This is a genomic window from Lysinibacillus sp. IITD104, from assembly GCF_036698265.2.
In the GTDB taxonomy this organism is placed as follows: Bacteria; Bacillota; Bacilli; order Bacillales_A; family Planococcaceae; genus Lysinibacillus; species Lysinibacillus boronitolerans.
In genome coordinates, this window is the sequence record NZ_JBAHYH020000001.1 from 847,005 (window position 1) to 904,675 (window position 57,671).

A 57,671-nucleotide genomic window follows, 5' to 3' on the forward strand; every position below is an offset into this window, starting at 1 on the left:
TAGTATGCCAACAATGCTTGGCATACTATTTTTATTTGTAGTTACTCAGCCATTGCTAGAGCGTAATGGTTCTTTGAGGAAATAAAGGCTGGATACTTTTTCGCAAATTGTTGGAGACATTGTTTAAAGGATATTGTACTCATGAAGTTTTTAGCTAATACCATTTCATCTGAATACAATAAAAATTGCTGAAAATGCTGTTGAATAAATACCCTTGTCTTTTCATAATGCTTGTTAATTGAAATAGCGCCATAGATTTCTTGTTGATCAATAATATAAATAAAATCACAAAGTACTTTATGTGTGCCGTAATTAAGTTTTACCGTGACATATAATGTTTTTTCGTCACAGCGCTCTAAATCAAAATGGTGGAATGCTACTTCTACTTGATGAATAAAGCTCGAAACAGATGTATAATTGTCATTTTTTAAAATAAACATTCTCGACACCACCTTTTCTGAAAATTATAATGACAAAAAAATAGTTTGTCTATATTTAAACTGAATATTCTGTTATTTTATAGATTCTAATTGTTATTTTGCTTATAGTCATAGAAATTTGTTAAACTTAAATCTGCAATTATATAAAAGAAGAGAGCGAAACGAAATGAAAATTATTCACATAGATCAAAAATATCCCGAAGATTGGATTCGCGTATTAAATCATATTGCGAATTTATTTTTTGAGGATTCCAAGCTGAAGGTTGAACCAATGGGAGCAGACATGTCTGCTTCATTTGACTATCAGACTGGAGACGATTTTTCCATTTCTACAAAAGCAAACTTGATTGTAGATGGTAAGCAATACACGAATGAGTACAGTATTCAATATGAGTCCCCGGCAACAGATCGTGAGCTAAATATTCGCATAAAACGTGCATTGTCACATGTATTTTTAGATGTTCTTGAACAGCATACTGGAGTGCATCAGCAATGGGGGATTTTAACGGGTGTACGCCCAACAAAGCTGTATCATAAATTTAGAAAAGAAGGTAAAAGTGAGCAAGAAATTGCTGATCTATTAATTCGAGATTTCCGCTTATCAAAGGAAAAAGTTGGACTATTAAAGGAAATTGTGGACCGACAACTAGTGACCATTCCTGATCTTGATTCCATTGGACAAGAAATCAGTGTTTATATCGGTATTCCATTCTGCCCTACCAAATGTGCATATTGCACTTTCCCAGCCTATGCGATTGGTAGTAATCGTAAGCAAGGCCGTGTTACGACTTTTTTAGATGGCTTGCATATTGAATTGCGTGAAATGGGCAAATGGCTGAAGGACAATGATATGAAAATCACCTCCATTTATTGGGGTGGTGGTACACCGACTTCCATCGAGGCCGATGAAATGGACGCCTTGTATCAAACGATGTATGAATCATTCCCTAACCCTGAAACAATTCGAGAGGTGACAGTTGAAGCAGGAAGACCTGATACCATCACACCAGAAAAATTAGAAGTACTAAAAAAATGGGGTATTGATCGTATTAGTGTAAATCCACAATCTTATACTGATGAAACATTAAAAGCAATTGGTCGTCATCACACAGTCCAGGAAACCATTGAGAAGTTTTGGCTTGCAAGAGAATCAGGTATGAACAATATCAATATGGATCTTATAATTGGGCTACCGAATGAAGGGATTGAAGAATTCCAACATTCATTAGAGGAATCGGCAAAAATGCAGCCAGAGTCTTTAACTGTTCATACGCTATCATTTAAACGTGCTTCAGAGATGACGCGTAATAAGGATAAATACAAAGTAGCCGACCGTGATACGGTAGCTGAAATGATGGCAATGGCACAAATTTGGACAAAAGAAAATGATTATGTTCCATACTATTTATATCGTCAGAAAAATATTTTAGGTAATTTAGAAAATGTCGGCTATAGTAAAGCGGGAGAAGAAAGTATTTATAATATCGTTATTATGGAAGAAGTGCAGACAATCTTAGGAATTGGCTGTGGGGCATCCTCAAAATTTGTTCATCCCGAAACAGGGAGAATTACACAATTCCATAATCCGAAAGATCCTGCTGCCTATATCATGACCTTTGAAGAGGCTATTGGGAAGAAAATAGAATTTTTAAATGAATTATATAAGGCTTAATGATGAAGGCAATCTGATCTGTTCAGATTGCCTTCATTGTTTGTAGTGTTCGTAATGTACAGGCCATTTTTAGCAGAACAGCATCCTCAAAGTATTGCGGATCATAGCCTGTTAATTCCCTTATTTTATTCAAACGATAAGTAAGTGTATGTCGATGAATATTCAATTGCTGAGCACAATGCTTTAGCTGTAAATTACAATCAAAAAACGATTGTAATGTTTCCAATTGTTTAGCGTCTAAATTTTTGAGTACACGACGGTAAAATGCTTGTACCTCCTCCGATTCACGAGGTTTAAAAAGGGAATATAACTCGACATCTTCAAAAAAAGTCAATTCATTATTGATTGCAGCAAATTTTAGAGCTGTTCTGGCACCTTGGTAGCTATAGGGAAGCTGAGATAAATGCTGAACCACAGGCCCTACCCCAATTTGAAGGGAGGGAAGTTTCTGCTTCTGCTTACGCAGTGCTTTTATAATAGGACGGCAATTTTGCTCCATACAACTTGTTAGTAGGATATAGTATTCCTGTAATTGGCTATGACCAGCAAGAATAGGCTGTTTGTAAAATAGATCCTCAAAAAAGAAGGGTATTGTATTTTCTGCGTAGGATGCTTCATTTAAGCTCACTAAAATCACCTGAAAAGGGCCAGAAAGAGCAAATGGTAATTTCTGAATCCGTTCAGTTAAGGTTCCGTCTAGCTTACTTCCATGAACGAGTGCTTCAAATATGTAATCGTTATTCTTTCGTTGCCATTCGCTTTTAGATTCAACAATCGCTTGATGGGCCATAATCTCTGTTGTGAGCTGAACGAGATTAGCAATTTCAAGCATATCCTCTGAATCTCCTGTAATACCTATAACACCTACAACCTCATCTTGATACATAATTGGCATATTGATGCCTGGTTTTGTGTTTGGATAAAGTGCTATATTTTCCTCATTTATAATTAGAGTCTCTTTTGACTGTGCTACGTATAGTGCACCTTCATGAATATTTTCCACCCTCATTTTATCCCCAGAAGCTAAAATGACTCCACTTGGGCTGATAACATTAATATTGTGACGCAAGCGCAACATCGTTTGATGGACGATGTCTTCTGCTAACTTTTTTGTCAACATGTTTATACACCTCGCATAAAAAACAGCCTGTTATATGACAGATAAATTGTACACCTATTATAATGTTTTCTGAATTTATTGTCATTATAATAAATTGTAAGCGCTTAACTTAGGGATATGAAAATTTACGTAAATGTCAATGGACGACATAAGTGGAGGTTTAACATGAAAGTTATCATTAGTCCAGATTCCTACAAGGGTACTCTGTCAGCAGTTGAAGTAGCAAAGGCAATGCAAAAAGGAATCTTAGATGTGGATCATTCAATTGAAACAATTATACTACCAGTGGCAGATGGTGGTGAAGGTACACTGCACTCACTTATTGCCTCTACAGATGGTCGATATTGCTCAGCAACTGTGCTTGATCCATTGGGAAGAGCTATCCAGGCTCAATATGGTGTACTGGGCGATCAAGTAACCTGTGTAATAGAGATGGCTCAAGCATCTGGTATTATGCTGTTACAAGAAAATGAGAAAAATCCTGAACTTGCTACATCTTATGGCACAGGACAATTAATTAAAGCCGCACTTGATCAAGGTTTTAGAAAATTTATTATTGGCATTGGTGGGAGTGCTACAAATGATGCGGGTACTGGTATGTTACAAGCATTAGGTGTGCGGTTATTATCAGCGGAAGGGGTGGAACTTGAGGCTGGTGTTTCTAACCTTATGCAATTAGATGTCATAGATATGAGTCTACTAGATACTAGATTAGCAGAATCAACATTTACGATTGCCTGTGATGTGGATAATCCGCTTATTGGTGAACGAGGAGCTACTGCCATCTTTGGTCCACAAAAGGGTGTTCAAAAACACCAGGTCGCTGAATTTGATCGTTGTTTAAAGCATTTTGCAGATATTGTTGAAGCTCAATTTGCTATACGATTACATGACTATAAAGGTGCTGGAGCCGCTGGGGGAATGGGGGGCGCATTAATCGCTTTTTTAAAAGGAACCTTCCATGCAGGAATTGACCTTGTGCTGGACGCTGTACAACTTCAGGCTCATTTAGCAGAAGCACAGTTAGTGATAACGGGTGAAGGAAAATCTGATCTTCAAACATTACATGGTAAGGCACCATTAGGTGTAGCCAAAGCTGCAAAGCAAGCGAATGTAGAGGCGATGCTGCTGTCTGGAGGAATTGATACCAAGGCGAATACAGCATTACAAGCGTATTTTACAGTTGTTGAGTCATTGGTAGATGAGGAGATTGATGTGCAGCAGGCAATGCAAGAACCTGCACACTTTATTCGGTTAAAAACTAAAAGAATGATAGAGCGTTACTTACAAAAGGGGGATGTCTAGATGTTGTTCATTATTATATTAATAGGGGTATTGTTTGTTGTCTTAGGAACAGCTAAGTTAAAGCTTCATCCGTTTTTAGCTTTATTAATCAGTGCTTTCTTCGTTGGAATTGCTTCAGGTATGCCATTGTTGACAGTAGTGGAAAGCATTAATACTGGATTTGGAGGCTTAATGACAAGTATCGGTTTAGTCATTATTGCTGGTACTATTATAGGCTTAATATTAGAAAAATCAGGTGCTGCTTATCGAATGGCAGAAGTAGTGTTAAGAATTGTAGGACCTAAACGTCCACAATTAGCGATGTCTTTAATTGGCTATATCGTATCCATACCAGTATTTTGTGATTCTGGCTTTATTATTTTATCCAGCTTGCAAAAATCATTAGCAAAGCGAGCAAATGTTACGATTGCATCTATGGCAGTAGCTTTAGCAACTGGCTTATTTGCGACGCATGTATTAGTACCACCAACTCCAGGGCCTATTGCAGCAGCAGGAAATATTGGCGCAGCAGATTATTTAGGAACAGTCATTGTCATTGGTTTATTAGTCGCGATACCAGCGACATTCGTAGGTTATCTATGGTCAGTAAAAGTTGCGACAAAAATTCGCGTTCCTGAAGATGAGGTAGAGGCATTAGATTATGAGGAAGTCATTAAATCCTTTGGTAAAATGCCCTCAACATTTAAAGCATTTTTACCAATCGTTCTGCCGATTGTGTTAATTGGTTTGGGTTCTATAGCAGCATTAGTTGGTGATACGGAATCGACTTTCAATACCATCTTTAAATTCTTAGGTTCTCCAACAGTGGCCTTATTTTTAGGTGTAGCAGCAGCCTTTTTATTATTACCTGAAATCAATGAAACGACATTAACAGGTTGGATTGGCGAAAGTCTAAAAGAAGCCGCACCAATTTTACTTATAACAGGGGCTGGTGGTTCGTTTGGAACTGTTATAAAAAATGCTGGTGTTGGAGAAATGCTTCAAGAAATGGATTTAGGTATGTTCGCCTCAGGTACATTATTCCTTCTAGTGCCATTTATAGTAGCAGCAGCATTGAAAACAGCCCAAGGTTCTTCCACAACAGCTCTTGTGATTACATCTACTTTAGTAGCCCCGATGCTTGTGACACTGGGAATTGAGGGAGCGGTACCATTAGCATTAGTGGTGATGGCAATAGGAGCAGGGGCAATGACCGTTAGCCATGTGAATGATAGCTTCTTCTGGGTAATTACACAGTATAGTGGCATGGAAGTGACACAAGCCTATAAAGCGCAAACGGTGGCCACGTTGTTACAGGGTCTTGTGACGATTATTATTACGATGATTTTATGGTGGATTTTTGTTTAAAGTAAAGGGAGAGCGGGCCATGGCTAGCTCTCTTTTTGTATAATAGGAAAATAGAAAGGAAGTTAGTAGATGAAAAAAATAATAGTATTACTCCTTTGTATTTTTTTATTAGCTGGCTGTACTGAGGCAGTCAAGACAGAGAAAATTCATGTAACAGCTGGTCATGAAATGCAGGTTCATTTTATTGATGTGGGGCAGGGGGATTCTATACTGATTGAATCACCAAGTGGTAAAACGATGCTTATAGATGGGGGAGTGAAGGGCGCAGGACAACAGATTGTTTCTTATTTAAAAGAACTTGGAATAAATAAGCTTGATATTGTGGTAGCGACACACCCAGATGCTGATCATATTGGGGGGCTTATTCCTGTATTAGATAACATGATGATTGAACAATTTTATGATTCGGGAAAAGTACATACATCGCAAACCTTTGAAGAGATGCTGACACGTATCGATGAAAAAAATATTCCTTACCATGTGCCAAAAATAGGTGATGATATTGTATTTGATAAGGATGTAAATGTGAAAGTTTTAAATGCCAATGAACAGGCTACAGATAATAACGATGCCTCTATTGTCTTAAAAATGACTTATGGGGATGTCTCTTTTTTATTGACGGGAGATGCGGGAGTGGCATTAGAAAAGGAAATGTTGCAGTATGATGTGAAAGCAACCGTTTTAAAAGCAGGACATCATGGCTCTAACACAAGTAGCTCGGAGGAATTCATTCAGGCTGTAAAACCAGAGGTCACGATATTAAGTTATGGAGAAGATAATAAATATGGACATCCACATGCAGAAGTAGTGGATCGTTTGCAGGCTATTGGTAGCAAAATCTATGCCACAGCAGATTTAGGAACGATTACGGTGTCCACAGATGGGGTAAACTATGCGGTGAATGGCAAGGAAACTTCAAGAGTAGAAACGGGCAATAAACCATCTAAAGAAGTAGCACCGACAACAGCTATTGAAATCGTTAGCAAGGATCTAGTTACTGAAATAGTAGGAATCAAAAATAGTGGACAACAAGCAGTATCTTTAAAAGGTTGGCAGCTTATTTCAATTGAAGGGCATCAAGTTTATAATTTCCCTAATCTCTCTTTACAGCCAGGGAAAATAATTTATATTACTAGTGGAACCAATGCGCGGGAAGGGCAAAATTATTTGAAATGGACGACTAAACAAATTTGGTTAAACGATGGAGATGCTGCGCAATTACGGAATGAGAAAGGGGAACTTGTAAGTGAGCTTGAGTAAATACACATTGGACCGTATTGAAGATGGCTATGCGGTTTTTTTAAAGTTTCCGGCAGAAGAGGAACAACTCATTATTTCGCAGTCAGCCATAAACAAGGCTGTGCAAGTAGGTGATCGTGTTCAGATAGAAGAAAAAAATGGTATTTACCATATTGAAATTTTACAAGAAGAAACACAACAAAAAAAAGCAGACATTCAGAGTTTAATGAATCGTTTACGAAATAAAAATAATTAATAGATGACAAGCTGTGAGAAATTGATGCACAGCTTGTTTTTAGCTAGAGGAAATGTGTATAATTTGTTATCCTAAATATTTTGAAAATATGCTAAAATAATAGTATTAATCGGGGAGCTAGGAGCGGACAAAAATGTCGATAAATACAATTATTTTTGATTTAGATGATACACTACTATGGGATAAAAAATCAGTCAAAACTGCATTTGAAAAAACATGTGACTATGCAGCAACAGTACATAATGTGAACCCTACTGAGCTAGAGGAAGCTGTTCGCCGAGAGGCACGTGCTTTATATGAGGGTTATGAAACATATGATTATACGGTATTAATTGGTATCAATCCATTTGAAGGACTTTGGGGAACGTTTGACGACTCGACGGACTCCTTCCAAAAAATGAAGGAAATTGTTCCTAGCTATCGTGCAGCGGCTTGGACAAAAGGGTTAGCTGCTCTTGGTATTGAAGATACAGCGTTTGGAGAGGAGTTAGGAGAGCGCTTTGTAGCCGAGCGTAAAGTAGCGCCATTTTTATACGAAGATACTTTTGCAGTGTTAGATGAATTAAAAGGAAAATATCAGCTTGTATTGCTTACAAATGGCGCACCAAGTTTGCAAAATTTAAAGCTAGAAATCACACCAGAAATTGCCCCATATTTTGATCATATTATTATTTCAGGTGACTTTGGTAAAGGTAAGCCGGACGCATCTATTTTTGAGTATGTGATGGAGAAAGCAGGTATTACAGCGGACGAGGCAATTATGGTTGGCGACAATCTTAATACTGATATTTTAGGATCATCTCGTGTGGGAATGCGTAATGTATGGATTAATCGTGAAAGCAATATCGCCAGCGGGGCTGTGACACCTACCTATGAGGTGGATTCTTTGACAGCGTTGTTGGAGCTTGTAAATAAGCTATAGTATAAAAATGTACTGACCCTTCATGGAGTCAGTACATTTTTTTATTAAAAATAGACATTCAGTCCAAGGTATAAACATGTAAAAGCTATCGCTATACAAAGCTGAACAAGAGCGCTAGCAATTAAGTAACCCTTAGGTTCACCAGCCTTTTTACGATAATAGATTTGCATAAAGGAGTAGAGTGAGAAAAGGCCATAAATAATTGTTGCATGAATTGTATGGTGGACAAGATAGATACCAAATGAAATACCTCCAAACAACACGAGCATGATGGCATTGGCAATAGCATGCTCAACTGTCGCAGCGAAAAAGCGACGTTCTGTATAAGGCATTCTTTTTTTAGCAATCCATAGGATGAAATGCATAAGTAGGATGAAAATGTTCCCTAAAATAAGTTTCGTCGATCGCTTCTCATCATAAAAATAGCGTAGAGAGTCAATTGATTCTTCAATCAGAAAGGCTTGCTGGGTTTCAACATTGAAGAAAATCTTGTTATTGAGTACCTTCCATTTCTCTTGTGTACGGTCATTATAGAGAATCAAAATATCATAGATAGTACCACTTTTCCATTGACTAGCGGATATTGTTATAGGAGAAGCGTTGTCCCAATTCTGTTGTAGCTGTGTGATAGCCTTTGAATGAGCATAGCATTGCTGAGGAACATAAAGGCAAGAATCCTTTGCTATAAAGGTATCCTTGTTCAGATTCTCCTTTAAGTAGACACGTTGGATGGCTTTGGAGGAATCCATTGTCATAGGAGAATCAGTCGGACGTTGAACAAAAGTTAAAATTAATAAAGAAAGAACTACTATAAATAGCACTGACACAGAAGGAATTTTCCATCCATTTCCAGTAGTTTGTTTACTAATTACTGAGGGCTCTGTCATATTGCGTAATAATTTTTTTTGCTGCTGATCAGATAACATTAAATCATCTAAGTGTTGCCATGTCTTCTTATCATTCTTCATCCATCTCACCTCCTAACTGTTTTTTTAATGCGATGAGTGCTCGTTTTAATGTGTTTTTTACTTTCCCCTCATTCCAGCCAAGAATATTGGAGGTTTCCTCGATGGATAGTCCCTCTATTTTGCGCAGGATAATCACATCGCGATAGGTAATTTTTAGTTTGCGAATTGCAAGATATAGTATCCTGGCATCTTCCCGTTGCATCAGCCATTGATGAGGAGAAGGTGACGTTTGTTCTTCATGCTGTTGTAAAAAAGGGACAAATTGAATAATCCTTTTTCGACGATAATGATCATAGGCAAGGTTACGCGCGGTGCAGCGTAACCAAGCGAGATCAGCCCCTTCTTTAATTGTTTGGTGATGTTTCAAATAACGGACAAAGGTTTCCTGTGTATAATCCTCCGCTAATTTTTCGTCATTTAGTAAGTAATATAAGTATTTAAAAATGGTGTGATTATGTAAGTAAAATATTTCTTCTATGTTCAAGCTGTGCACCTCCTTTTCTTTAAAGACGAAGAACCTTTAGAAAAGTATCATTTTACCAAAAAGAAAAAGCAGAGAGTAGAGACTCCCTGCTTCTTGTTGTTGATAATTATAGGGTAATGGCTTTCACTTCATCAATGTTTTCAAGCTGTGCCACAAATACTAAATCTTCTTCTGTTACAACATTGTCAACCGTTAGCATCATAACCGCTGTACCACCAACCTGTGCACGACCAACCTGCATTGTCGCGATATTGATTTCTTTTTCTGCAAGCTTTGTTGCTACACGGCCAATTGCACCTGGTTTGTCAGTATTTTTAATGTAAAGAAGGTGGCCTTGTGGAATGACGTCAACAACATAGTCCTCTACTTTTACAATACGTGCACCTAAACCGTTTAATAGTGTACCCGCTACAGTATGTGTTTCGTTAGCAGTAATAATTTCAATAGTAATTAAGCTTGTAAAGCCTTTTGCTGTTGTTGTTTTGTGCTCATTAATTTTCATACCGATACGTTCAGATAAGTAACGAGCATTCACATCATTGACATGATTACCGTGATTTTTAGACAGTAAACCTTTTAACGCATTTGAAGTTAATGGACGAACATCATAGTTTGCTACTTCTCCTGCATAAGATAGATTGATTTCTTTGACTGGCTCTGTTGTCACTTGTGATAGGAATGAACCAAGTTTTTCAGCTAATTCAAAGAAAGGCTCAACTTGTGCAAGAAGCTCTTTAGGTATAGATGGCATGTTTACTGGATTTGTTACAGTACCTGTTTTGTAAAATTTAATGATGTCATTTGATACGTCAACCGCTACAGATTCTTGTGCCTCGATTGTAGATGCTCCTAAGTGAGGCGTTGCGATAACTTGTGGTAAAGTCAGTAGCTTATGATCTGTTGCTGGTTCAGAAACAAATACATCAAGAGCTGCTCCAGCCACTTTACCTGCTACGATTGCATCATATAAATCGTCTTCATTGATGATACCGCCACGTGCACAGTTAATAATACGTACGCCATCTTTCATCATCGCAAATTTATCTTTATTAATAAGGTTGCGAGTTTCAGGTAGAAGTGGTGTATGAACTGTAATGAAATCTGCAGCTACACAGATTTCTTCAACCGTTGCTTTTGTTACACCTAATTCTTTGGCACGTTCATCTGTTAGGAAAGGATCGTATGCCATAACATTCATACGTTGACCCTTAGCACGATAAGCTACTTCAACACCAATTCGACCAAAACCTACAACGCCTAAAGTTTTATTTTTTAGCTCCACGCCAACAAAAGATTTGCGATCCCATTTGCCATTTTTTAATGTATTAAAAGCTTGTGGAATATGACGGGCAAGTGAAGTCATCATCGCAATTGTATGTTCGGCAGCTGAGTTAGTGTTGCCGTCTGGTGCGTTTACCACAATAATACCGTGTTCTGTAGCAGCAGCAAGGTCAATATTATCGACACCAACACCAGCACGACCAATTAATTTTAAGCTTTTAGCTGCTTCAATTACTTCACGTGTTACCGTTGTTTGAGAACGAACAAGTAATACATCTACATCAGCAATTTTAGCGATTAATTCTTCTGGTGCTAAACCTGTGTCTACAATAATGTTTAAATCTAAATCTTGTTCCTGGCGTAATGGGAAAATACCATCCTCACTTAGTGGATCAGCGATAAATACGTTAATAGTTCTTGTTTTTGTTGCAGTAGTCATTATAATTAGCTCCTTTTTTTATCATTATTGGCTATGGCTTTATCTACGATAGTCTGAAATTTGTAAAATTCGAACATCTTACAGCATACAAACAATCTCCTTTCTAAATCGAAGACAATATAAAAAGCCTTCCACGCCTTACAAACACAGTTAGTGTGTTGTAAGGGGCGAAAGGCTGTATAAACTTTGGTTCGCGGTACCACCCTTAATCACTGCTGGAAAATTTATTCTGGCAGTCTTAGCTATATGCGTAACGTGCATGAGACGGATAAGCATACTTTTAAGTTGTTCAGCCTATCTATTCAGGAGTGGAACTATTATCGTAGAAATCACTGATTTGCACCAACCATCAGCTCTCTTTGGATTTTCTTGCGACTAGTGTGTCTCCGTCGTTATATTTTTTATGATTAAATTTGTTAACATCATAATCCCTATTGTTCACCTTTGTCAACGATATTTCTTAAAAACTTTAAAAATACTGACTTCAAAAGTCTGAAAAATAACTAAAAACGAATATTATTTATATAATCCTGTTGTATTGTTCGTCTTTTTGGGGAGTACAATGAAAGCGCTAACGCTATTTGAAAAGTCCGATAGTATCAGGTTTCTGTGCAGTTTTAGAATAAAAAATTATATGGGAATTAAATGGAATAAAATAGAGGTTTTATGCTAATTGTCGATGGTGTGGATCCGAGAAAGCGAACGATTTTGTTTGTCACATTTTAGACAAAAATATGAATAGTAGAAGGTAAATAGACTGTGAGAGAAGAATGTTAGTTAAGGATATGGATTTGGGGGTGTAAGAATGAAGTATGATGTTGCAATAGTCGGTGCTGGACTTGCAGGATTAGTCGCAGCTTGTGAATTAATCGATGCAAAGAAAAAAGTTCTTTTAGTAGATCAAGAGCCTGAAAATTCAATCGGGGGACAGGCATATTGGTCGTTCGGTGGAATATTTTTAGTAAATTCTCCAGAGCAACGAAGGCTTGGGATTAAAGATAGTAAGGAGCTTGCATGGCAGGATTGGCAAGGAACTGCAGGCTTTGATCGTTTAGATGATGAGGATTCTTGGACATATAAATGGGCAAGAGCCTATGTCGATTTTGCTGCAGGTGAAAAATACGACTGGTTAAAGTCAAAAGGAATAAAGTTTTTCCCCGTTGTTGGATGGGCAGAGCGGGGAGGTTCGTTAGCAGGAGGACACGGCAATTCAGTACCAAGGTTTCACATTGTCTGGGGAACAGGCCCTGGCATTGTAAAGCCATTTGTAGATAAAGTGAAACAGGCTATAAAAGATGGATTTATTGACTTCAAGCCAAGACATCGTGTGGATGAATTTATCCAGCAAGAAGGGGAGATTACAGGAATTAGCGGAACGGTGCTTGCTGAAACCTTTATTAATCGAGGTGAAAAAAGTTCCAGATTAGGGATCGGTGAATTTTCCTACGAAGCTAAAGCTGTGATTGTGGCAAGTGGAGGTATTGGGGCAAATTTTGATTTAGTAAGAAAAAATTGGCCTGCTCGATTAGGGACACCTCCTAAAAATATGGTATGTGGTGTGCCAGCTTACGTTGATGGAAGAATGCTAGAGATTACGGAACACGCTGGGGGACGCATTGTTAATCGTGATCGTATGTGGCATTACACAGAGGGGTTAAAAAATTGGGATCCGATATGGCCTAACCATGGGATTCGGATATTGCCTGGTCCCTCCTCCCTGTGGTTTGATGCAGAGGGGAATCGTTTTCATGCACCCAACTTTCCAGGGTTTGATACGCTCAGTACGTTGGAGGCGATTCAAAAAACTGGTTATGACTATTCCTGGTTTATTTTAACGGAAAAAATTATTGAGAAAGAATTTGCTTTATCTGGCTCAGAGCAAAACCCAGATTTAACAAACAAAAGCATTAGCGATGTTCTAAAACGCATTTTACCAGGCCCACCGGCTCCGATCCAAGCTTTTAAAAATCACGGAGAGGATTTTGTGATTGCACATGATCTAAAGGAACTTGTAGATGGAATGAATAAACTTGCTGGGAATGAGCTACTTGATTTCATGAAGATTAAAGAACAAATCTTGGCAAGAGATCGTGAAATGGACAATAAGTTTACGAAGGATTTGCAAGTAAACGCTATTCATGGAGCAAGAAATTATATTGGCGATAAATGGGTGCGTGTTGCCAAGCCACATAAAATTTTAGATACCAAAAATTGGCCTTTAATTGCTGTTCGCTTAAACATTCTAACAAGGAAAACTTTAGGTGGCTTACAAACAAATTTAAATGGTGCTGTTTTAGGTATGGACGGTCAGCCAATTCCTGGGTTATATGCTGCTGGTGAAGTAAGTGGTTTCGGTGGTGGTGGTGTCCATGGCTACCGCGCTTTAGAAGGGACATTTGTTGGTGGGTGTTTATTTAGTGGACGCCAGGTAGGACGTTATTTAGGACAAGAATAAAGTGTATAAATAAGAGCATCGTCTTGATGAACGATGCTCTTTTGAATTGATGATTACTATGCTAATTTTTTGAGCGGCAATGACTATGAAATAATCCCCTGAATTAAATTGAATGGATTTGGAATCTTACTTGCCCAAACTACAGGGAAACTATCTTTAATGCATTATCTCTCTAAGTATTAACAATTTGATTGTTGGACCTCTGCAATCTTAGCAATTTGTTCTTCAACCTGTTCCTTTGTCCAACCGTTTTCCTCCACGAAAAAGTTACGTTCGGCACGGCGACAATCATCTGAACAGCTTCGCATGTAAAATGCCTCATGTTTTTCGTCACAAAGCATTAACTTATGACACGCTGGGTTTGCACAGTTTGTATATCGTTCAGAAGGTTCCCCTGTGAAATAATCCTTCCCAACAATGACATGCTCCACCTGATTAATCGGTACACTTCGACGACGGTCAAAAACAAACATTTGACCATCCCATAATTGACCTTTTACTTCAGGATCCTTCGCATATGTAGCAATACCGCCGTGCAATTGACCTACGCTCTTACCATAGCCCTCACGTTTTAGCCAACCTGAGAATTTTTCGCAGCGAATACCACCTGTACAATAAGTTAAGATCTTTTTATCTGCAAAATCTTCTTTATGTGCTTCCATCCAAGCAGGTAGGTCACGGAAGTTTTCGATATCTGGTCGTACAGCACCTCGGAAATGACCGAGATCATATTCATAGTCATTACGGGCATCGATGATTACTGTGTTGTCATCTTGCATCTGTTCCATAAATTCTTTAGGTGTTAAATAATCACCTGTAATTTCTAACGGATTGATATCCTGTTCTAAGCCTAGGTGAACAATTTCCTTACGAGGACGTACATGCATTTTTCTAAAGGTATGCCCTTCAACCTCATCAATTTTCCACATAATATCATTAAAACGAGCATCAGCCTTCATATGGCTCATGTAAGCATCTGTTTGCTCAATGGTGCCTGATACAGTGCCGTTAATACCTTCGTAGCCTACTAAAATGCGACCAAGAAGCCCTATCTCTTTACACAGTGCTAGATGCTCTTCTGCAAAAGCTTCAGGGTCTTCAATCGTAATATATTTATAATAAAGTAATACACGATAGTCTTTTTGTGTCAAAATACGTTACCACCTTTATCTCAATATTCGTCCTTTAATATAGCATAACAAGGAGCATTTTTGCTTAGAGAGAAGGAGTTTTCTAAAAAAACACGAATTATATATAGTGAATGACTATTCATATTTGGGGGTTATAGAGATGGAATTTTCAACAATTACTTTAGAAAAATTAGAACGTCGTGCAACATTAACGTTGAATCGTCCGCAGGCGATGAATGCTATGGATGATATTATGATGCGTGAACTAGCAGAATGCTTTGAAGCTCTACAACAGGAAAAAGATATTCAGGTGCTTGTTATTCGTGGAGAAGGAAAGGTCTTTTCTGCGGGTGGTGATATAAAAGCAATGCTAGATGAAAGCAAACCGCTGAATATTGATGAGGCAATGGTTTATCTGACACGTATCGTAAAGGCATATTATCAGCTACCGATGATAGTGATTGCAGCAGTTCATGGAGCTTCAGCAGGTTTAGGATTTAGTCTAACACTAGGGGCAGATATTATTGTAGCCTGTGAAAATAGTAAGCTTGCTATGAATTTCATTGGAATAGGACTGATTCCAGATGGTGGCGGTCATTTCTTCATGAAGGAGCGTGTAGGTACTGTTAAGGCAAAACAAATGATATGGGAGGGGAAGGTATTAACAGCAAAAGAAGCATTAGATGCAGGATTAATTGATTATATTGCACCTGAGGGCACTGTATTTGCAATGGCAGATCAGCTGGTAGGTAAAATGCTTGCATCCCCAATATCTTCCATGATTACGACGAAAAAAATTCTGCATGCACAAAATATGCCACAGCTAGAAAATATCTTAGCATTAGAGGCTGAGGGACAGTCTACAATGCGTAAAACATCAGATCATATTGAGGGCATTCATGCTTTTGTAGAGAAAAGAACGCCTGTCTTTGTAGGTAAATAAAAATAATAAAAGGCGCGTAGCAAACACCACTTGACTACGTGCCTTTTATTAGCCACTAAACATGGAATAAAATTAATTTACCTGAAGCGTTTACAAGACGATGAGTTTTATCGGCAACACCTTTTTCTTCAATTTGTTGTTGTCCATTTAGTTTAGCAGCCTCATCATTTTCAAAAGTCCAAGTTTCATCAAATAATGTTTCTCCTGTTTTTTCAAAAGCTGTAAAACGATAATTCTCCATACAGACCCCACCCTTTTACTTGAATATATTTCTATTATACATAGAAGATTTATAAACTTCACGGTAAAACTAGTGGATTTTTTGATAAATTACGAAAATTGTGGAAAAAGTGAGGCGATGTTGTTTTTTCCGTAATAGCATTTTTCATCAAACATGAATTATGATAAAATAGAACAAATATTCGGTATTGGTTAATCAGCATATTATTACTTTGGTTTGCACTAAAGAGAGAATTATCTACTATTTGAGGTGATTGGATGTCAGCAATTCGTTTTTTCCATATGGCAGATTTACATTTAGATAGTCCATTTAAGGGCTTATTTGGTCTACCCGAACACATTTTAAAGAAAATACGGTTAAGCACTTTTGAAGCGTTCGATAAAATTATCGTTAAAGCGATTCAGGAAAAACCTGATTTTTTACTAATTGTTGGGGATATTTATGATGGTGAAAATCGTAGCTTGCAAGCACAACGAAGATTTCAAGATGCAATGGAAAAACTTTTTCAACACAATATCCCTGTGATTGTGAGCTACGGAAATCATGATCATTTAAATGGCACATGGACACGCTTTGCTTTACCAAGTAATGTCTATGAATTACCGGCTGAAACGAGTGTAGTTCAATTAAAAATACGTGGTCAGCAAGTGAATATATATGGTTTTAGTTATCCCGAACGTCATTTAAGGGAATCCGTTATCGAAAGCTATCCAACTGCGCATGATCAGCATGCCCTTCATATTGGTATGCTACATGGCAGTGAGGCAGGCAATACGACACATGATGTGTATGCCCCTTTTACAAAACAGCAGTTACTTGAAAAGAACTATCATTATTGGGCGCTTGGCCATATTCATAAACGACAGCTTTTACATCAAAACCCGCCCATTGTTTATCCAGGCAATATTCAAAGTCGACATCGTAAAGAACAAGGAATGAAAGGTTTTTATGATGTGACGTTATCCAAAACATCGACTGAGCTTGATTTTATCTCTACTTCTGCTGTCGTTTATAACACGATAGAGGTGGATTGTACGGATGTGGTACACGCCAATGAATTGCTGAAGAGATGTGCAGAAGCGATTACAGCCAATAGAAAGAAGTTTGGCGCATCGGTAGTAGAGCTTCATTTGCAACAAATTGACGAACAAACGGAAGCTTTATTTGAGCATGCAACAGTAGATGCATGGTTAGAGACTATTCGAGAGGCTGAGGAAGGTATTGAGCCAATGTGTTGGGTACAAAAAATGGTGTTGCAAAAGGCCGCGAGATTTTATGAGCATACCGCAACTACCCAATCCGTTGTGAGCTTAATGGAACAGTGGGACAGTAATGAATGGAAGGATATTTTAAAAGATTTGTACCAATATGCCGGTGGGGCAAGGCTAATAGAGCCACTTAGTGAAAAGGATATTGAGAACTTAACGCATCGTGCACAGACATTATTAGCAGAAGAAATTCAAAGGGCGTGATTACATGCTGACAATTCAAAAAATCCAAATTTATGGCTTTGGTAAGCATGAAAATATCTCCATTTCGTTAAATGATGGTGTCACTATTTTTTATGGTTTAAATGAAGCAGGAAAAACGACGATTCAACAGTTTATACTACAAATGCTTTTTGGCTTCCCTACAAGGCAGCAGACACAGCGCAAATATGAGCCGAAAATTTCGACAAAATATGGGGGTCAGCTGACACTTTTGCATCCAATTTATGGTCAATGCACAATTGAACGTGTGAAAGGAAAAGCTGTTGGTGATGTTACTGTCTATCTTGAGGATGGTACAACGGGGCATGAGGAGCTGTTAGGAAAGCTTTTATATGGTTATTCTAGGGCATCCTTTGAAGCCATTTTTTCTTTTTCACTGCATGAGCTACAAGGTATTGAAAAAATGTCTGAAGAGGAGCTAACTCATTTGCTACTTGCCTCAGGTACAACAGGTATTCAGCATTTATCCACCCTTGAAAAGAAAATGGATAAAGAGGCTAGTGAGTTGTTTAAAAAGACAGGTAAAGTGCCATTGATTAATCAAAAGATCGAGCAATTAAAGCAGCTGGAGCGGACGATTAAACAGGAACAGGGAAAAATACAAACCTTTGAGGATAAATTACAGCAATTACAGTTACTCGAGCAAAAGTTAGAACAACTATATGGTACGCAAAAACAGCAACAGCAACAGTGGCAGCAATTAACTATTCAAAAGCAAGCGCTTCCTCTTCTCAAGCAGCAACAGACTTTGCAACAAACAATGACCAATTATCAGCATGTTCAGTTTCCATCAGAGGGTATTAGACGTTATGAACAAATAAAGGATCGTCTGTTACATGAAAGTCAACAACTGATGCAATTAAAGGAGCAGCATCAAACATTGCAGGAGAAACTAATAGCAGCAGTGGATGAGCAAAAGGTTAATGAAATGGCTTACCTTATGCAAAAAGAGGCAACGTGGCATCAGCTAATGGTGAAGGAGCAAAATTTACAGGATGATCTCTTTTTACTCGAACAAGAAATTGAAGCACAGTTTCGTTTACTAGGTGTAACAGACAAAGAGGCACAAGAAAATCTTCTGAACGAAACAGTTTCACTCCAACAGGAGCAACAATTTCAGCTTCAAATAAGTAAATTAGAGGAGGCCGAGGAGGAGCTAAAATTTTATCTACGTTCACTCGATCAAGTACACCAAGAGTTAGATGCAATAGCCAAACAGAAGCAGCAGCTAATGCTTGAGTCATTAACAAGCGAGGAAGAACATATTTTAGCACAGTGGCCACAACAAAAGCGGAGGCTTGAGCAATTACGTGCTGCCAAATCGCAACGCAGTAAGCAGAAGCAGCCTCATTATTTTATCTGGCTTGTATTACTGATTGGTTTCATGTCGTTTGCTTATGGCGTATTTGAAAAAAACATAGTTGTAATCCTAATTGGAACAGTTTTATCATTGCTAACTTTTTTGTTTATTCGATATGTTAAGCAAGCAGATGAACCTACTAATAAAGAGCACAATTTCCTCCTACGGGAGTTAGAGCAGGAGGAATTGACAGTACAAGCAGTTCTTTTAAAGAAGCAAAGATATGAAGATCGTTGGTTACACATCAATGAACAGCAGAAAGAAAAAGAGCAGCAATACACTTCTCTTGAATATAAAATTCAACAAGCGGAGGTAGAGAGTGAAGAAGCCACTCAGACACTCCAGCATTTTTTAAAGCGTTATCGCTTACAAGGAACGATAGCTAGAACGCTAATGCCCGAATTATTTATGCGTATTCGTGGTGTACAAGAATTAGCAGCTAAACGAAACAGTACCTCAAGTCTATTGCAAGAAACACAGGTAGAAAAGAGCAACATTTATGAGCAGCTTCAACGGGTTTTAGATGGAGCCTATGATGAACAGGAAATTTATATGCATTTACGAACAGCCTACCTTGAAGCACAACAGCATCAGCAGCAAGCACAGCATGCAAAAGATCAGCTAGCCAACATCCAAATAAAAATAGAAGGTGGACAATCAAGAATGGATCGTTATACAGCTGAAATGTACGAGCTATTCAGTGAAGCGAAAATCCAAAATGAACAGGCTTATTATGAAATGCATGAGCAATTTGAACAGAGAAGAAAAATTGAGACAGAATTGCAAACTGTTCAGGCTCAATTATCTTCACTCGATCTTCAACAGAAGGAAAATCTGATGGAGGGCACTGTTAACGAGGGCATATTTGCTTTACAACAAGAGCAGCAGTCATTGCAATTAGAAATTGACCAATGTCTTGAACAACGTGCTGCTTTGCTAATGGAAAAAGAACAGCTATTAAATGATGAAAAGTATGGTCAATTGCTTCAACAGTTTGAGCAGGAGAAAACAGAATTGCAGCAGTTAATAGAGCAATGGGCAACTAAAAAAGCTGTGGCAACAGCTATTCATGAAACTTTATTCCGTCTTCGCGAAGAAAAATTACCTCATGTCCTTGCAGAGGTAAATGCCATATTCCGTTTACTAACAGAAGGAAACTATGACAAACTTTCGATTCATGAGGAAGGTTATTTTGTAGCACAGGATGCTGCAGGAATACGTTATCAAATGGTGGAGTTGTCGCAGGCTACCAAAGAGCAAGCTTATATTGCATTGCGAATGGCTCTAGCAAAAACCCTAGTGAGCGCAGCTCCATTTCCCATGATTATGGACGATCCTTTTGTCCATTTTGATCGAAACCGCACAGACAAAATGGTACAATTAATGAAAGAAGTAGGATATGAACGTCAAATTTTATATTTTACTTGCCATGATACAATGCTCAAATATTGGCAGAGAGATCAGATTGTCGATATAGGAGCATTAGCAAATGAAAGGGGAGTGGCGTCAACATGAAAGGGATTACGACGCTCCAAGTTGGAGAAGCAGTTGATCAATTTTTATTAATAAAACAAGCGACAAAAGGTGTTACAACCGTTGGAAAGCCATTTATGTCGCTATTATTACAAGATAAAAGTGGGGATATAGAGGCAAAGCTATGGGACACGAATGAGGATCATGAAAAGATGTACCATGCGGAAGCCATTGTACGTGTTGGCGGAGAGATTCATGACTATAGAGGAAAGAATCAATTGCGTATCAAATCTATTCGTGTTGCAAAGCCAGAGGAAGGAATCGCTATTCATGATTTAGTGCCGTCCTCTGCAACACCGAAAGAACAACTATATGAAGAGTTAACCCAATTTTTCTTTGATATTAAAAACCCAAATATCTCACGAATTACTAGAGCGGCTATAAAAAAACACCAAGAGGCCATTTTAGTTTTTCCAGCAGCGACAAAAAATCATCATGACTACGCGTCAGGTTTATTAGATCATATGGTCTCTATGCTTAAACTAGGTAAAGCCATTGCTGATCTATATCCAACACTAAATCGTGACTTATTATATGCGGGAATTATTTTACATGATGTAGGCAAGGTTGTAGAGTTATCAGGACCAGTTGCCACAATGTATACAGTAGAGGGCAATTTATTAGGCCATATTACGATTATGGTGAATGAAATTGCTAAGATTGCTAGTGAGCTTGAAATTGAAGGTGAGGAAGTCATGCTGTTACAGCATATGGTATTGTCTCACCATGGGAAAGAAGAATGGGGTAGCCCGAAAAAACCGATGATTCAGGAAGCAGAAATCTTGCATTATATTGATAACATTGATGCAAAGATGAATATGTTAACAAGAGCATTAGGAAAAACGACACCGGGTGAATTTACAGAGAGACTCTTCCCTCTTGATAATCGTTCATTCTACAAGCCTACTATTTAAAAAGCAGTATAAATCAGCCCATAAACTAACATTGCTGTCTAGCTATTCGTTATTAATTTCTCTGAGTCTAAGTATTCATATATTTATTTGTAGTGCCTAACTATTGTACCAATGTGAATATTTATTTTAGAATAGAGAGAGAAATTATAGGAATGGGGAAAAGTAATGGATACAGAGGGACTTTTTTCACGGAAAATTAAGTTTTGGAAAAGTTTAATTTTCAAAATGATATTAGCAATTGGCATAAGCTTGTTTATTAGCTCCCATATTTCAGAATTTGTTAGTCGTCAATTCGAGAAAGTAGTGCATTTAAATGGTAGTGCAGGGGTTGTCATCAATACATTTATTTCGTTATTTATCGGCACAGTAATTATTTCGTTATGTACAAGGTATATCGTCTTAAGGCGTGTAAAGCGTGTGTTAAATGCTATGACACTGGCTGCTGATGGCGATTTAACTGTTCGCATTGATGATCGATTGAAAGATGAAATTGGTCAATTATCGACTGAATTTAATCATATGTTAGAGCAAATTGGCACGGTCATTGAAAAGACGAATAAAGCATCGACAGATGTATCAGCCTTTACAAAGGAATTTACAACGATTACCGAGCAAAGCAGTCAAACAGTTGAAACTATTTCAAGTGCCATTGGGGAAATTGCCTCCAGTGCAGAAGGACAATTAAGGCAAATGGATTTATTATCTGAATCGGCACATTTAATCACTAAAGATATGGATCATGCATCTTCTGCTGTACAGGCAGTGGCCTCAATAGCGAATGAAACGAACCAAAAGGCTGATTTAGGATTACAGTTAATTGAGCAAACGATTGAGAAAATGAATACCATTAATGAATCTGTTCATCAATCAACCGAAGTTGTGAATGCTTTAGGTGAAAAATCAAAGGAAATTAGTACGATTGTAGCGCTGATTACAAGTATTACAGATCAAACAAACCTGCTTGCATTGAATGCATCTATTGAAGCAGCTCGTGCAGGAGAGGCTGGAAAAGGCTTTGCAGTAGTGGCAGATGAAGTAAGAAAGCTAGCAGAGGAATCTGGAAAAGCTGCAGATAATATTCGAACATTGGTGGATGATATTTTAAACCAAACCTCCAGTGCTGTTTATGCTATTAATAGTGGGACGCAGTTTGTGGAGGAAGGGCGTGAATCTGTTGAACAGACAGGCGATACCTTTAAAAATATAGTCGTAGATTTGCAACAGATAAGTCATCGTACAAAGGAAGTAAAGGATATTGTCTTGCGTGTCAATGAGAAAACAAGTCAAACAGATGAGGCTGTAAAAGAAGTCGTTGGCATAGCGAATGGCACATCTTCAGGCATACAGCATATTGCTTTATCAATTGAGCAGCAAAGTGCCTCTAATGAGGAAATAGCAAGTGCTGCAAATGTTCTTCAAACAATGTCAAACGACCTACAAACTGAAATTAGCCAATTTAAAGTAAAATAGAGAAGAAAAAGAAGCATCTGATATATCAGGTGCTTCTTTTTTGTATAGACTCGTCTCTAAGTTATTTAGATTCCTTGTCAGTATCTTTTGCTTTATCTTCGGAATCCTCTTTTGGCGCATTTTCTTCAGCCTTTTTAGCTGCTTCTTCAGCTGCTTTTGCTTGTTCTTCACTTGTTGTTGTAAAGAATTTAAGTGATTCTTTTAAATCTTTATCAGATGTTTTTACATCTGCATCTTTAGCCATCTTTGCAACAATATCTTTAAGAATCGTTTGAGCTTCGCCAGTTTGGTTCAGTTTACTTAACATAGTTGAACGAATGTTTTCTTCTTCGTCTTTAAATGAACCTACGCCTTTTACATCACGCTTGTCCGTAATTTCAATTACGTGGTAACCAAAGCTAGATTTTACTGGTTCACTTAATGTATTTAATTCAAGAGCATAAGCAGCATCGTTAAACTCGTCTACCATTGAACCTACAGAGAACCATCCAAGCTCTCCACCTTTTTGAGCAGAACCAGTATCTGTTGAGTACTCTTTTGCAACGTCCTCAAACTTAGCGCCACCCTTAATTTTTGCAATCACTTCTTTTGCTGTTTTTTCATCTGCTACTAAAATATGACGACCATTTAGTTCTGTTTTCATTTGCTCGTAGTATTTTTTCACATCTTCTTCTTTAATTGCTTGATCTTTTAAAGCTTTTTCTTGAAGAAGTTGAACACGTAAAGAATCTTTAAAGCCCTGTTCAGTTAAGCCACTTTCAGCAAGCGCTTGTGAAAAGCCATCACCAAATTGTGATGCAGTAGTGTCATAAGCTTCTTTGATTTCTTTATCTGTTACTTCATATTTGTCAGCTAAAACTTTTTCAGTCACCATTTGCTGCATTACATATGAGCCTGTTAAAGCTTTTGCCTTTTCATTAAAATCAGCTACTGAAATATCGCCCACTTTAGAAGTAACGATTGCTTTGCTGTCTCCGCCGCTACAAGCACCAAGCGCTAATACAGATGCAGCTAGAGTTAAAGATAAAACTGTCTTTTTCATAGTGGATATTCTCTCCTAACATGGTTTCGTCCATTTTTTACTATAACATAAACGTTTTAAAAACAAAATGGTTCCCCCTTGAGTATTGCCTATATTTCAAATTTTGAAGCGCATAGGATATAGAAAAGAAAGGGGGTGAAGTTATGGGCAACGGAGGATACGGTGGCGGTGGCTACGGCTCAGGCTTTGCTTTATTAGTTGTGTTATTTATTTTATTAATTATCGTTGGTGCAGCGTTCCTATACTAATTAATAAAACAGCGAAAAGCTAAGAGCTTTAACTCTTAGCTTTTCTTGACAATGTAGGCATTCGCGCCGCATGCCTTAGATTCTAAACAATTTAATTGATTAGTAAAAGTTGTTGCATGGGGGGCTCGACTTATCTTCGAGCGTGCGGACGGGCGCGGATGTCCCATGTTTTTGAAAGGAGCTTTTCAAAAAAAGCCAGAAAAAATTAGATTCCATTACGCCGAGGCGTAATGGATTTTTCTGCTATACTGCATATAAAATTTCAATGTAGAATGAGACAAGTAGGATAGTAATAAGTATATTTATAGTTCGGAATATTTTTGGTTGGTTTTCTTCGGGAATTTCACGTCGCATGCATAGAGCATAGGTCATGCGATTAATTTGAAATAAATAGAATACCGAGAATAGAACTACAATCATTAATAGCAAGTCTATTCCTCCCCTCTTTCAATAGTAATAGCATAACAAAGAACGTCAATAAAAAACAAGTACAAGCAATTTAGTGAACGGTCGGTGGAACTAAAATTTCATAGCCTTTAGGTGTTTCTTCTATTTGCGAATTTTTAGGTGAATTCAATAGATATTTCACGTAAAGGATATCAATCAGACATAGACTACAGTGATAGGCTAACAGCAATGTCCCATAATGGGTATAGGCTGGTAAAAGCCATGTTCCAACTATAATACTAGTATTTAGAACGATAAAAGGCGTAAGTAATGCTAAGATGTATCGATTTTTAGATAAAGGCTCTCGAATTCGCATGTGTAATACAGGAATTATATAAAACTGACTACGTACGCGTAATTTTAAATGCTGGCGTAAATCAAATAGAGCCACAAAGTGCAAAAATTTATGAATGGGATAAAGTGTCAGCACAGCTATTACAAAGAGCCAGAATAGTCGATCTGTATAATGCTCTTCATTGAATAAATTAAACGTTACATACGAAACAGAAAAGACCACTAAAAAAGTAATGACACCCATTATAATAATACGCGTAGTACCGTAATGATGTTCTAAATTTAAAATTTTCCAGCAATGCATGGTTTTTTATCAACTCCGAAATAGGAAGTGTCCTATTTAATGTAAATTGAATTATGTTAGAATGCAAGAAAAAGGAGGCACTTCAGAAATATTTCTGAAATACCTCCTTTCACATGACTCATTCCTGAATGAACAGTATAACTCATTTTTGTTCAACTTATAAATAATTGCAGGAAAAATTATGTGCAGTTTGAAGCTTCGTCTTATCCTTTTACAGGTGTGCGTTCTTCTAGTGTGTCAAAGGAATCACGGAAATGTTGGAAAGAGCGTTCGAAAATATCGATGAAATCTTCACCATAGATATTACGAATAACAGCCATTACATCTAAAAAATCAGGGAAACGGCCATATAAATCTTTTAATGCTAATGATCCTTCCAGTACGGAATGATACGTATTATGGTAGTTTTTATTCATCTCTATAATGAGCTCTGTGCCAGCTTCTGTAAGTTCAACATACGTATTACGTTTATCGTCATCACGCTTGGAAAACTTAAGAAAGCCACGCTCTTCTAATTTTTTGGAGAAATTAAATGCTGTAGAAACATGCATAACGCCAAATTTCGCAACATCAGAAATGGAAGCACCTTTTAAATGGTATGAAATCCATAAAATATGGTGTTCATTAATATTTAAATCATAAGGTTTAATCCATTGTTGCCAATCCTTTTCAACCGCTTTCCACAGCGCTTTTGATAACTGTGCGATTCTTTGACTATAAAGCATCGCTTCTTTTTGTGTATATAATTCCTCTGACAAAGCCATCACCTACTGCTTTCTTTCACATTTTTAAAAATATTATAGCAGTAAAGAAAAAAAGTTTAAAGTTAGAAAAATTAAAAAATTGAAAAGTGGTTAAAAAATAATATTATAGCAATAGTTTTTGATAAAAATACAGATTATCTAACTATCGATAAGGACTTTAGTAGCTAACTTTTTCTTGAGGTTTTTTCTTATTTTCTGTAATTTGTGCAATGTTTTTCTCGATTTCGCTTATCGAATTCTGTAAAGCATCTAATTCTTGTTGTAAATTATTTTTCGTTGGTTCGATTTCTTCAGTAAAAGTCGTAATTGTTTGCTTTAAATCATTTATTATTTGTGGGATATTATTTTTTACTTCATTTGTTAATGTGTTAACAGATTGTTTAACAGTTCCTACTTGTTGTTTTACATCAAGGAGCATACCCTTTGTTTGGTCAACATTTTGTTTAACAGAAGCACGTAGCTGTTGCCCAGATTGTGGCGTGGAGAAAAGTACAGCGATTGTCCCACCGATAATTCCTGTCGTTAGTCCAAGTAAAAATGGTTTTGCTTTCATATTAGATACCTCATTTCTAGTCATGTTTATTTACTATTAAACCATGAAATGCATAAATACAAAAAGAAAAAAGAAACTAAACGAGTGATTTGACCGTCACAGTTTAGTTTCTTTTGATTATTTAAAGTGTTTATTTATGAAATTTGAGAAATAGCTGTATTGAATTTAGAGCGCTTCACTAATTTTGAAACAATTGGATAAATAATGGCAAACGCAACAACGTTAAATACGACAGCTGGAAGGACAACGCCAATAAATAGCATCGCAAACGTCGCGCCAACATTTGCATTAAACACAAAAAGCGCTACTGCTAAGAAGACAGTTCCTGAAAGAATTGTTCCCAAGCCAACTAAGACAGCAGATACGGCGAAATGACCTGCCAGTTTTTTGAGAATGATTAAAGCAGCTAAAAATACAAAACCAGTAACAGCTTTATCAATAATATTTGGAACTAGACCTGCTGGGAATGTTGTAAATAAACCTGAAAGCACCCCTGTTGAAAGAGAAAGTAGGAACGTTTCTTTCACTGTTGGGAATAATAGAATACCAATAAACATCATGGTTAACATAAAATCAGGCTTCATCCCATTCACCATTCCTGGTGTAACCACATAAAGTGCAGCACCGACACCTACTAACAGTGCCATTAATACTAAATTCTTTGTATTCATTTGAATCTCTCCTCGACTATGCTAATCTATTTGTCTCCTAACGTGTCCTCTTGACCGCTAGCGAAACTTATTTGTGATTGTACGCTAAATTTTAAAAATTTGCAATACAGCATTCTGAACATTCAGATGTTAATATATTACAAATGGCTTATAGATTGGCTTTAATACTTTCTGCTACTTCTGACAACTGCTCTGGTGAGTACTTTTGTGTTTGCCAAATTAAGCCTAGCCCTTCTTTTTCATCGTAACGCGGAATAAAATGTAAGTGGTAGTGGAAAACAGTTTGTCCAGCTGCAGCACCGTTGTTATTAATGGTATTCAAACCAATCGGCTGAAATGCTGCTTTAATTGCATTTGCAATTTTTGGTGCCACAGCATATAGATTACGAGCCACTTCCTCTGGCATTTCAAATAAATCTTTGCAGTGATGCTTTGGAATTAATAGTGTATGGCCTTTTGCAACAGGTGAAATGTCTGTGAATGCATAGACATGATCGTCTTCATAAATTTTTGTACTTGGAATGGAACCATCAATAATTTTGCAAAATAGGCAATCGCTCATAAGAATTTCCCCCTTAACGTATATGTAAGTACATTCTATCATACTCAAACCTGTATCATTTGCTAATTTTTGATAAAATATAATACAAGAAGAGGAGTGAGAATATGTCAGTATTAGAGGTACAGCATGTGACAGGTGGTTATACAAGAAAACCTGTTATTAAAGATCTATCTTTTACGATTGGAAAAGGTGAATTAGTTGGCTTAATCGGCTTAAATGGAGCGGGTAAAAGTACAACGATTAAACATATTATAGGAACAATGTTGCCAAAGGAAGGGGACATACGTCTAAATGGTGTAACATTAAAGGAAGATACGGACAAGTATCGTACAGCCTTTTCCTATATTCCTGAAACCCCTGTATTATACGATGAGCTAACATTAAGAGAGCATTTAGAATTAACTGCAATGGCTTACGGTATTGACAAAGCTACCCTGGCTGCTCGTTCTGAGGTGCTGTTAAAAGAGTTTCGAATGGAGAAGAGATTAAATTGGTTTCCTTCACATTTTTCGAAGGGAATGCGTCAAAAAGTCATGATTATGTGTGCCTTTTTAGTGAATCCAAGTCTATATATTATTGATGAGCCTTTTGTGGGATTGGATCCACTAGGTATTCAATCGTTATTAGACCAAATGGATGAAAAGAAAAAAGAAGGTGCTTCTATATTAATGTCTACACATATTCTATCGACAGCTGAGAAGCATTGTGATCGCATTATTTTATTGCATGAAGGAAGAGTACGAGCACAAGGAACAATGGCTGATTTACGTCAATCATTTGCTATGCCGTATGCGACATTAGATGACCTTTATATTGCTATGACAAAGGAGCGGGACCATGAAGAACTTGCGTGATGTATGGTCCTCTCGCTTCATGCATTATATAGGAGAAGTACAAAAATATATGCAATTTATATTTACAGGGCATATAGTCATTGTACTTGTATTTCTAATAGGAGCAGGGGGCTATCAATATAGCGAATGGCTGAAAGTTGTTCAAAAAGACTTTCCAGCAGAAATCGTGATAGCTGTTATCATTGGGGCGATATTGGCCTTTAGCCGTCCAACTACATTGTTGAGAGAGCCAGATCAAGTATACTTATTACCTTTAGAATCAAAAATGTCTCTGTACTTCAGCAAGGCGCTGGCTTGGACGTTTTGGTCTCAGGTGTGGATTGTAGCGATTGTCTATATTGTTAGTATTCCATTATTAAAAGCCGTGACGGAATTATCCACGGTGGAAATATGGACGATCTTTTTACTTACCATTGTATTGAAATATCTAAGTGTTCGAGGAGAATTCAGCTATCGTTATAGTGAACGAGGGCAAATGGTTTGGGTGGACAGGTTTATTCGAGCTGTCATTTTTGTGGCTGCTATTTATATGGCGCTCCATGCACAGTTGCTATTAGCTGTAGTAGCTACAGTTATTAGTGTTATATATATTATTGTCTTTAGTAAAAAATCAGCTGGCGAACCTGTGCCGTATGAGCATTTTGTCAAGCTTGAACAAAATCGTATGATGAGCTTCTATCGTTTTGCCAATTATTTTACAGACGTACCTCATTTACACGGTAGCATTCGACGTCGAAGCTGGATGGACTGGCTTTATCGATTTGTACCGTATGGTAAGGGGAATGCTCAAAAGTATTTGGTGTTTCGTACCTTTGTCCGGACAGATGACCATTTCTATTTATGGCTTCGTCTTACGGCCATTTCAGCAATCATTGCAGCTTTTGTAGACATTCCTGTCGTTACATGGATTGTAGCGGGTGCACTAAGCTTTGCCACAACAATTCAGTTAAAACAAGCTTTGCTATCCAGTGGCGAATTTCGAATGGACATGCTCTATCCGTTACCAGAGCATGCTCGTCAACTAGCTGTGAAGCAAATTGTGCGTTTAGCAATGATTACTCAAGCCATTATTGTAGGTTTGTGCGCCATTACACAGCCGATGTTTTATATAGCCGTTATTATAGTTTTGGTGATTAGTGAATTAACAGCCAAAATGTCCAAATGAAGAGGCTATAGCTGACAAATTGAAAAGCTCATTTTCCAATGCAAACATTCGGAAAATGAGCTTTTATATTAGCTACTCAATATCTTCTTTTGGTATTGCATTGTAAGTTGTGACATAAGAAGCTGCTGAAAAGATATTTTGCTGGCGTACGGCAGTTGAGTCATCTGTTTTAGCATGAGCTGATTCAAATGCTTTCGAGCTTTTCCAAGCTTCAAATGAATGTGGTCCATTCCATTGAGTCATGACAATATAAGTCTCACTCTTGATTGGACGTAATAAACGAAATGCAACAAAGCCAGGCTCATTTTCAATAGCGCGTGATCGTTCTAAAAAGCGGTGCTCGAAAACTGGCCGTCCTTCATCTGTTACAGGAATATTATTGAAAACAAAGAAACCACGTTCCTCTAAATCATTTACTGCATCCAGCACTTCAAATTTACGGGGTGTCGCAAATACTGTTTTTCCTTCGGTTTCATGTATCAGTACAGAGTTTCCTTCCCCATGAATTAAAATCATATGCTCATTAGGATACTTATTTTTTACCTGCTCCAAAAAATCACCAGTACCAGAAGTTAAATAAATATACATGAATTTATCCTCCTTATGAATCTTACTAATATAGCGTGATTATACCCTTTCTGGTGTAAGTCTAACGCTCCGTTCAAAAAGAATATGTCGAGAAAGAACAATTTTATGACATTTCACTAGGAAAACTATACAATAACAGAGGAAGCGTTTACTATTGGAAACGGATATCAATAATAAAGGAATAAACAAGCGATTTTTTATAGTAAGAATTTAACGAGGGGAAGGAACTATTCATGACAACTTTTAATGATACACTTCTACGTGCTGCACGTGGAGAAAGGACCGCACATACACCTGTTTGGTATATGCGTCAGGCAGGACGTTCTCAGCCAGAATACCGTGCAATTAAAGAAAAGTATTCCTTAGAGGAAATTACACATCAACCAGAGCTATGTGCGTATGTCACTCGTCTACCTGTAGAGAATTACAATGTGGATGCTGCAATTTTATATAAAGATATTGTCACACCTCTCCCTGGAATCGGGATAGATGTGAAAATTAAGGCAGGTGTTGGTCCTGTTATTTCTAATCCTATTCGGTCAGTAGCAGATGTAGAAAAATTAGGTGAATTCAATGCCAAAGAGCATACACCATTTGTTTTAGAGACAATCAAGTTACTTGCAGAAGAGCAATTGAATGTGCCTTTAATCGGCTTTGCTGGAGCACCATTTACACTTGCAAGTTACATGATTGAAGGTGGTCCTTCAAGAAACTATAATAAAACAAAGTCATTTATGGTATCAGAACCTCAAGCTTGGTTTGCTTTAATGGATAAACTTGCTGACATGATTATTGCAGATGTAACGGCTCAAATTAAAGCTGGTGCAAAAGCTATCCAAGTGTTCGACTCATGGGTTGGAGCCTTAAATGTAGAGGATTACCGTGTATTTATTAAACCGATTATGACTCGTATTTTTGCAGAGTTGCAAAAAGAAAATGTACCATTAATTCAATTTGGAGTGGGTGCTAGCCATTTAGCAAAGGAATGGAATGATTTACCGATAGATGTTGTGGGCTTAGATTGGCGTTTACCGATTAAAGATGCACGTGCCAATGGTATTACCAAGCCTGTACAAGGAAACTTAGATCCATCCCTATTACTTGCAGATTGGTCAGTTATTGAAAAACGAACAAAAGATATTATTGATCAAGGTCTAGAAATGCCAGGTCATATCTTTAATCTTGGTCATGGTGTTTTCCCAGAGGTTGACCCAGATGTCTTAAAACGTCTTACAACACTTATTCATGAATATAGTGCTCAACAAATTCAAGCTCGTTCTTAATGGAAGTCAATCAAGCGTGAATAATATGTCCTTTTCTACATAGGAAATTTTAATTTCAATGTAGAAAAGGAGCTGTCCAATAATCAAGATTGGGCAGCTTCTTTTTATCACATAATGTATGAAAACATAAAACAATTTTAGAGGTGAAAAGGGTAATGAAAGAAGTTAAAGGCTTACTAGTAATGGCATACGGAACACCTTATAAAGAAGAAGATATTGAACCTTACTATACGCATATTCGTCATGGACGTAAACCTTCTGCAGAGCATTTAGAAGATTTACGTAGCCGCTATGAAGCAATCGGTGGTTTATCTCCATTAGCTGCGGCAACAGAAGCACAAGCTGAAGCATTATGTGCACGTTTGAACGAAGTACAGGATGCTGTAGAATATAAATTGTTTATTGGTTTAAAACATATTCATCCATTTATAGAAGATGCAGTTGAGCAAATGGTAGCTGAGGGCATAAAAGAAGCGGTTTCTATTGTTTTAGCTCCTCATTTCTCTACTTTCTCTATTAAGTCTTATAATGGTCGTGCTGAAGAGGCAGCAGGAGGTCGCTTAAAGATTACTTCTGTGGAATCTTGGTATGACGAGCCGAAATTCATTGAGTACTGGAAACAACAAGTGAATGAGACATTCAATGCAATGTCAGAAGAAGAACGTGAAACAGCTTGTCTAATTGTGTCAGCACATTCATTGCCTGAAAAAATTAAAAACTTAGGTGATCCATATGAAGATCAACTTATTGAAACAGCTCGTCTTATTCAAGCTGCGACAGGTTTAAAAAATGTAGAGGTTGGCTGGCAATCAGCAGGCCAAACACCAGAGCCTTGGATTGGTCCAGATGTTCAAGACTTAACACGTGAGCTATTTGAAGAAAAAGGCTTCCGTTCATTTGTTTATACACCAGTAGGTTTTGTAACAGAGCATTTAGAAGTGTTGTATGACAACGATTTTGAATGTAAAGTTGTTTGTGATGAACTTGGTGCAAAATACTATCGTCCAGCAATGCCAAATACACACCCATTATTTATTGAGGCGATGGTAGAGGCGATTCATAAAAAATTAAGCTAAGCGAAAAGAAAGTGATGATGTTGGTGACTCAGAAAAGACGAAAGGTAGTTGTCGTAGGCGGTGGCATTACAGGCCTTACAGCTGCGTTCTATATGCAAAAAGAAGCAAGCGCAAAAGAATTGCCATTAGATATCGTACTTGTCGAGTCGTCATTACGTCTTGGCGGAAAAATTCAAACTCTAAGAAAAGATGGCTTTATTATTGAGCGTGGGCCAGAATCTTTTTTTGATCGTGAAAATTATGTCAATGCTTTAGCAAAGGATCTCGGGATCGAACAGAAACTATTAACAAGTAATGCGGGGCCAAACTATGTTGCTGTTGGTAGTCAGTTATATCCAATACCTAGTCATCTCCTATCAGGAGAGACACCCCATATCTCTTCATTTATAACGTCAGGCTTGTTTTCACTTAGTGGTAAAGTTCGTGCGGCGGGGGACTTTTTCATTCCCCGTTCAACACAGGATGACGATCAACCATTAGGAGCGTTTTTTAGAAGAAGATTTGGTGCGGAGGTTGTGGAAAATCTAGTAGAGCCCTTACTAGCGGGTACATTTGCAGGGGATATTGAGCAATTAAGTATGAGTTCAACATTCCCACAGCTTTATAGTTTAGAACAAAAATATCGTAGTTTGCTGATTGGTATGAAGAAGTCAGGAACGAATTTCTTAAGCAATCATCAGATAGCTGAAAATAAAGGAATCTTTCAAACCTTTAGCAATGGCCTAGAAACACTCATCGAAAGTATAGAAGAATCACTACTTCCGGGGACCGTGATGAAGGGTGTCAAAGTAGAGGAAATAGAGCATGGTAAGGATGGCTCAGTTCAGGTGATGCTCAATAATTTCTCGCATATCAAAGCGGATGCTGTTATTATTGCTACCCCTTTTAATATGGCTGAAAAAATGTTTAGCAAGCTAAGTCTATTACATGAATTGGGGACAATGAAGGCTGCGACTATTGCTACCGTTACAATGGCCTTTAAAAAGGAACAGCTCGGTGATTTAGATGCTCTTTCTTTTTATGTCTCTAGAAATAGTGATTTTTCGATTACTTCTTGTACTTGGATGAATCGAAAATGGCCAGGTACTTCACCAGAGGATTATGTATTATTACGTAGTTATATTGGTCGAGTGGGCGACGAAGCGATTGTGGCTTTATCGGATACGGAGATTGAAAAAACTGTGCTTCAGGATTTAAAGAAAACGATTGGTATCGATGGCGAACCTATTACAACTGTTGTAACACGTTGGAAAAATGCGATGCCACAATATACAGTTGGACACGAGGCGAAAGTCCTTCGTATCAAGCAGGAACTACAAGAACATTTTCCAACAGTAAAGCTAGCAGGAAGCTCGTTTGAAGGGATATCGATTCCAGAGTGTGTGCAGCAAGGTAAACAGGTTGCAAATGAAGTATTAATGGAAATCTTCAAGTAATACAAATTAGATGGTACAAACATTTATTATCAATGTTTGTACCATCTTTTATATTGTCAAAGAAATAGCCAACCACTATTTTGAGGTTGGCTATTTCTTCTAAGAATTGTATTGCTTATTAATGTCCTAGCCCTAAGAAATTCGATGACATGACCAAACAATACCACCAGAGTTAGCGCCGCCTAGTGTAAGAGAGATGGTCAATCCATTGGCTTCATAGAACAAATCGATCGTATCTCCAGCATTTAAATCCACTTCTCCTGCTAAAGTGATTGTGCCATTTCCAAGAACTGCGCGTAATGTTAATACAAGTGCCACATTGACGTTTAGTACAGGGAACAAGCCACTAATTAAATTTGTAGTAGCATTTTGTCTAATTGCAAATGAAGGGTTTATTCCTGCTCCTAAAGTAACGCTAATAGCCGCAGCAGTGGAGTAGTTAATGGTTGCTTCAAAGGAATACCTACCTGTAGTTGGTACAGTGAATATACCAGTTGTTGGATTGAAAGCAGGTGTTGTAAAGTATGGTGAAGCGACACTCCAGTTAGTGATTGGAGTAGATCCACTAACAGTCAACGAGTTTTTAAAGGCAGAGAACCCTTCAGTAAATGCAGGCCCAGTAGTACCAGTCACCCCAGTAGGTCCAATTGCGCCAGTAGTGCCAGTCGCGCCAGTAGCCCCAGCAACGCCGGTAGCCCCAGTAACGCCAGTAACGCCGGTAGCGCCAGTAGAACCAGTTACACCAGTAGTCCCAGTAACGCCAGTGGCTCCAGTAATGCCAGTAGCCCCGGTTGCACCAGTAGAGCCAGTAGAGCCAGTAGAGCCAGTAGAGCCAGTAGAGCCAGTAGAGCCAGTAGAGCCAGTAGAGCCAGTAGAGCCAGTAGAGCCAGTAGAGCCAGTAACACCAGTAACACCAGTAACACCAGTAGCCCCAGTAACACCAGTAACACCAGTAGCGCCAGTAACACCAGTAGCGCCAGTAGTCCCAGTAACGCCAGTGGCTCCAGTAATGCCAGTAGCCCCGGTTGCACCAGTAGAACCAGTAGAACCAGTAGAACCAGTAGAACCAGTAGAACCAGTAGAACCAGTAGAACCAGTAGAACCAGTAGAACCAGTAGCCCCGGTAGCGCCAGTAACACCAGTAGCCCCAGTAACGCCTGTAGTGCCAGTAGAACCAGTAACACCAGTAGCGCCGGTAGCCCCGATCTCACCAGTAACACCAGTAGAACCAGTAACACCAGTAGAACCAGTAACACCAGTAGAACCAGTAACACCAGTAGAACCAGTAACACCAGTAGTCCCAGTAACACCAGTAGCGCCAGTAACGCCAGTGGCTCCAGTAATGCCAGTAGCGCCAGTAACGCCAGTGGCTCCAGTAACGCCGGTAGAGCCAGTAACACCAGTAGAGCCAGTAGAACCAGTAGAACCAGTAGAACCAGTAGAGCCAGTAGAGCCAGTAGAACCAGTAGAGCCAGTAGAACCAGTGACCCCAGTAGCCCCGATCTCACCAGTAGCCCCAGTAGCCCCAGTAGCCCCAGTAGCCCCAGTAGCCCCAGTAGCTCCAGTAACACCAGTAACGCCAGTAGTCCCAGTAACGCCAGTGGCTCCAGTAATGCCAGTAGCCCCGATTGCACCAGTAGAGCCAGTAGCCCCAGTAGCGCCAGTAACACCAGTAACGCCTGTAGAGCCAGTAGAACCAGTAACACCAGTAGCGCCGGTAGCCCCGATCTCACCAGTAACACCAGTAACACCAGTAGAACCAGTAACACCAGTAGAGCCAGTAGAACCAGTGACCCCAGTAGCCCCGATCTCACCAGTAGCGCCAGTAACACCAGTAACACCAGTAACACCAGTAACACCAGTAGAGCCAATAGAGCCAGTAGCCCCGGTTGCACCAGTAGAGCCAGTAGCGCCGGTAGCCCCAGTAGCCCCAGTAGCCCCAGTAGCCCCGGTTGCACCAGTAGCGCCAGTAGCGCCGGTAGCCCCAGTTGCACCAGTAGAGCCAGTAGAGCCAGTAGAGCCAGTAGAACCAGTTACACCAGTAGTCCCAGTAACGCCAGTCGCCCCAGTAGAACCAGTGACCCCAGTCGCCCCGATCTCACCAGTAGAGCCAGTAACGCCAGTAGAGCCAGTAGCGCCGGTAGCCCCAGTAGAGCCAGTAGAGCCAGTAGAACCAGTTACACCAGTAGTCCCAGTAACGCCAGTGGCTCCAGTAGCCCCGGTTGCACCAGTAGAGCCAGTAAAGCCAGTAGAGCCAGTAACGCCAGTGACCCCAGTAGAGCCAGTAACGCCGGTAGAGCCAGTAACACCAGTAGCCCCAGTAGCCCCAGTAGCCCCAGTAGCCCCAGTAGCGCCAGTAACGCCAGTTACACCAGTAGCCCCAGTGACCCCAGTGACCCCAGTGACCCCAGTAGAGCCAGTAACGCCGGTAGAGCCAGTAACACCAGTAGCCCCAGTAGCCCCAGTAGCCCCAGTAGCCCCAGTAGAGCCAGTAACGCCAGTTACACCAGTAGCCCCAGTGACCCCAGTGACCCCAGTAGAGCCAGTAACGCCGGTAGAGCCAGTAGCGCCAGTAACACCAGTAGCGCCAGTAGAGCCAGTAGCGCCAGTAACACCAGTAACGCCAGTAGCCCCAGTTGCACCAGTAGCCCCAGTAACTCCGGTAGAACCAGTGACCCCAGTAGCGCCAGTCGCCCCAGTACTACCAGTAGGTCCAGTTATTCCTCCAGTCGGTCCTGTAGGTTTCACTGGCCAAATTGGACAACTTGGAATAGGACCAGTTTTACAACAACAAGGAAATGAATGACATCTACTGCAAACTCTATCTTTAAAATTTCCAAAATGCATAGTCTCACCTCCTCTCTCAAATATCGTATTCTGCGTAATGATAAAGGAGGTAGACACATAACTATTAATTACTTGTAAATAGAGAGTTATTTATAGATTCGTTGCAAATATTTTTAAGATAATTGGATGTTTATCATGTGAAGATGAGCTGAAATTTTTTTAGATGGTTGTTGATATTTTTTAAGAGTCATTTTGATTGATTGTTAAAATACGCTTGAAATACTCTTTATTGTGTAGAATTTTGGGGTCATTCGGAATAAACGAGCCCGCTAATTCATTATGGGCATTGGCCAGTTCATATTGTTGTAAGCGGTCGTAAAGAACACAGAGCTGCAAGTGGGGTAGCCATGTAGAAAAGCTTTTGTTCTGAAAGGGGGCATTTGGCTTCTGTTTAATAACTAGAGCCTGTTCATACCAAAAGATAGCTTCGTAATTTCTAGATTGTTCCATAAAGTGATAGCCTAGGCGACAGCAGGCTTCTGGTCTGGGGATATCGTATTCAAAGCTTCGTAGTATAGCACTGAGATTGTTTTCTTTATCGTTTAAATGGGAATAGCAATCTGCTAATTTTAAGCAGGCACGAATGTTATCTTCAACCCACCCTAATTTGGACGTTAAAAATAATTCATAATAATAAATAGCTTCCTCAAACAGGCCATGATCTACTAATTCATTAGCAAAATAAAATGTATCACGTGGTGATAGTGTTTCTCCAGCTTCAATCAGTTGTCTATAAATCGTAATATTGCGTGAGTGATCGTGTGTTAATGGTAAATGGCTAACAGCGACATCACTATCAAACAACATACCACTAACTTCTAAATATTCATGAACAGCACCAATCCATTGAAATTGCTTCTCCCTTCTGACAAGTCGATATCTTCTTATTAAGGCGTCTGCATTCCCCTCATGATCAAAACTTAAATGATAATTCATTGAAACAGCATCAATATCAAAGTTAAGAGATGCTTTGAGTGCCTTTAATTTTTGGCGATCTTCCTCTAAAAAAACATCGTCGGCATCAAGCCAAAGGATGTAATCCTTTGTTGCTTGTTGAAAGGAAAAGTTCCGTGCAGCTGCAAAGTGATGTATCCATTTAAAATCAAAAATTCGGTCTGTATACTGTGCAACCACTTGCTTTGTATTATCTGTTGATCCCGTATCAACAATATTAATTTCATCTACAATATCTTTGACGGACTCAAGGCAACGACCAATAACTTCTTCTTCATTTCTTACAATCATACATAAGCTAATGGAAATCATACTATATTCCTCCTTACCATTATCTTTGTAATATATGTTAGGACGGAAATATTGGTTGGATGATTAGACTGTTAGAGGAATTGCGAGCATGAAATGTGAAATGTATTTTCATGGTTTGTCATAAATTTACCTTCCAAGTTTCACCCGAATTTCACAATTGTGAAGTATAGTTAAGGGGCAGAGGTGATAAAGTTGAAAAAATGGGCATTCTTCATTTTTTCGTTACTACAAATTATATGGTTAGCGGGTTGCGCTGAAAAGTCATATGAACCCATTGAAAGGGAACGAAGTTTTATAGCTTCATTAAACATACAAGAGCCATCATTAGATTTTATTGATGAGGATGGGATTGTACTTGCGACATGGTTATTTGATAAGGCTTATTCAGGAGCCATACTATTAGGTGATGACCAAGTTTTATTATATGGACACCAACTAAATAACATCGACGTCTATACAATATCAACCGGAGAAAAGCTCTATTCAAAAAAAGTAGAGATTGGTACGACCAATGTATACTACGATGACAACATCAAGCAATTTTTTATCACGAATAGTAAAACCAATACAGTGACAAGCTTTGATCAAGAAGGAAATCAGCTAGCTACACAACAACTAGGCAATTATCCAATGTCAATGACATCGTATAGGGATAAACTATATGTTATTAATTTTAAAGATACAAAATTATCTGTGTTAAATATGAAGGATTTAACAATTGAGCAAGAGTGGCCGATTCAAAAATCTGCACATGGAATTGCTGTTCTAGAAGAAACACATGAGCTATGGGTTGGTGGTCATGGAGAAGGAAGTAAGCCAAATAGTTCTGTTAAAAAATATGATTTGACTACAGGTCAACTGCATGGAGAGATCGACATGCCTTTGATGCCAGTAGGGTTAAAAAAGACCAAAGATGCTGTTCTTGTTGTGAGTCATGGTCACAACGAGTTATATGTGGCAGACTTTGATGGACATATATTATGGCAGCAAGAGGTTGGGGCAAATCCCTTTGTAGTGGACCAGTTTAAAGATTATATTGTTGTCGCTGGCTATGATGATCACACATTGTACTTTATAAAAGATGGCCAGAAGGAAAAAACAGTTGATGTAGGGAAAGGTGCCTTTCAGCTGTTAGTAAGGGAGGAACAATAATGACAACTGTATTAATAGTTGATGATGAGCAGGATATGCGTAATTTAATTGAAATGATGCTCAAGAACTCTGATATAGAGACATTTACTGCCGCTAGTGGAACGGAAGCTTACGATGTAATAGTACGTGAAAATATAGATTTAGTACTACTTGATGTAATGATGCCACATGAGGATGGTTTTGTTGTTTGTCAAAGTATTCGTGCTATGTCAAATGTGCCGATTATTTTTTTGACTGCACGTGATGCGAATGAGGATAAGGTGAAAGGTCTTACCCTTGGCGGGGATGATTATATTGTTAAACCATTTACACATGAAGAACTCGTAGCCAGAATTTATGCTGTATTAAGACGAAGTGGTGCAAATATTACAGAGCTACAGCAAAAGTACGTGATTTATGGCTCTATTAAAATAGATGAAATAGCACGTAAAGTATCTGTTGATGGAAAGAGTATTCCACTTACTTTAAAGGAATTTGAGCTCTTACACTTATTTATGAAAAATCCAGGTAATGCCTATTCGAGGGAGCAACTACTAGAACGCATTTGGGATATTGATTATGTAGGTGGTACGCGCACGGTTGATACACATATTAAAACCTTACGAATAAAGCTTGGAAAGGATGCGGCTTCGCATATTCAAACCGTTTGGGGAGTGGGCTACCGCTTTGACCCTGGCGAATGAAAAAGATTGCCACTCGCATTTGGTTGTTAATTTTCGCTTTTTTAATTATTACCGTTGTCTTTATGTATGTGCTCACAAATTTTTTATATCAACGCTTATATGTACAGGATACAGAAGATACAATGGTGGAAGTCGGCTTAAAGCTTCAGACGATGTATGATAATGGCAAGGTTACGGATGAATTTATTGCAGATATTGAAGAATTTAATGATTATTCCAATTTGAATATATTTGCGGTAAGGAATCCTCGTGAATTAAGTGCCTGTGTTCCATTTGATATCGATTATGAGACATTGATTGGCCCAGAGGAAAGACAAAAATTACTAGCAGGAAAATATGTGCAAAAAATTGGGTACGAGCCTCGGTTTGATCGACAACTTATTTCGGTGGTTGTACCACTTGTTGATCAAAATCGATTAGAAGGTATTATTTATATTTATTTCCCACTGGCCAAAATTAGTGAATTGGCAAATAGTGGCGTTATTTTATTGTTTATTAGTGCTTTCATATTTTTAGTAGTTGTTAGCTATTTAATTTATAAAGGAATTCGACATATTATGCGACCATTAAACGATTTACAGCTTGCAGTGGAGCAGATGTCCTATGGGAATTATGAGACTCGTGTACCTGTCAATTCACGAGATGAAATCGGTAAATTATCTAGTACCTTTAATAAAATGGCAGAGGCCATTCAGCAAGAGGATGAAGCACAAAAAACATTCTTGGCAACAGTCTCGCATGAATTACGAACACCAATTAGCTATGTAAAGGGCTATAGCGAAGCCATGCAAAATGGCATCATCACAGAAGGCCAAAAAGAAGAAACCATTCAGCTAATCGTCCGTGAGGCCAATCGCATGGAACGCTTAACAAACGAATTACTTCAACTGGCAAGAACAGAAAATGAACAAACTGACATTGATTTATATCCAATTCCATTAGGTGAAACATTACGAGAGGTTCAAAAAATCTTAACGCATCAAGCAAATAAAAAGAACATAACTTTATATTTAGATGTAGATGATGCCCTAATTATTGAAGCGGATGAAGTAAAACTAAAACAAATTTTTATTAACATTATTGAAAATGCGATAAATTACTCGCATGAAAATTCTAAGGTAGAAATTGTTGCTGCTGAAAAGGCTGGTAGTGCACAAATTACCATTAGGGATTATGGAATTGGTATTCCTGTCGAGGATTTAACCCATGTCACTGAACGATTTTATCGTGTTAACAAAGCTCGAAGTCGTGCGGACGGTGGTAGTGGACTAGGTTTATCGATTGTTGAACAGTTATTAAAACAGTTACAGGGAACGTTAGAAATTGAAAGTGTTGTTGAAAAAGGCACATCCGTGAAGATACGGTTGCCATTAATGGAGGATTAAAAGATGAAAAAGTGGTTATTTGCGCTAATTGCAGTCCCTACATTATTAGTAGGATGTGGAGAAAAAAAAGAGGCATTGCCAGAACCAGAAGTACCTCAGATCCCAGAAGTTGAAATTTTAACACCAAAAGAAGTAGCACTCAATGAAACGATTGAGCTGGCAGCACATGTTGAACAAGGTGGAAAAAATGTTGATGATGCTGTAGTAGAATTTGAAGTTTGGGAATCAGGAAAACGCGATGAAGGACAAATGATTGATGGGAAATTAGAGCAAGACGGTGTATATAAAGCAACGACTACATTTGAACATGATGGTGTGTATTATATGTATGCACATACAACAGCTAACGGTGTTCATAATATGCCAAAGCAACAAATTATTGCTGGAAGCCCTGATATGACAAAGGTTGTCCCAGAGGATGAAAAAGCTAATAACAGCATGGATAATAACATGATGGATCATAATAATGACACTTCAGATGATATGGATCATGAGGAAGAGAAAAAAGATGAAATAAATCATCATTAAAGGCTTGCAATTTTTTTGAAATAGGAATATGATAATGACCAGATGACCGAAATGGTTTTCTGGTCATTTTTATTAAAGTGTACGAGAGATGTACATAACCTAACTAGAAAGGATGTTACTAATGGATCGTAGGCAGGAAATTCTTGAAGCAGCTGCAAAATCTTTTACATTGTTTGGCTACAAGGCAACAACAATGGAGCAAGTGGCTAAAATCGCCAATGTCGGTAAAGGTACGATTTATACATTCTTTGCAAATAAAGAAATTTTATTTCAAGAGATCGCAATGTCACTTGTACGAGAGATGAAAGCGGAAGCAGATGCAGTGTTGGATGCATCAGCAAGCTTTATGGATAATGCGCATAATGCTTTAATGAAAATGCTACAGTTCCGAGAAAAACATCTTTTATTTGCAAAGCTAATCGAGGAAGAAAAAGAATTACGAACACCAGCAGTTAAACAGGTGCTACTACGTATCGAGACTGAAATCTTATCGTATGTCGCAGAGTTAATACAACGACGTATTAATAAAGGTGAAATTAGAGAGTGTGATGCGGAGCTAGTTAGTTACTTATTGCTGAAGGCATATCTTGCTTTTGTTGTCGATTGGCATGAGTTACATGGTGATGTAATCCCTGAAGAAAAGATTCTTAATCTTTTTAAGGAAACTATCTTTCGAGGTTTGATTTTAACTTGATTCGATAAAATACAGCTGTATAAGTATTGAATCAAGTGCTCTTTTTGCAATATTGTCGAGGTTGATTATTTTTTTTTGAATGAAAATGACCAAATGACGTTTTCGGTCAAATAGTTTAGGAGTGAGGATATTATATGATTAAAGCTGAGTGGCTGAAGATCTTTAAAACAAGAAAAATGCTTGTGTCAATCATTGCTGTATTATTTATTCCAGTAATGTATGCGGGTATGTTTTTATGGGCGTTTTGGGATCCTTATGCGGGGCTTCCTAATCTTCCAGTAGCTGTTGTTAATGAGGATACTGGTGCTGAGATGGATGGCGTTAAATTAGACTTAGGGGATACCTTGGTCGATAAATTGATAGATAGCGAGCAATTTAACTTTATAGAAGTTTCAAAAGATGAAGCTGAAAAAGGCTTAAATAGTCGTGACTATTATATGATTTTAGAAATTCCAACAAATTTCTCTGAACATGCAACAACACTATTAGATGACAAACCATCAAAATTAGTAATGAACTACATTCCAAACGAGGGATTGAACTTCCTTGGTGCTCAAATTGGTGAGACTGCAATGGATCGTGTACGCGCTGAAGTAAATTCTCAAGTATCAGCGACTTATGCTGAAAAATTATTTGATTCCATTGCAACACTTGGAGATGGCTTTACAGAAGCTGCAGATGGCTCAAATAAGCTAGATGAGGGTGCACAAAAAGTAGCGAATGGTGCAAAAGATTTAAAAGGATATCTGGAGCAACTAGCATCGAGCACAGTTGAACTATCAAATGGTACTGATAAATTAACAAAAGGTGCGGGAGATGCCGCAAAAGGCGCGAATGACTTATCTAGTGGTTTAGTCAAACTACAAGATGGTACTGTTCAATTACAACAGGGTGCACAGCAAGCTGCAAATGGAGCAACGAGCCTTGAACAGGGGTTATCACAATATACACAAGGTGTTGCAAAAGTTGGTGCTGGTTTAAACACTTTAAACGACAAACAACAGCAAATTAGTGCAGGTGCAGCATCTATTGCTGAGAATGCCGGTGCATTGAATGGTGCGGCAACTCAATTAACAGCGGGATCTGCAAAAGTAGAGGCAGGCATTACAGCCCTATCGAATCAATTACAAACGATGATGGCTTCAATGCCTGAAGAACAAGCAGCAGCATTAAAACAAACATTAGCAGAATTACAGGCAGGTAGTGCTAGTGTGCATAACGGTTTAACATCTTTATCAGCTGGTACAGAAAAATTACAAGCCGGTGCTAATCAAGTAAGCTCTGGTGCAAGCCAAATTGCAGCAGGTCAAGCAGAAGTGCTAGCTGGTGCGAATGCATTAACAGCTAAAAGTAATGCTTTATTGGAAGGTGCAAAAGGTCTACAAGCAGGTAATGCCACATTAGCTGCTAAATTAGGTGAACTACATGCAGGTGTGAATACAGCTGTAACAGGTTCAAAAACATTAGCATCTGGATTAAATGAATTAGCGAATGGTACAACAACATTAAATCAAGGTACTTCTACACTTGCTTCAAAATCTGGTGAGCTAGCACAAGGATCTGCAACACTTGCAGATGGTTCTACGGAGCTAGCAGATGGTACAGCTACTTTATCTGGCAAACTAGGTGAGGCTAGTGAAAAAGCAAATGAAGTCAAAGCAAATCAAGATACGTATGATATGGTAGGTAGTCCAGTTGAAGTTGAAAAAGAGTCTGTAAACCATGTTCCTAACTATGGTACAGGTTTTGCACCATACTTTATTTCACTAGGCTTATTCGTAGGGGCATTATTAATTTCGATTGTGTTCCCACTTGTTGAACCTGCTATTCGTCCTAAAAACGGCGCATCTTGGTTTACAAGTAAAGTGACTGTATTAGCAGTTGTAGGTTTAGTGCAAACATTACTAACAGTAGTCATTGTAAAATGGGGCCTAGGACTTGAAGTGAATAACATGGGCTACTTTATCTTAACAGCATTATTAACAAGCTATGTATTCTTAGCCTTAATCCAAATGCTTGTTTCAATCTTCGGTGATCCAGGTCGTTTCATGGCAATTGTTGTACTAATTTTACAATTAACAACAAGTGCAGGTACATTCCCATTAGAATTAATACCTTCACCATTACAAGTATTTAACAAGCTATTACCGATGACATATACAGTTCAAGCATTTAAATCAAGTATTTCTACTGGTGATACGTCATTCTTAATGCAAAACTATGGAGTACTAGCTGGCTTCTTAGTAGCATTCTTAGCGATCACATTTGGTTACTTTATGCTACTGCACAATAAACGTTACTCTAAAGTAGCTGAAGAAAACTAAACATGAAGCACTCACCCAATGAACGGTGAGTGCTTTTTTTGTTCAGATCCGAGTAGCTTATCAACACACAACGCTAATTCCTCAGCCTCAAATGACATAAATAAAACAAAACATCTATAGAAAGGTGAAATGGGATTTCCATTTCAGGCTACTTTCCTGTGAACGAGTAGCAAGCTGCTTCCAACAATAAGTGACACAGTCTTTTTCAACAATATAAAAACAACAGCTGATATGAGCGTATCAGCTGTTGTTTTTTGTAAGTGTAAGAGATTTAATTAAGGGTTCATCAAAATATGATGAAGGGTGTCATGATTGCTACGTGTGGGGCACGTATATGACTATATCAGAATAGGCAAATGCTTATAGGTGGTTACATTTTTCACAAGTGTTGCTGTAGCATTCGCTTTGTTCTTCCATTTTTTCACCGCACTCAGTACATTGCTTTGCAGGTAAATTCTTGAAAAATTCAACTACGTTTTCTAACATTGTGGACTCCTCCTTTAAGTTCATCTGTACTATTACTGTTTTTATATTTTCTAGTGTATTATAACAGATGCTTTTCGTCAACACAAAATGCCTAATTTACGGTAAAATAAATATGGATATTTTGTGAAGGAGGAAACGTGAACTATGATTTTCGTTGATAATAAAGGGATCCATGATCCACGCATTAACCTTGCTATTGAGGAGTATTTGTTAAAAACAATGGACGTTGAGAAAGAGCCGGTGCTCCTTTTCTACATTAATCAACCGTCCATCATCATCGGTAAGAACCAAAATACAATTGAAGAAATCAATACAGACTATGTAGAGGACAATGGCATTATTGTTGTGCGCCGTCTTTCAGGTGGTGGTGCTGTTTATCATGATTTAGGGAATCTTAACTTCAGCTTTATTACAAATGATGATGGCGATAGCTTCATGAATTATAAAAAATTCACGCAGCCAGTAGTTGATGCTCTAGCAAAAATGGGTGTGAATGCAGAACTTTCAGGACGCAATGATATATTAGCAGAGGGACGTAAAGTTTCAGGAAATGCCCAGTTCTCTACAAAAGGACGTATGTTCAGTCATGGTACTTTGATGTTCGATACAGAAATTGATGCGGTTGTTTCTGCCTTAAAGGTTAAAAAGGATAAAATTGAATCAAAAGGTATTAAATCGATTCGCTCACGAGTAGCAAACATCTCAGAGTTTTTAAAAGAGAAAATGACGATTGAGGAATTCCGTCTTGAAATTTTGAAATCCATTTTTGGTGGGGAAGAAAATATTCGTTATTATGAGTTAACCGAAGAAGATTGGGCAAATATCCATAAGCTATCAGAAGAGCGCTATCAAACATGGGAGTGGAATTTTGGGAAATCACCACGCTTTAATATTCAAAAAACACATCGGTTCCCAACAGGAGGCATTGATATTCGCCTAGAAGTAAATCATGGTGTGATTGAAGAAGCGCATATTTTTGGAGATTTCTTTGGTGTAGGAGATATGGCTGATATAGAACAGCGCTTAGTTGGGACAAACTATGACAGAGCGGCCATTGCTAAGACATTAGCAGACATCGATATTCCTACATATTTTGGCGGAATTTCAACTGAGGACTTTTTACAATTAATTTATTAAGGAAAATACGGTTTCGTGTAATGTTTTAGCCTAAAGGTTCGCTGACAATTATGTCGTCGAATCTTTTTTTGATACAATATAGAAAGAAAGGAGTGTTGGTATGGAAAAGCATCGAATATTCATAGTTGAAGATGATGTCAAAATTGCGTCATTATTAGCGGAAACGCTTAGAAAATATCAATACGAAGTTGCAACAATTCAAGAATTTGATCATCTTATAGAAGAATTTACAGCATTTAATCCACATATGGTGCTGCTTGATATAAATTTACCTGCTTACGATGGCTATTATTGGTGTCGCCAGCTACGTCAGCATACAACATGCCCAATTATTTTCATTTCTGCTCGCTCAGGAGAAATGGACCAAATCTTTGCACTTGAAAATGGGGGCGATGATTTCATTACAAAGCCTTTTAATTACGAAATTGTGTTGGCTAAAATCCGTAGTCATCTACGCCGTACATATGGTGAATATGCAGTAAGGCAAGAAGAACGGACGATCAAGCAAGGTCAGCTTGTACTTCATTTAGAAAGAATGGAGCTACATAAAAATGATTTAGAAATACCACTTCAGAAAAAAGAATGTATCATTTTAGAGCTATTGATGGGCAACGCACCGAAAGTAGTGTCACGTGAGCAATTGTTAGAGGAGCTTTGGGACGATCAAGCATTTGTCGATGAAAACACATTGAATGTGAATATGACTAGAGTTCGGAAAAAGTTAGCGGATTATCATATATCGTCAACAATTGAAACGGTCCGTGGTGCAGGTTATCGATTCATATTAAGTGCAGGTGAGCTGTAGTGGGCTGGAAGCTTTTTTTACGTGATTATGCCTCATTTATTGTGTTCCAGCTCTTATTGGTTGGCTTCATCATGGTTATCTATGCACTAGACGGTTTTCGAAATATAGATACGGCAATTTATTCCTTTTGTATTAGTCTTGTACTATTAGCATCCTTTTTACTAGTTCGTTATCTAATGCGACAACGCTACTTATTGAAGATAACTCAGCTGCCAACAGCAATGGAAGATGTGCTACAAAAAAACGCAAAAACGCCAGAAGCTATGCAAACCGAGAAGTATATGCATGAGTTGTATCGACTTTATCAACATGAGCTGCATGCTTTATATGCAAGTCAAAAAAGACATGATCAGTTTATGAACCAATGGGTCCATCAAATGAAAACTCCTATTTCAGTGATTGAATTATTATTACAGGATGACCGTCCTCTTGATAAAAAGAATGTTCAGGAGGAAATTGATCGTTTGCGTAGAGGTTTGGATATGGTACTTGTTAATGCACGCCTAGAAAATTTTGAGGATGACATGCAAGTAGAGCGAGTTGCGCTAAAAGCCATTGTAACTGCAACTGTTAATGAAAATAAACGTTTATTTATTACGAAAAGAGTTTTTCCGGAAATTCATATTGAGGACGATCTAATTGTTGCCAGTGATTCGAAATGGCTTCGTTTCATTCTTGGACAATTTATCACCAATGCAGTGAAATACACGTTTGAGTCCAATAAAAAAATTGTTATTTCTGCCATTGAAAAGGATGACTATGTACAGCTTGCGATTTGCGATGAGGGTATTGGGATTCCCGCTTCCGATCTTTCACGTGTTACGAAAGCCTTTTTTACTGGCGAAAATGGGCGGAAAACAGGGGAATCAACTGGGATGGGCCTTTATTTAGCCAAAGAAATCTGTGAAAAGCTAGGCCATGAGCTGGCTATTACATCAGAAGTAGGAAAAGGGACGATTGTAACAGTAACATTTACAAATTAGGGGGCACTAGGATGGTAGAGGTACGTATTGAAGATTGGAAACTAACGATTGATAAGGAGAAAACAAATGCGCTTTATATGACACATCTGCAAGCGGGGGATCCATTAGCCTATCAAAATTTTCTTCTGGCAAATGAAAAGTTAGATGAAGAACTACTGCATTTTTCAAATAGCCTTGGGTTAAACTTACAACAACCAACATTATTGAATGCTTTTCCTGTCGACGGTCAGCAGATTATGTATAGTGGGTATTATACTGTATGTGGGGCAATCGTAGAGGGCGAAATGGATGCTTGGGATGTAATTGTTGGGGAGCATTGCTTTAGTTTAGTAGAGGAAGAGCCAATACTGGCTTTAACTGAGCCTCATTTTCATATTGGTTTTGAGGTCGTATTACCGTGGCTTTTACCTCAAACTTTAGAATTAACGAAGAAATAAGGTGAATGAAGTATGCCTATTTTGCAAATTAAAGATGTGACAAAAGTGTACGAAGGTAAAGTAACACATCGTGCATTAAATCAATTGAGCTTTGACGTCGAAGAAGGCGAGTTTTTAGCTGTTATGGGCCCCTCAGGGAGCGGTAAAACGACATTACTGAACATTATTTCGACCATCGATGAACCAACTAGTGGAGAAATCATACTAGATGGAATGAATCCACATAAATTGAATGCAACAGAGCTTGCGTACTTTAGAAGAAGACAGCTTGGTTTTGTGTTTCAGGATTTCAATCTTTTGCATATGCTGACGGTCGAGGAAAATATCGTGTTGCCCTTAACGTTAGATCAGCAGCCGCTAGAGGTAATGGAGGAGCGTCTGGCAAGTATTGTAGAAAAGCTAGACTTAACTTCCTTCCTTCATAAACGTCCAAATGAAATATCTGGGGGACAGGCACAAAGAACGGCAATCGGTCGTGCACTTATTCATAATCCTAGTCTCATTTTAGCGGACGAGCCGACAGGTAATTTAGATTCAAATTCTTCACGTGATGTGCTTGAACTATTAACAAAGGTAAATCAGGATAAACAAACGACAATAGTGATGGTCACGCACGATCCGATTGCAGCAAGTTATTGTGATCGAGTGTTATTCATTAAAGATGGTGAATTTTTTAATGAAATTTATCGAGATGACCGTCGTCAGATGTTTTTCCAACGGATATTAAATGTTTTAAGCTTACTAGGAGGAGGGCAAGTAGGTGACCTTTCGACAATTCGCTTACCGTAATGTCGTGCGGAACAGCCGGATATATGGTGCCTTTTTCATGGCAAGCTTTTTTTCTGTGGCTGTATTTTTTATCTATTCTATGCTGATGTTTCACCCTGATATTGAACGTGGGATATTAGGGGAGATGTCTCTCATTGGTATGGTGGGGGCTGAAATTGTTCTCGTCCTGTTTACATTATTCTTTTTATATTATTCCATGAGTGCTTTTTTAGAGGCCAGATCACATGAGTTTGCCATTTTATTGCATTTGGGAATGGAAAAACGTCAGATGAATAGACTTGTCTTTTTAGAGACAATGATTATTGGAACAGGCTCGATTATTGTAGGGATTGTCTTTGGTTTCTCATTTTCAAAATTCTTTTTTATGATTGTTCGGGAAATTTTACATTTAGATGATTTACCACTGTACGTTTCATGGGAGCCATTTTTACTGACGATTGGTGTTTTCACAAGTGCATTTTTCGTTATTTCTTTTATTAGTGTGTATTTTACACGAGAGAGAAAATTACGAGATCTTATTAAAGGCAGTGATTATTTAAATAGCTTAACAACGTATTCCAAAATACGAGCTTTCTATGGTATTGCTTTAATTGTAACAACGTATGTCCTCGCGTTTGTTGTGGGCCATACATCACTAATCGGGCTAACGCTATTAATACCATTTTCTGCAACCTTTGGCACCTATTATTTTTTCAGTGATTCTGTGCCTTGTTTTTTAGATTTAGCACGTGGGAAACGCAAATATCATTGGCAACGCTATCGTCTCCTGTCACTAGCAGAACAAACGCATATAATGATGGATAACGTGAAAATGTTTTTCGTTGTGACAATGGTATCTACACTTGCATTTTTATCTGTTGGTGTATTAGCGACGATGTCCTCTTATACAACTCAATATGATCGATTAAATCCACTCGGACTGGTATATAAGGGGGATGTCGATAACCCATATGAACGGGAGCATATCAATTCTTTAAGGCTACAATTAGAGGAGAAAGGTTTATCTTATCAGCTATCCCGATTTATTGTTGTAAAGCAAACCTCTTCCTTCACGCGAAATGAAGTGGAGGTTTTTCGCGAGTCCGATATGAATGTCTTGCTTTCTTCCTATAGTTATCCATTATTAAATCTGGGAGCAGGTGAGGCAGTATTCATTCCTTATTCGGAGGATTCCCTAAAAAAATTAAAAGATCGAGTCGTGCAGACGGTTTTAGAAGAAAACAATATACCACTCACTATCGATAGTGTCTATCCAAAAATTGTGTTTCCAGGCTCGATTGTAAGTGTTAATTCGATTGTCATTAGTGATGAAGACTTCGCTAAGCTTATTCATCCGATTTCCGATCAAGATATTATTCAACCAAGCTATCATCTATTTACATTTGTTATTCCTCAATGGATGGAAACAAAGGATATCGGTAAGGATATAGAACATCTAGAATCCAATCTGTATTTTATTAAAAAGAATAGATTTAGCCCTTTTTACTTTGAAAATGCAGGATTAAATTATTCTTATATATTAGCTACCTACTCATTATTTACATTAGTGGGTGTCTTAGTAGCTACTGTATTTTTACTTGCGGCTGGTAGCTTTATCTATTTTAAATTGCATACATCCCTCGAACGTGAAAAGCGTAAATTTGATGTGTTAAAGCGTATGGGTTTAACAGATACGGAGCTAAAAAAGCTAGTTAATCGCCATTTGTTTCCCCAATTTTTCTTACCTTGGGGTGTTGCGATGATGCATAGTGCCTTTGCTTTTCTAATGGTTCAAGGTATTTTAAGAGACTTTGCAAATATATCGATTGTAAAAGAAGTATTCTTTGCTTTTGGCTTTTTTGTCTTAATACAAGTTGTTTATTTTTATTTAATTCGATGGCGCTATATCTCCCATATTCGCTCATGAGGTAATGGTTTAAAAGAGAAAAAAATGAATTATTTAACGTAATTTATGACATGAGATAAAAAGACTCATTGTTTTTTAGATATATTTCTTATATAATATTACTGAATAGCGATTCATTTTATACGATAAGGGGATGGTGTAATTGAATTTAGTTTCACGTGTTCGTCAACAGGCAACAGAACAACCTGAAAAAGTGGCGTATCATTTTATGGGGAAAGATACGACTTATGGGGAATTTGAGCAAACTGTTGGCCGCTTTGCAAAAGGATTACAAGATTTAGGCGTTGAAAAAGGGGATCATGTGGCGTTTTTACTCGGCAACACGCCACACTACTTAATTGCTCTCTATGCAACAATGCGCTTAGGGGCAACGGCAATACCTGTTAATCCAATCTATACACCCGATGAAATTTCTTACATTTTGCATAATGGAGATGTAAAAGCGGTCATTGCTCTAGATATGTTGCTACCATTGGTTGAAAAAGGTGTACAAGCATTTCCACAAGTAAAAACATTTATAGTTTGTGAAACAACACCAGATATAGCGGAAAAAGTGGCAGCTTTATCACCACAAGCACAAGAAAAAACACATTTATTTACACATGTCATCGCCAAAACAACTCAATCTTTACAACCTATTGAAGTTGCAGATGATGACAATGCCATTATTTTATATACTTCAGGAACTACAGGTAGTCCAAAGGGGGCCATGCTGACACATGGTAATGTGTACTCAAATGCACGAGATGTTGCTCATTATTTAGGGATTAATGCAGGGGACCGTGTTATTGCGACACTACCTGTATTCCATGTATTTGCCTTAACGGTTGTAGTTAATGCACCTTTATTAAGTGGAGCAACAGTTTTACTTGCACCACGCTTTAGCCCTAGCGAAATTTTCGCTTTAGCAAGAGAGCAAAAAGCAACGGTATTTGCTGGTGTTCCTACTATGTATAATTTCTTATACCAATTACCTGAAGGCAATCCTGAAGATTTCTCGACTATTCGTTTAGCTATTTCAGGTGGCGCCTCCTTGCCTGTTGCGCTATTACATAATTTCGAGCAGAAATTTAATGTGCGTGTGTCAGAGGGATATGGCTTATCCGAAGCTTCACCCGTTACATGTTTTAACCCACTAGATCGTGATCGTAAAGCTGGCTCTATTGGAACATCTATTAGCAATGTTGAGAACAAAGTTGTCGATGTCAATGGTCAGGAAGTACCTGTGGGCGAAGTTGGAGAGCTAATTGTACGGGGTCCCAATGTGATGAAGGGATACTATAAAATGCCTGAAGAAACAGCAATGGCGATTCGTGACGGCTGGCTCTATACAGGAGATTTAGCAAAGGTAGATGAAGAAGGATATTTCTACATTGTTGACCGCAAAAAGGATATGATTATAGTGGGGGGCTTTAATGTTTATCCACGTGAAGTGGAGGAAGTGCTGTTTGCCCATAATAATATTGTGGAGGCAGCAGTAGTAGGCTTCCCAGATCCTAACTTAGGGGAAGCGGTACATGCCTATGTTGTGTTAAAAGAAGTAGCGGCTACTACAACAGACGATCTTCTATCCTATTGTGCTAAACATATGGTGAAGTACAAGGTTCCGAAGGTAATTGAGATACTGGATGAACTACCAAAAAACACTACAGGAAAAATATTAAGACGCTCATTAAAAGAAAAAGTTTAAGCGAGAAAAGCTACTATTGAAAAATGGTAGCTCTTTTTTTGTACATTATTCGTATAATAGTAAAATCAGTTGAGAGTAGATATCTGTAAGTGATAAAATCAAACTTGTGAAATCTTCTACATACTTTTCGAGGGCTTGTCATATAGTGAGGAAGTAATGTAAAAAGACGTACAAAACTGGAACCCTTTGAGGTGAAGCCACGTCAAAGCTTTTAGGTAAAAATACTATTGAAAGAGAGCATACAAAAACATGTTAGAACTCATTAAGGAGTTAATAAGTTTTATTGTGCATATTGATGTGCATTTAGAAGAAATTATTCGTGATTTTGGCAATTGGAGTTATCTTATTTTATTTGCGATTGTTTTTGTAGAAACAGGCGTTGTTATTTTCCCATTCTTACCTGGCGATTCCTTGTTATTTGCAAGTGGAACATTAGCAGCAGCAATGGGCGCGTTTGATATGTGGATTTTAATCCCTGTATTTTTAGCAGCAGCTATTTTGGGAGATACGGTGAATTATCATATTGGACATAAGGTAGGGACATCTATTCCACCAAAGAGCCTCCTCGGTAGAGTTGTTAAAAAGGAACGTATGGAAGCAGCTGAAAAATTCTTTAATACACATGGTGGGAAAACGATCGTGATCGCTCGTTTCATGCCATTTATTCGTACATTTATCCCGTTTGTGGCGGGTGCAAGTAAAATGAAATATAGTTATTTCTTATTTTATAATATTTTTGGTGCCATTTTATGGGTATTCAGTTGCACATTATTAGGTTACTTCTTTGGGAATATTCCAATTATTAAAGATAACTTCTCAGTTGTATTGATTTTGATTATCTTTATATCGGTTGTGCCTGCAGTGATCGGAGCAATAAAATCCAAAGTCGGTAAATAATATGGATAGTCCTCAAGTGAGCAATACCACGGGGGACTGTCCTTTCTTTTTAATTGTCTAAAAAAGCCAATTTGGCATGTTAAGTTAGCTTGAAGTATAAGCATCAGGTCGTAAAAAATGTTATACTATAAATTACTAGAAAATGGAGAAATGGGGGGCAACGGAATGGAAGTATTCATTGGCAGACAGCCTATATTTAATCTTCATGAGCAAGTTGTTGCATATGAATTGTTATATCGTAGCAAAAACGTAAATGCCTTTCCAATGGTCGATTCAGATGCAGCAACGATTGATGTACTTGTGAACTCATTTCTTTCAATTGGTTTTGAAGAGGTAACGAAAGGTAAACCTGGTTTTGTAAATTTTACTGAAAACTTATTGATGAGCTCTATATATGAATTTTTAAATCCCTCACAGGTAGTGATTGAGATATTAGAGGATGTTCCACTTACCAATCAATTAGTGGAACGTGTAATTGAGCTAAAAAAACAGGGGTTCCAAATTGCTTTGGATGATTTTATGATGGATGATCAAGTGGAAGTTTATGATGAATTATTCGAACAAATTGATTATATTAAGGTGGATTTTTTAGCTTCTTCCATTGTAAAAAGAATGGAAATCGAAAATAAGGTTAAGGAGAAGTTTCCACATATTCAATTGCTTGCTGAAAAAGTAGAGACGCGTCATCAATTTGAAGTCGCTAAATCCTCTGGCTATGTGTTATTTCAAGGTTATTTTTTTGAACAACCGCAAATAATACGAGCAACAGACATTCCAGCAAATGCGATTCAATACATTCACACTATCTCCTTACTAAAAGAGGAAGAACCGAATATTCAATTGTTAGCAGAAAATATTGAACGTGATATTTCATTAACATACAAATTATTGCAAATGATTAATAACTCATCTAAACGTTCTAAATCGAAAGTGCGCTCCATCAAACAAGCGATTGTGTTATTGGGTGTATCAAATCTACGTAAATGGATTTATTTATTGGCCATGCGTGAAATTGATATTGATGCCGATTCTGATCTTTTTAAAGAAGTGATGTGTACGTCTTTATTCCGAGCTAAGGTTTGTGAAAAACTAGCTAAGCTAGCTTATAAAAAGAATTTCTCAGAGTATTTTTTAGTCGGCATGTTTTCTCTAATTGATACATTACTTCAAAGACCGATGAATGTTATTTTACAGCAGCTACCATTCTCAGAGGATATTACGAATACCATTCTGGGCTTTGAAACGGAAATGACTCCTTATTTGGAGTTTAGTGTTGCGTTAAGTAAACTAGATTGGCCGCGCTTAGAAGAGCTAGCTGTACAGTTGAATATTCAGTTAGTTGACATTGATCTTTTATATTATGAAGCAATTGAATGGGCAGAAAAATCATTTTAAACTAATTCAGCAAAAGCTATCTTATTGATTACAGTAAGATAGCTTATTTTACAGCTCCTCAATATAGTATCCCTTCATCAAGATAAAGTTCTCAATGCTAAAAGTATTTGCTATAATCATCTCGTCTTTAAAAAATTCTGATAGTTGAAGTGGGCGTGGGGAAATGAAACATGATGTGAGAGATAGCATTGTGGAGTATGTGTATGTCATTGTAGGAGCGGCAATAATTGCTATTGGTTTTAATGTCTTTTTATTACCAAATCAAGTCGCTTCAGGTGGGGTAAGTGGAATTAGTACGATTTTGCATGGTTTATTTGGCTGGAATCCGGGAATTGTTCAGTATGCGTTTAACGTTCCGCTTTTTATTGCTGGTGTTTTATTACTGGGCAAAAAATTTGGGATAAAATCCTTTATTGGGACAATTACGTTACCGTTTATTGTTTTATTAACAAATAGCTGGGAACCTTGGACTGATAATCCTTTATTGGGTGCTCTTTTTGGTGGAATTGTTGTTGGGCTAGGAATAGGAATGGTCTTTAAGGGGAATGCTTCAACTGGTGGCACTGATTTACTAGCGCAAATCATTACGAAGTTTACAGGATTGTCGCTTGGAACAAGTGTGCTGTTAATAGATGGCGTAATCGCAATTAGTGCAGCAATTGTTTTTGACTTAGAAAAAGGTTTGTATGCTCTCATTGGACTTTATGTTACCACAAAAACGATTGATATTATTCAGCTAGGTTTTAGTCAATCTAAAATGGTCTATATCATTACACTGAAACAAGATGAGGTTAGAGAAGCCATTTATGCTGAAATTAATCGTGGTGTAACGAAGTTACCAGCAATTGGTGGGTATACAGGAGAGGCACGACCAGTTCTGATGGTTGTTGTTTATCAAACAGAATTCACAAAGCTGAAACAACTCATTAAAAGCGTTGACCCATCAGCGTTTGTTATCGTTTCTGATGCATACGAGGTATTAGGAGAAGGTTTCAAACGTGCATAATTTTGGTATAATGGCGGCGTAAGGTATTTATTATGAGGAGGGGTACTAATGAAAAAAGCAATGTTAACATTAGTGTTCGGATCAGCAATCTTCTTAGCTGCATGTGGTGGCGGAGATAAAACTGCATCTAATAAGGGTAATGAAAGTGCTGCAGAGCCAAATGGCGAAGCAATTGCGATGAAATCTTGTGTTACTTGTCATGGTGGCGAGCTACAAGGTGCAAATGGTCCAGCATTAAATAATGTAGGTTCACGTTTGTCTGAATCAGAAATTTTAGATATTATAAATAATGGTAAAAACGGCATGCCTGCAGGATTAGTAAAAGGTGCAGATGCTGAGGCAGTTGCTAAGTGGTTAGCAACTCAAAAATAATTGCTTTTTAAAAACTAGCGGGCTGGAGAGCCGCTAGTTTTTTTAGTGCAAGCAAACGCTGTATTGAGAGTAAATACATTTCTTTTACACATAGACATGCTAAAATAAGGTGAACCTTATCCATTGATTGGAGGCTTTTTCATTGGTCGTAGTATTAACAAGAGATGTTATGGAGAAATTTAAGTTAGAGTTATTAGCTGGTGAAGAAGGAATAGGCAGGACAATTGTGACTAGCGATATCTCAAGACCAGGGCTTGAAATGGCAGGATACTTTACTCATTATCCAGCGAATCGTGTACAATTACTCGGCAAGACTGAACTTTCCTTTTTTGAAATGCTCCCAGCAGATGTTAAGCTTGAGCGTATGCGTTTACTTTGTTCACAGGACACGCCTGCTATCATTATTTCTAGAGATTTAGAAGTACCAGAGGAGCTTATTCAAGCATCAAACGAAAAGCATGTACCTGTGTTTAAAACACATATGACCACAACTAAATTTTCGAGTAGATTGACGAACTACTTAGAGGGACGCTTAGCTCCGATGACAGCAGCGCACGGGGTACTTGTCGATGTGTATGGCATCGGTGTGCTTA

General features: G+C 38.1%; 55 protein-coding genes and 1 other annotated feature (1 of these 56 only partly in view). Of the genes, 37 read left to right on the top strand and 18 right to left on the bottom strand.

Features of this window, described 5'->3' with window-relative positions; all coding sequences use genetic code 11:
- Positions 1–41: 41 nt before the first annotated feature.
- Positions 42–440, bottom strand: coding sequence for a hypothetical protein (locus tag V1L66_RS04425; RefSeq protein WP_054548655.1), 399 nt, complete (start codon positions 438–440; stop codon positions 42–44).
- A 166-nt stretch (positions 441–606) separates the two neighbouring features.
- Here V1L66_RS04425 and V1L66_RS04430 point away from each other — a divergent pair, with 166 nt between their 5' ends.
- Positions 607–2,112, top strand: coding sequence for a coproporphyrinogen III oxidase (locus V1L66_RS04430; RefSeq protein WP_333006885.1), 1,506 nt, complete (start codon positions 607–609; stop codon positions 2,110–2,112).
- A gap of 22 nt (positions 2,113–2,134) precedes the next feature.
- Here the strand turns inward: V1L66_RS04430 and V1L66_RS04435 are convergent, their stop codons facing one another.
- Entirely contained in the window at positions 2,135–3,232 is a 1,098-nt protein-coding gene (locus V1L66_RS04435) for a sugar diacid recognition domain-containing protein (RefSeq protein WP_066037067.1), read from the bottom strand.
- Between the two features lie 165 nt (positions 3,233–3,397).
- Here V1L66_RS04435 and V1L66_RS04440 point away from each other — a divergent pair, with 165 nt between their 5' ends.
- From V1L66_RS04440 to V1L66_RS04460, 5 genes are all read left to right on the top strand, one after another.
- Complete coding sequence (locus V1L66_RS04440) at positions 3,398–4,537, top strand: glycerate kinase (RefSeq protein WP_333006887.1); 1,140 nt, start codon at positions 3,398–3,400, stop codon at positions 4,535–4,537.
- On the top strand, positions 4,538–5,884 hold the full coding sequence (locus V1L66_RS04445) for a GntP family permease (protein WP_036075870.1): 1,347 nt from the start codon (positions 4,538–4,540) through the stop codon (positions 5,882–5,884). It begins immediately after the preceding gene.
- 69 nt (positions 5,885–5,953) lie between these two features.
- Positions 5,954–7,144: an MBL fold metallo-hydrolase gene (locus V1L66_RS04450; RefSeq protein ID WP_036075867.1), complete on the top strand. Its 1,191-nt coding sequence runs from the start codon at positions 5,954–5,956 to the stop codon at positions 7,142–7,144.
- Complete coding sequence (locus tag V1L66_RS04455; protein ID WP_036075864.1) at positions 7,131–7,379, top strand: DUF3006 domain-containing protein; 249 nt, start codon at positions 7,131–7,133, stop codon at positions 7,377–7,379. The genes V1L66_RS04450 and V1L66_RS04455 overlap by 14 nt, the downstream gene beginning before the upstream one ends.
- Positions 7,380–7,512: 133 nt before the next feature.
- The gene (locus tag V1L66_RS04460) at positions 7,513–8,301 is read left to right on the top strand and encodes an HAD family hydrolase (protein ID WP_103118802.1); all 789 of its coding nucleotides are present in this window, start codon (positions 7,513–7,515) and stop codon (positions 8,299–8,301) included.
- Between the two features lie 44 nt (positions 8,302–8,345).
- Here V1L66_RS04460 and V1L66_RS04465 read toward each other — a convergent pair whose 3' ends face one another.
- The 3 genes from V1L66_RS04465 to serA form a co-directional block, all read right to left on the bottom strand.
- Positions 8,346–9,269, bottom strand: coding sequence for a hypothetical protein (locus tag V1L66_RS04465; protein ID WP_115674058.1), 924 nt, complete (start codon positions 9,267–9,269; stop codon positions 8,346–8,348).
- Complete coding sequence (locus V1L66_RS04470) at positions 9,259–9,753, bottom strand: RNA polymerase sigma factor (RefSeq protein ID WP_333006889.1); 495 nt, start codon at positions 9,751–9,753, stop codon at positions 9,259–9,261. Before V1L66_RS04470 ends, V1L66_RS04465 begins: the two co-directional genes overlap by 11 nt.
- A gap of 106 nt (positions 9,754–9,859) precedes the next feature.
- Positions 9,860–11,473 (bottom strand): phosphoglycerate dehydrogenase, encoded by a 1,614-nt coding sequence (gene serA, locus V1L66_RS04475; protein ID WP_333006890.1) that lies wholly within the window; start codon positions 11,471–11,473, stop codon positions 9,860–9,862.
- A 160-nt stretch (positions 11,474–11,633) separates the two neighbouring features.
- Positions 11,634–11,875: a binding site (T-box leader), on the bottom strand.
- A 403-nt stretch (positions 11,876–12,278) separates the two neighbouring features.
- Between serA and V1L66_RS04480 the strand changes: the two genes are divergently transcribed.
- Positions 12,279–13,928 (top strand): FAD-binding dehydrogenase, encoded by a 1,650-nt coding sequence (locus tag V1L66_RS04480; RefSeq protein ID WP_333006891.1) that lies wholly within the window; start codon positions 12,279–12,281, stop codon positions 13,926–13,928.
- Between the two features lie 179 nt (positions 13,929–14,107).
- Here the strand turns inward: V1L66_RS04480 and V1L66_RS04485 are convergent, their stop codons facing one another.
- Entirely contained in the window at positions 14,108–15,079 is a 972-nt protein-coding gene (locus V1L66_RS04485; protein ID WP_016992107.1) for a rhodanese-related sulfurtransferase, read from the bottom strand.
- Positions 15,080–15,218: 139 nt separating this feature from the next.
- On the opposite strand from V1L66_RS04485, the gene V1L66_RS04490 reads away from it, so the two are divergent.
- On the top strand, positions 15,219–16,001 hold the full coding sequence (locus V1L66_RS04490; protein WP_016992106.1) for an enoyl-CoA hydratase: 783 nt from the start codon (positions 15,219–15,221) through the stop codon (positions 15,999–16,001).
- 55 nt (positions 16,002–16,056) lie between these two features.
- On the opposite strand, the gene V1L66_RS04495 is transcribed toward V1L66_RS04490, so the two are convergent.
- A complete protein-coding gene (locus tag V1L66_RS04495) occupies positions 16,057–16,242 on the bottom strand; it encodes a YhzD family protein (protein ID WP_036075853.1) in 186 nt (61 codons plus the stop codon).
- 257 nt (positions 16,243–16,499) lie between these two features.
- Between V1L66_RS04495 and V1L66_RS04500 the strand changes: the two genes are divergently transcribed.
- From V1L66_RS04500 to V1L66_RS04515, 4 genes are all read left to right on the top strand, one after another.
- Positions 16,500–17,714, top strand: coding sequence for a DNA repair exonuclease (locus V1L66_RS04500; RefSeq protein ID WP_333006828.1), 1,215 nt, complete (start codon positions 16,500–16,502; stop codon positions 17,712–17,714).
- Between the two features lie 4 nt (positions 17,715–17,718).
- Positions 17,719–20,607, top strand: a complete 2,889-nt coding sequence (locus V1L66_RS04505; RefSeq protein WP_333006827.1) for an AAA family ATPase — start codon at positions 17,719–17,721, stop codon at positions 20,605–20,607.
- On the top strand, positions 20,604–21,539 hold the full coding sequence (gene yhaM / locus V1L66_RS04510) for a 3'-5' exoribonuclease YhaM (protein WP_036075849.1): 936 nt from the start codon (positions 20,604–20,606) through the stop codon (positions 21,537–21,539). Before V1L66_RS04505 ends, yhaM begins: the two co-directional genes overlap by 4 nt.
- A gap of 165 nt (positions 21,540–21,704) precedes the next feature.
- Positions 21,705–23,009: a methyl-accepting chemotaxis protein gene (locus V1L66_RS04515; protein ID WP_036075847.1), complete on the top strand. Its 1,305-nt coding sequence runs from the start codon at positions 21,705–21,707 to the stop codon at positions 23,007–23,009.
- A 61-nt stretch (positions 23,010–23,070) separates the two neighbouring features.
- Here V1L66_RS04515 and V1L66_RS04520 read toward each other — a convergent pair whose 3' ends face one another.
- Positions 23,071–24,051: a peptidylprolyl isomerase gene (locus tag V1L66_RS04520; RefSeq protein ID WP_016992099.1), complete on the bottom strand. Its 981-nt coding sequence runs from the start codon at positions 24,049–24,051 to the stop codon at positions 23,071–23,073.
- Positions 24,052–24,194: 143 nt separating this feature from the next.
- On the opposite strand from V1L66_RS04520, the gene V1L66_RS04525 reads away from it, so the two are divergent.
- Positions 24,195–24,299, top strand: coding sequence for a YjcZ family sporulation protein (locus tag V1L66_RS04525; RefSeq protein WP_004230765.1), 105 nt, complete (start codon positions 24,195–24,197; stop codon positions 24,297–24,299).
- 243 nt (positions 24,300–24,542) lie between these two features.
- Here the strand turns inward: V1L66_RS04525 and V1L66_RS04530 are convergent, their stop codons facing one another.
- The 6 genes from V1L66_RS04530 to V1L66_RS04555 all read right to left on the bottom strand — a co-directional run bounded on the left by V1L66_RS04530 (position 24,543) and on the right by V1L66_RS04555 (position 27,894).
- Entirely contained in the window at positions 24,543–24,728 is a 186-nt protein-coding gene (locus V1L66_RS04530; protein ID WP_008173337.1) for a hypothetical protein, read from the bottom strand.
- A 70-nt stretch (positions 24,729–24,798) separates the two neighbouring features.
- Entirely contained in the window at positions 24,799–25,344 is a 546-nt protein-coding gene (locus V1L66_RS04535; RefSeq protein ID WP_036075845.1) for a DUF3267 domain-containing protein, read from the bottom strand.
- Between the two features lie 203 nt (positions 25,345–25,547).
- Entirely contained in the window at positions 25,548–26,108 is a 561-nt protein-coding gene (locus V1L66_RS04540; RefSeq protein ID WP_004230760.1) for an HTH-type transcriptional regulator Hpr, read from the bottom strand.
- Positions 26,109–26,265: 157 nt separating this feature from the next.
- Positions 26,266–26,661, bottom strand: a complete 396-nt coding sequence (locus tag V1L66_RS04545) for a YtxH domain-containing protein (RefSeq protein ID WP_333006821.1) — start codon at positions 26,659–26,661, stop codon at positions 26,266–26,268.
- A gap of 134 nt (positions 26,662–26,795) precedes the next feature.
- Complete coding sequence (locus tag V1L66_RS04550) at positions 26,796–27,332, bottom strand: tryptophan transporter (RefSeq protein ID WP_048391749.1); 537 nt, start codon at positions 27,330–27,332, stop codon at positions 26,796–26,798.
- A gap of 148 nt (positions 27,333–27,480) precedes the next feature.
- Positions 27,481–27,894, bottom strand: coding sequence for an HIT family protein (locus V1L66_RS04555; protein WP_048391747.1), 414 nt, complete (start codon positions 27,892–27,894; stop codon positions 27,481–27,483).
- Positions 27,895–27,998: 104 nt separating this feature from the next.
- Here V1L66_RS04555 and V1L66_RS04560 point away from each other — a divergent pair, with 104 nt between their 5' ends.
- Both V1L66_RS04560 and V1L66_RS04565 read left to right on the top strand, forming a co-directional pair.
- The gene (locus tag V1L66_RS04560; RefSeq protein WP_333006818.1) at positions 27,999–28,748 is read left to right on the top strand and encodes an ABC transporter ATP-binding protein; all 750 of its coding nucleotides are present in this window, start codon (positions 27,999–28,001) and stop codon (positions 28,746–28,748) included.
- Positions 28,732–29,913 (top strand): ABC transporter permease, encoded by a 1,182-nt coding sequence (locus V1L66_RS04565; protein ID WP_016994890.1) that lies wholly within the window; start codon positions 28,732–28,734, stop codon positions 29,911–29,913. The genes V1L66_RS04560 and V1L66_RS04565 overlap by 17 nt, the downstream gene beginning before the upstream one ends.
- Before the next feature lie 72 nt (positions 29,914–29,985).
- Here the strand turns inward: V1L66_RS04565 and V1L66_RS04570 are convergent, their stop codons facing one another.
- Positions 29,986–30,501 (bottom strand): antibiotic biosynthesis monooxygenase, encoded by a 516-nt coding sequence (locus V1L66_RS04570; RefSeq protein ID WP_016994889.1) that lies wholly within the window; start codon positions 30,499–30,501, stop codon positions 29,986–29,988.
- A gap of 233 nt (positions 30,502–30,734) precedes the next feature.
- Between V1L66_RS04570 and hemE the strand changes: the two genes are divergently transcribed.
- The 3 genes from hemE (at position 30,735) to hemY (ending at position 34,296) form a co-directional block, all read left to right on the top strand.
- Entirely contained in the window at positions 30,735–31,784 is a 1,050-nt protein-coding gene (gene hemE / locus V1L66_RS04575) for a uroporphyrinogen decarboxylase (protein ID WP_048391738.1), read from the top strand.
- Between the two features lie 155 nt (positions 31,785–31,939).
- Positions 31,940–32,860 (top strand): ferrochelatase, encoded by a 921-nt coding sequence (gene hemH, locus V1L66_RS04580; protein ID WP_036075840.1) that lies wholly within the window; start codon positions 31,940–31,942, stop codon positions 32,858–32,860.
- A 14-nt stretch (positions 32,861–32,874) separates the two neighbouring features.
- Positions 32,875–34,296 (top strand): protoporphyrinogen oxidase, encoded by a 1,422-nt coding sequence (gene hemY, locus V1L66_RS04585; protein WP_333006813.1) that lies wholly within the window; start codon positions 32,875–32,877, stop codon positions 34,294–34,296.
- 132 nt (positions 34,297–34,428) lie between these two features.
- On the opposite strand, the gene V1L66_RS04590 is transcribed toward hemY, so the two are convergent.
- Positions 34,429–34,638 carry a hypothetical protein gene (locus V1L66_RS04590; RefSeq protein WP_333006812.1) on the bottom strand — a complete coding sequence of 70 codons (210 nt, stop codon included), beginning with the start codon at positions 34,636–34,638 and terminating at the stop codon, positions 34,429–34,431.
- 100 nt (positions 34,639–34,738) lie between these two features.
- Here V1L66_RS04590 and V1L66_RS04595 point away from each other — a divergent pair, with 100 nt between their 5' ends.
- Complete coding sequence (locus V1L66_RS04595; protein ID WP_409072212.1) at positions 34,739–37,102, top strand: hypothetical protein; 2,364 nt, start codon at positions 34,739–34,741, stop codon at positions 37,100–37,102.
- A 221-nt stretch (positions 37,103–37,323) separates the two neighbouring features.
- On the opposite strand, the gene V1L66_RS04600 is transcribed toward V1L66_RS04595, so the two are convergent.
- Complete coding sequence (locus tag V1L66_RS04600) at positions 37,324–38,409, bottom strand: glycosyltransferase family 2 protein (protein ID WP_333003770.1); 1,086 nt, start codon at positions 38,407–38,409, stop codon at positions 37,324–37,326.
- Positions 38,410–38,592: 183 nt separating this feature from the next.
- Here V1L66_RS04600 and V1L66_RS04605 point away from each other — a divergent pair, with 183 nt between their 5' ends.
- From V1L66_RS04605 to V1L66_RS04630, 6 genes are all read left to right on the top strand, one after another.
- On the top strand, positions 38,593–39,561 hold the full coding sequence (locus V1L66_RS04605) for a YncE family protein (RefSeq protein ID WP_312124365.1): 969 nt from the start codon (positions 38,593–38,595) through the stop codon (positions 39,559–39,561).
- Positions 39,561–40,244 carry a response regulator transcription factor gene (locus V1L66_RS04610; RefSeq protein WP_016995104.1) on the top strand — a complete coding sequence of 228 codons (684 nt, stop codon included), beginning with the start codon at positions 39,561–39,563 and terminating at the stop codon, positions 40,242–40,244. Before V1L66_RS04605 ends, V1L66_RS04610 begins: the two co-directional genes overlap by 1 nt.
- Positions 40,241–41,629: a cell wall metabolism sensor histidine kinase WalK gene (locus tag V1L66_RS04615; protein ID WP_054549576.1), complete on the top strand. Its 1,389-nt coding sequence runs from the start codon at positions 40,241–40,243 to the stop codon at positions 41,627–41,629. Before V1L66_RS04610 ends, V1L66_RS04615 begins: the two co-directional genes overlap by 4 nt.
- A gap of 3 nt (positions 41,630–41,632) precedes the next feature.
- Positions 41,633–42,157, top strand: a complete 525-nt coding sequence (locus V1L66_RS04620; RefSeq protein WP_333003764.1) for a FixH family protein — start codon at positions 41,633–41,635, stop codon at positions 42,155–42,157.
- Positions 42,158–42,278: 121 nt separating this feature from the next.
- Positions 42,279–42,851: a TetR/AcrR family transcriptional regulator gene (locus V1L66_RS04625; protein ID WP_009373269.1), complete on the top strand. Its 573-nt coding sequence runs from the start codon at positions 42,279–42,281 to the stop codon at positions 42,849–42,851.
- Between the two features lie 134 nt (positions 42,852–42,985).
- Positions 42,986–45,175 (top strand): YhgE/Pip domain-containing protein, encoded by a 2,190-nt coding sequence (locus V1L66_RS04630; RefSeq protein ID WP_333003762.1) that lies wholly within the window; start codon positions 42,986–42,988, stop codon positions 45,173–45,175.
- 360 nt (positions 45,176–45,535) lie between these two features.
- Here the strand turns inward: V1L66_RS04630 and yhfH are convergent, their stop codons facing one another.
- The gene (yhfH, locus tag V1L66_RS04635) at positions 45,536–45,661 is read right to left on the bottom strand and encodes a protein YhfH (RefSeq protein WP_004230455.1); all 126 of its coding nucleotides are present in this window, start codon (positions 45,659–45,661) and stop codon (positions 45,536–45,538) included.
- A gap of 144 nt (positions 45,662–45,805) precedes the next feature.
- Here yhfH and V1L66_RS04640 point away from each other — a divergent pair, with 144 nt between their 5' ends.
- From V1L66_RS04640 to hprK, 12 genes are all read left to right on the top strand, one after another.
- Positions 45,806–46,798: a lipoate--protein ligase gene (locus tag V1L66_RS04640; RefSeq protein WP_258860811.1), complete on the top strand. Its 993-nt coding sequence runs from the start codon at positions 45,806–45,808 to the stop codon at positions 46,796–46,798.
- A gap of 100 nt (positions 46,799–46,898) precedes the next feature.
- Positions 46,899–47,603, top strand: coding sequence for a response regulator transcription factor (locus V1L66_RS04645; RefSeq protein WP_036078849.1), 705 nt, complete (start codon positions 46,899–46,901; stop codon positions 47,601–47,603).
- Positions 47,603–48,586: a HAMP domain-containing sensor histidine kinase gene (locus tag V1L66_RS04650; RefSeq protein ID WP_258860812.1), complete on the top strand. Its 984-nt coding sequence runs from the start codon at positions 47,603–47,605 to the stop codon at positions 48,584–48,586. Before V1L66_RS04645 ends, V1L66_RS04650 begins: the two co-directional genes overlap by 1 nt.
- Positions 48,587–48,597: 11 nt before the next feature.
- Positions 48,598–49,023, top strand: a complete 426-nt coding sequence (locus V1L66_RS04655) for a hypothetical protein (RefSeq protein WP_333003760.1) — start codon at positions 48,598–48,600, stop codon at positions 49,021–49,023.
- A 12-nt stretch (positions 49,024–49,035) separates the two neighbouring features.
- A complete protein-coding gene (locus tag V1L66_RS04660; RefSeq protein WP_004230460.1) occupies positions 49,036–49,812 on the top strand; it encodes an ABC transporter ATP-binding protein in 777 nt (258 codons plus the stop codon).
- Positions 49,784–51,718, top strand: coding sequence for an FtsX-like permease family protein (locus V1L66_RS04665; RefSeq protein WP_258860814.1), 1,935 nt, complete (start codon positions 49,784–49,786; stop codon positions 51,716–51,718). Before V1L66_RS04660 ends, V1L66_RS04665 begins: the two co-directional genes overlap by 29 nt.
- A gap of 142 nt (positions 51,719–51,860) precedes the next feature.
- Positions 51,861–53,408, top strand: a complete 1,548-nt coding sequence (locus V1L66_RS04670; RefSeq protein ID WP_333003758.1) for a fatty acid--CoA ligase family protein — start codon at positions 51,861–51,863, stop codon at positions 53,406–53,408.
- Positions 53,409–53,657: 249 nt separating this feature from the next.
- The gene (locus V1L66_RS04675) at positions 53,658–54,305 is read left to right on the top strand and encodes a VTT domain-containing protein (RefSeq protein ID WP_016991712.1); all 648 of its coding nucleotides are present in this window, start codon (positions 53,658–53,660) and stop codon (positions 54,303–54,305) included.
- Between the two features lie 165 nt (positions 54,306–54,470).
- The gene (locus V1L66_RS04680; protein ID WP_258860815.1) at positions 54,471–55,700 is read left to right on the top strand and encodes an EAL and HDOD domain-containing protein; all 1,230 of its coding nucleotides are present in this window, start codon (positions 54,471–54,473) and stop codon (positions 55,698–55,700) included.
- A 163-nt stretch (positions 55,701–55,863) separates the two neighbouring features.
- Positions 55,864–56,706 (top strand): YitT family protein, encoded by an 843-nt coding sequence (locus V1L66_RS04685; protein WP_333003755.1) that lies wholly within the window; start codon positions 55,864–55,866, stop codon positions 56,704–56,706.
- Positions 56,707–56,754: 48 nt separating this feature from the next.
- Positions 56,755–57,078 carry a cytochrome c551 gene (gene cccB, locus V1L66_RS04690; protein ID WP_016991709.1) on the top strand — a complete coding sequence of 108 codons (324 nt, stop codon included), beginning with the start codon at positions 56,755–56,757 and terminating at the stop codon, positions 57,076–57,078.
- Between the two features lie 142 nt (positions 57,079–57,220).
- Positions 57,221–57,671: the start of an HPr(Ser) kinase/phosphatase gene (gene hprK / locus V1L66_RS04695; protein WP_004227974.1), read on the top strand. Its footprint extends 485 nt past the window's final position; the window shows 451 of its 936 coding nt (coding positions 1–451); the start codon lies at positions 57,221–57,223; its stop codon lies off the right edge, out of view.

Coding starts and splice junctions, on each gene's coding strand:
- V1L66_RS04425 (WP_054548655.1), bottom strand. CDS start 440: ATGTTTATTTTAAAAAATGACAATTATACATCTGTTTCGAGCTTTATT.
- V1L66_RS04430 (WP_333006885.1), top strand. CDS start 607: ATGAAAATTATTCACATAGATCAAAAATATCCCGAAGATTGGATTCGC.
- V1L66_RS04435 (WP_066037067.1), bottom strand. CDS start 3,232: ATGTTGACAAAAAAGTTAGCAGAAGACATCGTCCATCAAACGATGTTG.
- V1L66_RS04440 (WP_333006887.1), top strand. CDS start 3,398: ATGAAAGTTATCATTAGTCCAGATTCCTACAAGGGTACTCTGTCAGCA.
- V1L66_RS04445 (WP_036075870.1), top strand. CDS start 4,538: ATGTTGTTCATTATTATATTAATAGGGGTATTGTTTGTTGTCTTAGGA.
- V1L66_RS04450 (WP_036075867.1), top strand. CDS start 5,954: ATGAAAAAAATAATAGTATTACTCCTTTGTATTTTTTTATTAGCTGGC.
- V1L66_RS04460 (WP_103118802.1), top strand. CDS start 7,513: ATGTCGATAAATACAATTATTTTTGATTTAGATGATACACTACTATGG.
- V1L66_RS04465 (WP_115674058.1), bottom strand. CDS start 9,269: ATGAAGAATGATAAGAAGACATGGCAACACTTAGATGATTTAATGTTA.
- serA (WP_333006890.1), bottom strand. CDS start 11,473: ATGACTACTGCAACAAAAACAAGAACTATTAACGTATTTATCGCTGAT.
- V1L66_RS04480 (WP_333006891.1), top strand. CDS start 12,279: ATGAAGTATGATGTTGCAATAGTCGGTGCTGGACTTGCAGGATTAGTC.
- V1L66_RS04490 (WP_016992106.1), top strand. CDS start 15,219: ATGGAATTTTCAACAATTACTTTAGAAAAATTAGAACGTCGTGCAACA.
- V1L66_RS04495 (WP_036075853.1), bottom strand. CDS start 16,242: ATGGAGAATTATCGTTTTACAGCTTTTGAAAAAACAGGAGAAACATTA.
- V1L66_RS04500 (WP_333006828.1), top strand. CDS start 16,500: ATGTCAGCAATTCGTTTTTTCCATATGGCAGATTTACATTTAGATAGT.
- V1L66_RS04505 (WP_333006827.1), top strand. CDS start 17,719: ATGCTGACAATTCAAAAAATCCAAATTTATGGCTTTGGTAAGCATGAA.
- yhaM (WP_036075849.1), top strand. CDS start 20,604: ATGAAAGGGATTACGACGCTCCAAGTTGGAGAAGCAGTTGATCAATTT.
- V1L66_RS04515 (WP_036075847.1), top strand. CDS start 21,705: ATGGATACAGAGGGACTTTTTTCACGGAAAATTAAGTTTTGGAAAAGT.
- V1L66_RS04520 (WP_016992099.1), bottom strand. CDS start 24,051: ATGAAAAAGACAGTTTTATCTTTAACTCTAGCTGCATCTGTATTAGCG.
- V1L66_RS04525 (WP_004230765.1), top strand. CDS start 24,195: ATGGGCAACGGAGGATACGGTGGCGGTGGCTACGGCTCAGGCTTTGCT.
- V1L66_RS04535 (WP_036075845.1), bottom strand. CDS start 25,344: ATGCATTGCTGGAAAATTTTAAATTTAGAACATCATTACGGTACTACG.
- V1L66_RS04540 (WP_004230760.1), bottom strand. CDS start 26,108: ATGGCTTTGTCAGAGGAATTATATACACAAAAAGAAGCGATGCTTTAT.
- V1L66_RS04545 (WP_333006821.1), bottom strand. CDS start 26,661: ATGAAAGCAAAACCATTTTTACTTGGACTAACGACAGGAATTATCGGT.
- V1L66_RS04550 (WP_048391749.1), bottom strand. CDS start 27,332: ATGAATACAAAGAATTTAGTATTAATGGCACTGTTAGTAGGTGTCGGT.
- V1L66_RS04555 (WP_048391747.1), bottom strand. CDS start 27,894: ATGAGCGATTGCCTATTTTGCAAAATTATTGATGGTTCCATTCCAAGT.
- V1L66_RS04560 (WP_333006818.1), top strand. CDS start 27,999: ATGTCAGTATTAGAGGTACAGCATGTGACAGGTGGTTATACAAGAAAA.
- V1L66_RS04565 (WP_016994890.1), top strand. CDS start 28,732: ATGAAGAACTTGCGTGATGTATGGTCCTCTCGCTTCATGCATTATATA.
- V1L66_RS04570 (WP_016994889.1), bottom strand. CDS start 30,501: ATGTATATTTATTTAACTTCTGGTACTGGTGATTTTTTGGAGCAGGTA.
- hemE (WP_048391738.1), top strand. CDS start 30,735: ATGACAACTTTTAATGATACACTTCTACGTGCTGCACGTGGAGAAAGG.
- hemH (WP_036075840.1), top strand. CDS start 31,940: ATGAAAGAAGTTAAAGGCTTACTAGTAATGGCATACGGAACACCTTAT.
- hemY (WP_333006813.1), top strand. CDS start 32,875: ATGATGTTGGTGACTCAGAAAAGACGAAAGGTAGTTGTCGTAGGCGGT.
- V1L66_RS04595 (WP_409072212.1), top strand. CDS start 34,739: ATGGTTGCTTCAAAGGAATACCTACCTGTAGTTGGTACAGTGAATATA.
- V1L66_RS04600 (WP_333003770.1), bottom strand. CDS start 38,409: ATGATTTCCATTAGCTTATGTATGATTGTAAGAAATGAAGAAGAAGTT.
- V1L66_RS04610 (WP_016995104.1), top strand. CDS start 39,561: ATGACAACTGTATTAATAGTTGATGATGAGCAGGATATGCGTAATTTA.
- V1L66_RS04615 (WP_054549576.1), top strand. CDS start 40,241: ATGAAAAAGATTGCCACTCGCATTTGGTTGTTAATTTTCGCTTTTTTA.
- V1L66_RS04620 (WP_333003764.1), top strand. CDS start 41,633: ATGAAAAAGTGGTTATTTGCGCTAATTGCAGTCCCTACATTATTAGTA.
- V1L66_RS04625 (WP_009373269.1), top strand. CDS start 42,279: ATGGATCGTAGGCAGGAAATTCTTGAAGCAGCTGCAAAATCTTTTACA.
- V1L66_RS04630 (WP_333003762.1), top strand. CDS start 42,986: ATGATTAAAGCTGAGTGGCTGAAGATCTTTAAAACAAGAAAAATGCTT.
- yhfH (WP_004230455.1), bottom strand. CDS start 45,661: ATGTTAGAAAACGTAGTTGAATTTTTCAAGAATTTACCTGCAAAGCAA.
- V1L66_RS04640 (WP_258860811.1), top strand. CDS start 45,806: ATGATTTTCGTTGATAATAAAGGGATCCATGATCCACGCATTAACCTT.
- V1L66_RS04645 (WP_036078849.1), top strand. CDS start 46,899: ATGGAAAAGCATCGAATATTCATAGTTGAAGATGATGTCAAAATTGCG.
- V1L66_RS04655 (WP_333003760.1), top strand. CDS start 48,598: ATGGTAGAGGTACGTATTGAAGATTGGAAACTAACGATTGATAAGGAG.
- V1L66_RS04660 (WP_004230460.1), top strand. CDS start 49,036: ATGCCTATTTTGCAAATTAAAGATGTGACAAAAGTGTACGAAGGTAAA.
- V1L66_RS04675 (WP_016991712.1), top strand. CDS start 53,658: ATGTTAGAACTCATTAAGGAGTTAATAAGTTTTATTGTGCATATTGAT.
- V1L66_RS04680 (WP_258860815.1), top strand. CDS start 54,471: ATGGAAGTATTCATTGGCAGACAGCCTATATTTAATCTTCATGAGCAA.
- V1L66_RS04685 (WP_333003755.1), top strand. CDS start 55,864: ATGAAACATGATGTGAGAGATAGCATTGTGGAGTATGTGTATGTCATT.
- cccB (WP_016991709.1), top strand. CDS start 56,755: ATGAAAAAAGCAATGTTAACATTAGTGTTCGGATCAGCAATCTTCTTA.